The organism is Flavobacterium xizangense (assembly GCF_054075145.1).
Genome location: NZ_JBSIPG010000012.1, coordinates 1 through 57671, shown reverse-complemented (window position 1 = coordinate 57671; position 57671 = coordinate 1). Strand labels below are relative to the sequence as shown.

At 34.1% G+C, this 57671-nt stretch carries 40 protein-coding genes (1 of these 40 running past the window's edge); 13 read left to right on the top strand and 27 right to left on the bottom strand.

The genetic code is table 11. The features are described 5' to 3' along the window. From rpoB to ACWA1B_RS19475, 3 genes are all read left to right on the top strand, one after another. Window positions 1-3332, top strand: partial view of a DNA-directed RNA polymerase subunit beta gene (rpoB, locus tag ACWA1B_RS19485; protein ID WP_456909834.1) — the 3' portion only. The gene continues 481 nt to the left of window position 1, outside the view; only the last 3332 of its 3813 coding nucleotides appear in the window; its start codon lies off the left edge, out of view; its stop codon occupies window positions 3330-3332. Window positions 3333-3614: 282 nt separating this feature from the next. Further along, window positions 3615-7922 carry a DNA-directed RNA polymerase subunit beta' gene (gene rpoC / locus ACWA1B_RS19480; protein WP_456909832.1) on the top strand — a complete coding sequence of 1436 codons (4308 nt, stop codon included), beginning with the start codon at window positions 3615-3617 and terminating at the stop codon, window positions 7920-7922. A gap of 10 nt (window positions 7923-7932) precedes the next feature. Next, on the top strand, window positions 7933-8244 hold the full coding sequence (locus ACWA1B_RS19475; protein WP_012024017.1) for a DUF3467 domain-containing protein: 312 nt from the start codon (window positions 7933-7935) through the stop codon (window positions 8242-8244). Window positions 8245-8489: 245 nt separating this feature from the next. Here the strand turns inward: ACWA1B_RS19475 and ACWA1B_RS19470 are convergent, their stop codons facing one another. Both ACWA1B_RS19470 and ACWA1B_RS19465 read right to left on the bottom strand, forming a co-directional pair. Beyond that, window positions 8490-10082: a peptide chain release factor 3 gene (locus ACWA1B_RS19470; protein ID WP_456909830.1), complete on the bottom strand. Its 1593-nt coding sequence runs from the start codon at window positions 10080-10082 to the stop codon at window positions 8490-8492. A 150-nt stretch (window positions 10083-10232) separates the two neighbouring features. After that, window positions 10233-11672: an alpha-amylase gene (locus tag ACWA1B_RS19465; RefSeq protein ID WP_456909828.1), complete on the bottom strand. Its 1440-nt coding sequence runs from the start codon at window positions 11670-11672 to the stop codon at window positions 10233-10235. Between the two features lie 520 nt (window positions 11673-12192). Between ACWA1B_RS19465 and ACWA1B_RS19460 the strand changes: the two genes are divergently transcribed. Next, on the top strand, window positions 12193-13623 hold the full coding sequence (locus ACWA1B_RS19460) for a peptidylprolyl isomerase (RefSeq protein WP_456909826.1): 1431 nt from the start codon (window positions 12193-12195) through the stop codon (window positions 13621-13623). 77 nt (window positions 13624-13700) lie between these two features. Beyond that, the gene (locus ACWA1B_RS19455) at window positions 13701-14654 is read left to right on the top strand and encodes an AAA family ATPase (protein ID WP_456909824.1); all 954 of its coding nucleotides are present in this window, start codon (window positions 13701-13703) and stop codon (window positions 14652-14654) included. Window positions 14655-14713: 59 nt separating this feature from the next. Here the strand turns inward: ACWA1B_RS19455 and xrtN are convergent, their stop codons facing one another. Then, on the bottom strand, window positions 14714-15943 hold the full coding sequence (gene xrtN, locus ACWA1B_RS19450; protein WP_456909822.1) for an exosortase N: 1230 nt from the start codon (window positions 15941-15943) through the stop codon (window positions 14714-14716). After that, window positions 15944-18439, bottom strand: coding sequence for an XrtN system VIT domain-containing protein (locus tag ACWA1B_RS19445; RefSeq protein ID WP_456909820.1), 2496 nt, complete (start codon window positions 18437-18439; stop codon window positions 15944-15946). A 426-nt stretch (window positions 18440-18865) separates the two neighbouring features. Here ACWA1B_RS19445 and ACWA1B_RS19440 point away from each other — a divergent pair, with 426 nt between their 5' ends. Both ACWA1B_RS19440 and ACWA1B_RS19435 read left to right on the top strand, forming a co-directional pair. Then, the gene (locus ACWA1B_RS19440; protein WP_456909818.1) at window positions 18866-21637 is read left to right on the top strand and encodes a bifunctional aconitate hydratase 2/2-methylisocitrate dehydratase; all 2772 of its coding nucleotides are present in this window, start codon (window positions 18866-18868) and stop codon (window positions 21635-21637) included. A gap of 126 nt (window positions 21638-21763) precedes the next feature. Then, window positions 21764-24028, top strand: a complete 2265-nt coding sequence (locus ACWA1B_RS19435; protein ID WP_456909816.1) for an aconitate hydratase — start codon at window positions 21764-21766, stop codon at window positions 24026-24028. A gap of 190 nt (window positions 24029-24218) precedes the next feature. Here ACWA1B_RS19435 and ACWA1B_RS19430 read toward each other — a convergent pair whose 3' ends face one another. Next, on the bottom strand, window positions 24219-25598 hold the full coding sequence (locus ACWA1B_RS19430; protein WP_456909814.1) for a carboxypeptidase-like regulatory domain-containing protein: 1380 nt from the start codon (window positions 25596-25598) through the stop codon (window positions 24219-24221). A gap of 243 nt (window positions 25599-25841) precedes the next feature. On the opposite strand from ACWA1B_RS19430, the gene ACWA1B_RS19425 reads away from it, so the two are divergent. Beyond that, window positions 25842-27017, top strand: a complete 1176-nt coding sequence (locus ACWA1B_RS19425; protein ID WP_456909987.1) for a C40 family peptidase — start codon at window positions 25842-25844, stop codon at window positions 27015-27017. A gap of 1 nt (window position 27018) precedes the next feature. Here ACWA1B_RS19425 and ACWA1B_RS19420 read toward each other — a convergent pair whose 3' ends face one another. The 5 genes from ACWA1B_RS19420 to ACWA1B_RS19400 all read right to left on the bottom strand — a co-directional run bounded on the left by ACWA1B_RS19420 (window position 27019) and on the right by ACWA1B_RS19400 (window position 30976). Further along, complete coding sequence (locus tag ACWA1B_RS19420; protein WP_456909812.1) at window positions 27019-27420, bottom strand: response regulator; 402 nt, start codon at window positions 27418-27420, stop codon at window positions 27019-27021. Continuing rightward, window positions 27410-28696: a sensor histidine kinase gene (locus tag ACWA1B_RS19415; RefSeq protein ID WP_456909810.1), complete on the bottom strand. Its 1287-nt coding sequence runs from the start codon at window positions 28694-28696 to the stop codon at window positions 27410-27412. Before ACWA1B_RS19415 ends, ACWA1B_RS19420 begins: the two co-directional genes overlap by 11 nt. A 760-nt stretch (window positions 28697-29456) precedes the next feature. Then, entirely contained in the window at window positions 29457-30059 is a 603-nt protein-coding gene (locus ACWA1B_RS19410; protein ID WP_456909808.1) for a DUF4240 domain-containing protein, read from the bottom strand. Between the two features lie 52 nt (window positions 30060-30111). Then, window positions 30112-30462: a hypothetical protein gene (locus tag ACWA1B_RS19405; RefSeq protein ID WP_456909807.1), complete on the bottom strand. Its 351-nt coding sequence runs from the start codon at window positions 30460-30462 to the stop codon at window positions 30112-30114. Between the two features lie 115 nt (window positions 30463-30577). After that, window positions 30578-30976 carry a DUF5958 family protein gene (locus tag ACWA1B_RS19400; RefSeq protein ID WP_456909805.1) on the bottom strand — a complete coding sequence of 133 codons (399 nt, stop codon included), beginning with the start codon at window positions 30974-30976 and terminating at the stop codon, window positions 30578-30580. 213 nt (window positions 30977-31189) lie between these two features. On the opposite strand from ACWA1B_RS19400, the gene ACWA1B_RS19395 reads away from it, so the two are divergent. Then, complete coding sequence (locus ACWA1B_RS19395; protein WP_456909803.1) at window positions 31190-32608, top strand: APC family permease; 1419 nt, start codon at window positions 31190-31192, stop codon at window positions 32606-32608. A gap of 76 nt (window positions 32609-32684) precedes the next feature. On the opposite strand, the gene ACWA1B_RS19390 is transcribed toward ACWA1B_RS19395, so the two are convergent. The 6 genes from ACWA1B_RS19390 to dinB all read right to left on the bottom strand — a co-directional run bounded on the left by ACWA1B_RS19390 (window position 32685) and on the right by dinB (window position 40369). Continuing rightward, window positions 32685-33095, bottom strand: coding sequence for an MFS transporter (locus tag ACWA1B_RS19390; RefSeq protein WP_456909801.1), 411 nt, complete (start codon window positions 33093-33095; stop codon window positions 32685-32687). Window positions 33096-33333: 238 nt separating this feature from the next. Then, the gene (locus tag ACWA1B_RS19385) at window positions 33334-33795 is read right to left on the bottom strand and encodes a DUF1810 domain-containing protein (protein ID WP_456909799.1); all 462 of its coding nucleotides are present in this window, start codon (window positions 33793-33795) and stop codon (window positions 33334-33336) included. Window positions 33796-33955: 160 nt separating this feature from the next. After that, window positions 33956-34582 carry an alpha-ketoglutarate-dependent dioxygenase AlkB family protein gene (locus tag ACWA1B_RS19380; protein ID WP_456909797.1) on the bottom strand — a complete coding sequence of 209 codons (627 nt, stop codon included), beginning with the start codon at window positions 34580-34582 and terminating at the stop codon, window positions 33956-33958. A gap of 45 nt (window positions 34583-34627) precedes the next feature. Next, window positions 34628-36016, bottom strand: coding sequence for an exonuclease domain-containing protein (locus ACWA1B_RS19375; RefSeq protein ID WP_456909795.1), 1389 nt, complete (start codon window positions 36014-36016; stop codon window positions 34628-34630). Between the two features lie 118 nt (window positions 36017-36134). Next, a complete protein-coding gene (locus ACWA1B_RS19370) occupies window positions 36135-39188 on the bottom strand; it encodes a DNA polymerase III subunit alpha (RefSeq protein ID WP_456909793.1) in 3054 nt (1017 codons plus the stop codon). Continuing rightward, on the bottom strand, window positions 39188-40369 hold the full coding sequence (gene dinB, locus ACWA1B_RS19365) for a DNA polymerase IV (RefSeq protein ID WP_456909791.1): 1182 nt from the start codon (window positions 40367-40369) through the stop codon (window positions 39188-39190). Before dinB ends, ACWA1B_RS19370 begins: the two co-directional genes overlap by 1 nt. 90 nt (window positions 40370-40459) lie before the next feature. Between dinB and ACWA1B_RS19360 the strand changes: the two genes are divergently transcribed. After that, the gene (locus ACWA1B_RS19360) at window positions 40460-41233 is read left to right on the top strand and encodes an XRE family transcriptional regulator (RefSeq protein ID WP_071636747.1); all 774 of its coding nucleotides are present in this window, start codon (window positions 40460-40462) and stop codon (window positions 41231-41233) included. Window positions 41234-41378: 145 nt separating this feature from the next. On the opposite strand, the gene ACWA1B_RS19355 is transcribed toward ACWA1B_RS19360, so the two are convergent. The 7 genes from ACWA1B_RS19355 to kdpB all read right to left on the bottom strand — a co-directional run bounded on the left by ACWA1B_RS19355 (window position 41379) and on the right by kdpB (window position 49944). Then, window positions 41379-42140: a phosphatase PAP2 family protein gene (locus tag ACWA1B_RS19355; RefSeq protein ID WP_456909789.1), complete on the bottom strand. Its 762-nt coding sequence runs from the start codon at window positions 42138-42140 to the stop codon at window positions 41379-41381. A gap of 265 nt (window positions 42141-42405) precedes the next feature. Further along, window positions 42406-42582 (bottom strand): hypothetical protein, encoded by a 177-nt coding sequence (locus ACWA1B_RS19350; RefSeq protein ID WP_456909787.1) that lies wholly within the window; start codon window positions 42580-42582, stop codon window positions 42406-42408. 35 nt (window positions 42583-42617) lie between these two features. Further along, the gene (locus ACWA1B_RS19345) at window positions 42618-44336 is read right to left on the bottom strand and encodes an ATP-binding protein (RefSeq protein WP_456909785.1); all 1719 of its coding nucleotides are present in this window, start codon (window positions 44334-44336) and stop codon (window positions 42618-42620) included. A gap of 188 nt (window positions 44337-44524) precedes the next feature. Beyond that, complete coding sequence (locus ACWA1B_RS19340; protein ID WP_456909783.1) at window positions 44525-45655, bottom strand: sensor protein KdpD; 1131 nt, start codon at window positions 45653-45655, stop codon at window positions 44525-44527. Window positions 45656-45791: 136 nt separating this feature from the next. After that, window positions 45792-46880 (bottom strand): porin, encoded by a 1089-nt coding sequence (locus ACWA1B_RS19335; RefSeq protein ID WP_456909781.1) that lies wholly within the window; start codon window positions 46878-46880, stop codon window positions 45792-45794. A 361-nt stretch (window positions 46881-47241) separates the two neighbouring features. Continuing rightward, window positions 47242-47793, bottom strand: coding sequence for a K(+)-transporting ATPase subunit C (locus ACWA1B_RS19330; RefSeq protein WP_456909779.1), 552 nt, complete (start codon window positions 47791-47793; stop codon window positions 47242-47244). Window positions 47794-47886: 93 nt separating this feature from the next. Continuing rightward, window positions 47887-49944 carry a potassium-transporting ATPase subunit KdpB gene (gene kdpB, locus ACWA1B_RS19325; RefSeq protein ID WP_456909777.1) on the bottom strand — a complete coding sequence of 686 codons (2058 nt, stop codon included), beginning with the start codon at window positions 49942-49944 and terminating at the stop codon, window positions 47887-47889. A 68-nt stretch (window positions 49945-50012) separates the two neighbouring features. Between kdpB and ACWA1B_RS19320 the strand changes: the two genes are divergently transcribed. Further along, a complete protein-coding gene (locus tag ACWA1B_RS19320) occupies window positions 50013-50372 on the top strand; it encodes a four helix bundle protein (protein ID WP_456909775.1) in 360 nt (119 codons plus the stop codon). A gap of 96 nt (window positions 50373-50468) precedes the next feature. Here ACWA1B_RS19320 and kdpA read toward each other — a convergent pair whose 3' ends face one another. The 4 genes from kdpA to ACWA1B_RS19300 all read right to left on the bottom strand — a co-directional run bounded on the left by kdpA (window position 50469) and on the right by ACWA1B_RS19300 (window position 54596). Beyond that, a complete protein-coding gene (kdpA, locus tag ACWA1B_RS19315) occupies window positions 50469-52187 on the bottom strand; it encodes a potassium-transporting ATPase subunit KdpA (RefSeq protein WP_456909773.1) in 1719 nt (572 codons plus the stop codon). A 105-nt stretch (window positions 52188-52292) separates the two neighbouring features. After that, window positions 52293-52370 carry a K(+)-transporting ATPase subunit F gene (gene kdpF / locus ACWA1B_RS19310; RefSeq protein WP_073489533.1) on the bottom strand — a complete coding sequence of 26 codons (78 nt, stop codon included), beginning with the start codon at window positions 52368-52370 and terminating at the stop codon, window positions 52293-52295. A gap of 180 nt (window positions 52371-52550) precedes the next feature. Continuing rightward, window positions 52551-52832 carry a DUF7674 family protein gene (locus ACWA1B_RS19305; protein WP_012024048.1) on the bottom strand — a complete coding sequence of 94 codons (282 nt, stop codon included), beginning with the start codon at window positions 52830-52832 and terminating at the stop codon, window positions 52551-52553. Between the two features lie 414 nt (window positions 52833-53246). Next, complete coding sequence (locus ACWA1B_RS19300) at window positions 53247-54596, bottom strand: sigma-54-dependent transcriptional regulator (protein WP_456909771.1); 1350 nt, start codon at window positions 54594-54596, stop codon at window positions 53247-53249. A gap of 168 nt (window positions 54597-54764) precedes the next feature. Here ACWA1B_RS19300 and ACWA1B_RS19295 point away from each other — a divergent pair, with 168 nt between their 5' ends. Both ACWA1B_RS19295 and ACWA1B_RS19290 read left to right on the top strand, forming a co-directional pair. Then, window positions 54765-55973 (top strand): polysaccharide deacetylase family protein, encoded by a 1209-nt coding sequence (locus tag ACWA1B_RS19295; RefSeq protein ID WP_456909769.1) that lies wholly within the window; start codon window positions 54765-54767, stop codon window positions 55971-55973. A gap of 98 nt (window positions 55974-56071) precedes the next feature. Further along, the gene (locus ACWA1B_RS19290; RefSeq protein ID WP_456909767.1) at window positions 56072-57088 is read left to right on the top strand and encodes an LLM class flavin-dependent oxidoreductase; all 1017 of its coding nucleotides are present in this window, start codon (window positions 56072-56074) and stop codon (window positions 57086-57088) included. The last annotated feature ends 583 nt before the right edge of the window (window positions 57089-57671 follow it).

Genomic DNA, 57671 nt, shown 5'->3' with positions numbered 1-57671 from the left:
ATGGAACTAAACTTTATTCTGCAAGAGTAATTCCTTTTAAAGGTTCTTGGATAGAATTCTCTACTGATATTAATAGCGTAATGTACGCATATATCGATAGAAAGAAAAAATTACCTGTAACAACTTTATTCCGTGCTATTGGTTTCGAAAGAGATAAGGATATCCTTGAAATTTTCGACTTAGCAGAAGAAATTAAAGTTTCTAAGACGGGTATAAAGAAATATATTGGAAGAAGACTTGCTGCACGTGTTTTGAACACTTGGCACGAGGATTTCGTGGATGAAGATACTGGAGAAGTAGTTTCTATTGAACGTAACGAAATCATCCTTGATCGTGATACAATTATCGACAAAGATAATGTTGAAGAGATCATCGATTCTAACGTAAAATCTATTTTGTTACACAAAGAGGATAACAATCAAGCAGATTATGCTATTATCCACAACACGTTACAAAAAGATCCAACAAACTCTGAAAAAGAAGCTGTAGAGCACATTTACCGTCAGTTGCGTAACGCTGAACCGCCTGATGAGGAAACTGCTCGTGGTATTATAGATAAATTGTTCTTCTCTGATCAACGTTATAACTTAGGTGAAGTTGGTCGTTACAGAATGAACAAAAAATTAGATTTAGATATCCCTATGGATAAGCAAGTGCTTACCAAAGAGGATATCATTACAATCGTAAAATATTTGATTGAATTGATCAACTCTAAAGCAGAGATTGATGATATTGATCACTTATCAAACCGTCGTGTTAGAACAGTTGGAGAACAATTGTCTCAACAATTCGGTGTTGGTTTGGCACGTATGGCTAGAACTATTCGTGAGAGAATGAACGTTAGAGATAACGAGGTGTTTACACCAATTGATTTGATCAATGCTAAAACATTATCATCAGTTATCAACTCTTTCTTTGGTACTAACCAGTTATCTCAATTTATGGATCAAACGAATCCATTAGCTGAGATTACGCATAAAAGAAGACTTTCTGCACTTGGACCAGGTGGACTTTCGAGAGAGAGAGCTGGTTTCGAGGTTCGTGACGTTCACTATACTCACTATGGTCGTTTATGTCCGATTGAAACTCCTGAGGGGCCAAACATTGGTTTGATTTCATCTCTTGGTGTTTATGCAAAAGTTAATGGAATGGGATTCATTGAAACTCCATACCGTAAAGTAACTAATGGTGTAGTTGATTTAGAAAGTACTCCAGTTTACTTAAGTGCTGAAGAAGAAGAAGGTAAAATGATTGCTCAGGCCAACATTGAAATGGATGCTTCAGGTAAAATTACAGCTAGTAATGTTATTGCTCGTGAAGAGGGTGATTTCCCAGTTGTTGAACCAACATCAGTGCATTATACAGACGTTGCTCCTAACCAGATTGCATCGATTTCTGCGTCATTGATTCCTTTCTTGGAGCATGATGATGCGAACCGTGCGTTGATGGGATCAAACATGATGCGTCAGGCAGTTCCTTTGATTCGTCCTGAAGCACCAATCGTAGGTACAGGTTTAGAGCGTCAAGTAGCTTCAGATTCAAGAGTATTAATCAATGCTGAAGGGCATGGAACTGTTGAATATGTAGATGCAAATATCATTACTATTAAATACGATCGTACAGAAGACGAGAGAATGGTTAGTTTTGATGCTGATGAGAAAACATACAACCTTATTAAATTTAGAAAAACCAATCAAGGTACAAGTATTAACTTGAAACCAATCGTAAGAAAAGGTGATAGAGTTATTCCTGGACAAGTATTATCAGAAGGATATGCTACTCAAAATGGTGAATTAGCTTTAGGTAGAAACTTAAAAGTTGCGTTCATGCCATGGAAAGGGTACAACTTCGAGGATGCGATTGTAATTTCTGAAAAAGTAGTTCGTGATGATATTTTTACATCTATCCACGTTGATGATTATTCATTAGAGGTTAGAGATACTAAGTTAGGAAATGAAGAGTTAACAAACGATATTCCTAACGTTTCAGAAGAAGCTACTAAAGATTTAGATGAAAACGGTATGATCAGAATTGGAGCAGAGGTTAAACCTGGCGACATTTTGATTGGAAAAATTACACCAAAAGGAGAATCAGATCCTACTCCGGAAGAGAAATTGCTTCGTGCAATCTTCGGGGATAAAGCAGGTGATGTAAAAGATGCTTCATTAAAAGCGTCTCCATCTTTACACGGTGTAGTTCTTGACAAAAAATTATTTGCAAGAGCCGTAAAAGATAAACGTAAACGTACTCAGGATAAAGATGCTTTAGGCGCTTTAGAAATGGAATTCGAAACTAAATTTGTTGAATTAAAAGACAGATTAGTGGAGAAATTATTCTTGATCGTTAATGGAAAAACATCTCAAGGTGTAATGAATGATTTGGGTGAAGAAGTTTTACCAAAAGGTAAAAAATATACTCAAAAAATGCTTTATGCAGTAGAGGATTTTGCTCACTTAAGTAAAGGTCAATGGGTTGCTGATGATGCTACAAATAAAATGGTTAATGATTTAATTCATAACTATAAAATTAAGCTTAACGACTTACAAGGGGCTTTAAGAAGAGAGAAATTTACTATTACAGTTGGAGATGAATTACCATCTGGAATCTTGAAATTGGCTAAAATCTATATCGCTAAAAAACGTAAGTTAAAAGTTGGTGATAAAATGGCAGGACGTCACGGTAACAAAGGTATTGTTGCAAGAATCGTTCGTCATGAAGATATGCCTTTCTTAGAAGATGGAACACCGGTAGATATCGTATTAAATCCACTTGGGGTACCTTCACGTATGAACATTGGTCAGATTTATGAGACTGTTCTTGGATGGGCTGGTATGAACTTGGGTAGAAAATTTGCTACTCCAATTTTCGACGGTGCTTCTCTTGACGAAATCAATGCTTTGACTGATGAGGCTAACGTACCGCGTTTTGGACATACTTATCTTTATGATGGTGGAACTGGAGAGCGTTTTGCACAAAAAGCGACTGTGGGTGTAATTTATATGCTTAAATTAGGGCACATGGTTGATGATAAGATGCACGCACGTTCTATTGGACCATACTCATTGATTACGCAACAGCCACTTGGAGGTAAAGCTCAATTTGGAGGTCAGCGTTTTGGAGAGATGGAGGTTTGGGCACTTGAGGCTTATGGAGCTTCTAGTACGCTACGTGAAATCTTAACTGTTAAGTCTGATGACGTTATTGGTAGAGCTAAAACTTACGAAGCTATCGTTAAGGGAGAGACTATGCCAGAACCAGGTTTACCAGAATCATTCAATGTATTAATGCACGAATTGAAAGGTCTAGGTTTAGATCTTCGTTTGGAAGAATAAATAAAAAGTTTCTAGTCACAGTCTCAGTATTCAGTTTAGCACTGAAAACTGGGACTGAGACTGTTTACTAAATGTTACAAGTTTTTAAAGATTTATACCCGTAAACCGTTCCGATTTTTTATAGCAATGCAATGCATTTTATAACTAGCACTTCAAATTTAATTTTGAGGTTTAGAGAAGTAACCCGAGGTAGTAGCTGAATGATTAACTCTTATTTTTTTAAGAGTAGATTATAAATCTAAATTCAATTTTTTAATTGCAAATAAATCAATAGTAAAAACTATGATGAATAACAGAAACAATAAAGATAAGAATCCAGTAAAAAGATTTAACAAAATTTCTATTGGATTGGCTTCACCAGAATCTATCTTGAAAGAATCAAGAGGAGAGGTTTTAAAGCCAGAAACTATTAACTATAGAACGCACAAACCAGAGCGTGACGGACTTTTCTGCGAAAGAATCTTCGGACCAGTAAAAGATTTCGAATGTGCTTGTGGTAAGTATAAAAGAATTCGTTACAAAGGCATCATCTGTGACCGTTGTGGTGTTGAAGTTACTGAGAAAAAAGTACGTCGTGATAGAGTAGGACACATCAACCTTGTTGTGCCAATTGCTCATATCTGGTATTTCCGTTCTCTTCCAAACAAAATTGGTTATATCCTTGGTCTTCCATCTAAGAAATTAGATATGATTATTTACTACGAAAGATACGTGGTAATCCAGGCTGGTATCGCTAAAAATGCAGATGGAGAATCTTTACAAAGATTAGATTTCTTAACTGAAGAAGAATACTTAAATATTTTAGATACCCTTCCACAAGAAAACCAATATTTAGATGATTTAGATCCTAATAAATTTGTTGCCAAAATGGGAGCAGAATGTATTATGGATTTATTAGCTCGTATTGACTTAGATGCTTTATCTTATGAATTAAGACACAGCGCTAACAATGAGACATCTAAACAACGTAAAACTGAAGCTTTAAAAAGATTACAAGTTGTTGAGTCTTTCCGTGAGTCTAACGAAAACCGTGAAAACCGTCCAGAATGGATGATTATGAAAGTGGTTCCAGTTATCCCACCAGAATTACGTCCGCTTGTACCACTTGATGGAGGTCGTTTTGCAACTTCAGATTTGAACGATTTATATCGTCGTGTAATCATCCGTAACAACCGTTTGAAAAGATTAATGGAGATTAAAGCTCCAGAAGTTATCTTAAGAAACGAGAAACGTATGTTACAAGAATCTGTGGATTCATTATTTGATAACACTCGTAAAGCTTCTGCTGTTAAAACAGAATCTAACAGACCATTAAAATCATTATCTGATTCTTTAAAAGGTAAGCAAGGACGTTTCCGTCAAAACTTACTTGGAAAACGTGTGGATTATTCTGCTCGTTCGGTAATTGTTGTTGGTCCTGAATTAAAATTATTCGAATGCGGATTGCCAAAAGATATGGCATCTGAGTTATACAAACCTTTCGTGATCCGTAAATTGATCGAAAGAGGTATTGTAAAAACAGTAAAATCTGCTAAGAAAATTATTGACAAAAAAGAGCCGGTAGTTTGGGATATTTTAGAAAACGTAATTAAAGGACACCCAGTATTACTAAACCGTGCTCCTACTTTGCACAGACTTGGTATTCAGGCTTTCCAGCCAAAATTAATTGAAGGGAAAGCGATCCAGTTGCACCCATTAGTATGTACGGCTTTCAACGCCGATTTCGATGGTGACCAGATGGCGGTTCACTTACCATTAGGACCAGAGGCTATTTTAGAGGCACAATTATTAATGTTGGCTTCTCACAATATTCTTAACCCTGCAAATGGTGCTCCAATTACGGTACCTTCTCAGGACATGGTCTTGGGACTATATTATATGACTAAAGAGCGTATTTCTACAGAAGATCACAAAATTTTAGGTCAGGATTTGACTTTCTATTCTGCTGAAGAAGTAAATATTGCATTAAACGAAGGAAGATTAGAATTAAATGCTCGTGTTAAAATTAGAGCAAAAGATTTTAATGAGGCTGGAGAATTAGTGTACAAAATTATTCAAACAACTGCAGGACGTGTATTATTTAACGAAGTAGTACCTGAAGCAGCCGGATATATTAATGACGTATTGACTAAGAAAAACCTTAGAGATATTATCGGACATATTTTAAGTGTGACTGATGTACCTACAACGGCAGCTTTCTTGGATAATATGAAAGATATGGGGTATAAATTCGCATTTAGAGGAGGTTTATCATTCTCTTTAGGTGATATTAGAATTCCAGAACAAAAAACGAAGTTAATTGCAGATGCTAGAGAGCAAGTTGAAGGTATCTCAACTAACTATAACATGGGTCTTATTACAAATAACGAGCGTTACAACCAAGTTATTGACGTATGGACTTCAGCAAATGCTCAGTTAACAGAACTAGCAATGAAAAATATTAGGGAAGACCAACAAGGTTTCAACTCTGTATATATGATGCTTGACTCTGGGGCGAGGGGTTCTAAGGAGCAGATTCGTCAGTTAACTGGTATGCGTGGTTTGATGGCTAAGCCTAAAAAATCTACTGCTGGTGGTGGTGAGATTATTGAAAACCCGATTCTTTCTAACTTTAAGGAAGGTCTTTCGATTCTTGAGTACTTTATTTCTACTCACGGTGCTCGTAAAGGTCTTGCGGATACGGCTCTTAAAACGGCCGATGCTGGTTACTTGACAAGAAGACTTCATGATGTTTCTCAAGATGTTATTGTTAACATTGAAGATTGCGGAACTTTAAGAGGTGTTGAAGTTGCAGCATTAAAGAAAAATGAGGAAATCGTTGAATCTTTAGGAGAGAGAATTTTAGGACGTGTAGCATTACAAGACGTTATTAATCCTCTTACCAACGAAGTAATGGTTAAATCTGGAGAGCAAATTACAGAATCAATTATGAGAACTATCGAAGCTTCTCCAATTGAGAAAGTAGAAGTTAGATCTCCATTAACTTGTGAGGCTTTAAAAGGTATTTGTGCTAAATGTTACGGTAGAAACTTAGCTACTGGTAAGATGACACAAAGAGGTGAAGCTGTCGGAGTTATTGCAGCTCAGTCTATTGGAGAGCCAGGTACACAGTTGACACTTCGTACTTTCCACGTTGGAGGGGTTGCTGGAGGTATCTCTGAGGAGTCTAGTATTGTTACAAGATTTGCAGGTAGACTTGAAATTGAAGATTTAAAAACAGTTAAAGGAGAAGACGGAGAAGGAAACTCTGTTGACATCGTAGTTTCACGTTCAACTGAATTAAAATTAGTTGATGAGAAAACGGGAATCGTTTTAAATACGCATAACATTCCTTACGGATCTAGTATTTTTGTTAATGATGGAGATACTGTTGCTAAAGGAACTGTAATCTGTAAATGGGATCCATATAATGGTGTAATTGTTTCTGAGTTTACTGGTAAGATTGCTTACGAGGATTTAGAGCAAGGACAGTCGTTCATGGTTGAGATCGATGAGCAGACTGGTTTCCAGGAAAAAGTAATTTCTGAGGCTAGAAACAAAAAATTAATCCCAACTTTATTAGTTTACGGTAAAGAAGGTGAATTGATTCGTTCTTACAATTTACCAGTAGGTGCACACTTAATGGTTGAAAACGGTGAGAAAATTAAAGCAGGTAAAGTATTAGTAAAAATCCCACGTCGTTCTTCTAAAGCGGGCGATATCACGGGAGGTTTACCAAGAATTACTGAGCTTTTAGAGGCTCGTAACCCTTCAAATCCAGCAGTTGTATCTGAAATTGATGGTGTTGTATCTTTCGGAAAAATCAAAAGAGGCAACCGTGAGATCGTTATCGAATCTAAATTTGGTGAGATTAAAAAGTATTTAGTTAAACTTTCTAGCCAAATCTTAGTACAAGAAAATGACTTCGTAAGAGCGGGAGTTCCATTGTCTGACGGTGCAATTACACCAGATGATATCTTAAGAATTCAAGGTCCAGCTGCTGTTCAACAGTACTTGGTAAATGAAATTCAAGAGGTTTACCGTTTACAAGGGGTAAAAATCAATGACAAGCACTTTGAGGTAGTTATTCGTCAAATGATGCGTAAAGTAAGAGTTCAGGATCCAGGAGATACATTATTCCTAGAAGATCAATTAATTCATACTAAAGATTTTATCGTTCAAAACGATAAATTGTATGGTATGAAAGTGGTTGAAGATGCTGGAGATTCTTCAGTATTAAAACCAGGTCAGATCATTACACCTCGTGAATTACGTGATGAAAATTCATTATTGAAACGTACAGATAAAAATCTTGTTGTAGCAAGAGATGTAATTACTGCAACTGCAACGCCAGTTCTTCAAGGTATTACAAGAGCTTCGTTACAAACTAAATCATTCATTTCTGCGGCTTCATTCCAGGAGACAACGAAAGTACTTAACGAAGCTGCAGTAGCTGGTAAAGTAGATGATCTAGAAGGATTAAAAGAAAATGTAATTGTTGGTCACAGAATTCCTGCGGGAACTGGTATGAGAGAATATGATAACACTATCGTAGGATCTAAAGACGATTACAACGAAATGATGGCTAATAAGGAAGAATACATTTATTAATTAGGAAACTATGAGTAATCCGAAACAACAACAAGAGCAGATCAATATTGAGTTAGATGAAACTATTGCAGAAGGAATTTATTCTAATCTTGCGATTATTAATCACTCATCATCAGAGTTTGTTTTAGATTTTGTGAGCATTATGCCAGGTATTCCTAAAGCCAAGGTAAAGTCAAGAATTGTTTTGACACCACAACATGCTAAAAGATTATTACGAGCAATTGGTGAAAATATCCACAGATTTGAAGCAGCCCATGGTGAAATCAAAGAAACGGAACAAGCGCCAATACCACTTAATTTTGGTCCTGCGGGACAAGCATAAATTTTAAAGCCCCAGAAATGGGGCTTTTTTTTTAGTATCAATTTTCTATTTTGCAGTTTATCCGATTTAATCGGTATTTCATCGACTAAATTTCTGCCTTACTTAAGTTTGCAGTATTTTAGCGATTCCGAATTAGAAAAAAATTATATTAGAATAATAACTCAGTAAGGTTGTCATTAATTCAAATAAAAAAAGCGCTATAATATATATAGCGCTTTTTTTATAGTTAATTTTTTAAATGTAAATTAATCAAACTCAGATGTAAAGTATAATTTTACACTTGGATATTTGCTTTGTGTCATTTGAATAGTAAAATCTGAATCGGCTAAAAATACAAGTTGACCATATTTATCATGAGCAAGGAATTTTTGTTTGATTCGTTTAAATTCTTTAAATTCTTCATTTTTGGCATCATTTGGTTTTACCCAACAAGCTTTATGAACAGGGAAATTTTCATAGGTACATTTTGCACCATATTCGTGCTCTAAACGGTATTGAATAACTTCATATTGAAGTGCTCCAACTGTTCCGATTACCTTACGGTTATTCATTTCTAAAGTAAACAACTGTGCAACACCTTCATCCATTAACTGATCTACACCTTTTTCTAATTGCTTAGCTTTCATTGGATCAGCATTGTTGATGTATCTAAAGTGCTCTGGAGAGAAACTCGGAATTCCTTTAAAACTCATTACTTCACCTTCAGTTAAAGTATCTCCAATTTTAAAGTTTCCAGTGTCGTGTAAACCAACAATATCACCAGGATAAGAAATGTCAACAATTTCTTTTTTCTCAGCAAAAAACGCATTCGGACTAGAAAATTTTAGGTTTTTCTTCTGACGTACGTGATAGTAAGGCTTGTTTCTTTCGAAAGTTCCCGAAACAATTTTGATAAATGCTAAACGGTCACGGTGTTTTGGATCCATATTAGCGTGGATTTTGAAAACAAAGCCAGACATTTTTTCTTCAGCTGGATCAACTAAACGAGTTTCAGAATCTTTTGGTCTTGGAGAAGGAGCGATTGTAACGAAACAATCTAATAATTCACGAACTCCAAAATTATTTAAAGCAGAACCAAAAAATACAGGCTGGATTTTTCCATCTAAATAATCCTGACGCTCAAATTTAGGATAAACTTCATCAATTAATTCTAATTCCTCACGAAGTTTTTCAGCTGCTTTTTGACCCACAATTTTATCTAATTCCGGATTGTTTTGAACATCAGAAAATGCAATTGTTTCTTCGATATTTTTACGGCTGTCTCCACTAAAAAGATTGATATTTTCTTCCCAAAGATTATAAATTCCCTGGAAATCATAACCCATTCCGATTGGAAAACTTAAAGGAGTTACTTTCAATCCTAATTTTTGTTCCACTTCATCCATCAAATCAAAAGCATCTTTACCTTCACGATCTAATTTATTGATGAAAACAATCATCGGAATATTACGCATTCTACAAACTGCCACTAATTTTTCAGTTTGTTCCTCAACCCCTTTTGCAACGTCAATTACAACAATTACGCTATCAACGGCTGTTAAAGTTCTGAATGTATCTTCGGCAAAATCCTTGTGTCCAGGTGTATCAAGGATGTTGATTTTTTTATCTTTATAATTAAAAGCAAGCACAGAAGTTGAAACCGAGATACCTCTTTGGCGTTCGATTTCCATAAAGTCACTCGTTGCTCCTTTTTTAATTTTGTTGTTTTTTACCGCTCCAGCTTCCTGAATAGCACCTCCAAATAACAGTAATTTCTCCGTTAATGTAGTTTTACCAGCATCGGGATGCGAGATAATTCCAAATGTTCTTCTGCGTTGTATTTCTTTTAAAAAGCTCATATTTTGTATAAATAGGTTGCAAAAGTACTATTAAATACGGCTTTATAAAAATATTCACTTCTTAAATTTGGGAAGTCTTTATTATTAGGCGATTTTTTAGAAAAAAATAAGGCTGTTTTGCAACAGCCTTAAAAGAGTCATTTTTTAAAATTACTGGTTAATTGACCAAATTGAATATCCTTTTGGAGGACATTGTATTTTTACCCATTTATCTGCCTGAGTTGTTGGGTACCAAGTCGAATTTCCTGTAAAATCTTTAATTTGAGTATTTGCCCAGTTCGTCTGAATCCATCGTTCCTGCCAAACATCAGAATTGTTTATGTAAACGACTAATCCCGGATTTCCATTATAACCATTTCTTCTTGCCACATATTCGTCATTATCAGAATATAAAATAGAAGTTGTACCCGTTGCTTTATTGTTATGAATCCAGATTAAGTTATTTAATTTGTTTTTATCTAGCCATTCTTCATAATCTCTATAGAAAATAGTTGGATAACCTTCATGAGTTAATATATAGGAGTATGCTAACATTTTGCTCCAAATTTCGTCAGTATCATGATTAGTAACAAATGTTACCGCTTTGTACGGGTTACGTTTCCACATCATGTCATCATTCAAAAGAGCAAGATTATTTCCGTCGAAGGCGTCATTCATTTTGTAATAACAAGCAAAGTCAAAAACAGAACTATTAGCATTGTTTGCCCAGTCATTTAATACGTTTACATTCGAATCCCATAATTCTCCAACAGAAAATCCGCCAACATTGGCATTCCATGCATTGACAACCCAAGCACCGAAACCTTTAACATAGTCAAATCTCCATCCGTCAAATTTCATGGTATTTTTATAATATTTACCAACTCCGTCAGTACGCAGCCACAGCCAGTCTTTTACGTAAGGATCTGCATGACATAAATCTGGAAATCCTCCAAACGAGCCTTCATCATTATTGCCATAACTGTTTTTATAAAAATTAGCATAAGTACGCTTAAATTTTCCTGAAGAAATTCCATTGAAATTAGTCCACGTATTTGTTCCAGTGAAAGGATTTGCTTCAGATTGCCCCCCACTGTTATGATTGATTACGATATCAGCATATACTTTTATATTTTCAGCATGGGCTGCCGTAATTAAGTTTACCAATTCGGTTTTTGATCCAAATCGAGTTTCGGTACTTCCATTTTGATTATAATCTCCAAAATCAAAATAATCAGTTGGGTCATAACCCATTGAAAATGCTCCATTTTGTGCCTTTGAAGCAGGAGGAAGCCAGATAGATCCAATTCCAGCATTGCCCCATGCAGTGACTTTACTGCTAACGGTATTCCACCAGGTTCCACCGGCAGGAACGTCCCAATAAAAAGCCTGCATCATAACGCCTCCGCCAGGATTATCGACATATTTTCCTGTAAGTGATGATTTTGCACCTGTACTAAAAGGTTTCCCATCGTGATGTGTAACGTTAATGATTTCAAATTGCTGACTTTCAGCTTTTGAATCAGCTTCAGGAGTGTCATTTTGTGAGCACGAGCATAATAATGCTACAACCATGCTCACAAACAAAAATTTTGTTTGTGTTTTTTTCATAATAGATTTGGTTAAAATGGTTAATAAAGTTAGTAATTGCGCAATTTTTAGGTTTTAAAATGATTTTATTCTTAATTTTTAACCAGTTAAATTGTCAATTACGCACGAATGTAGGTTTTTTTTGATTCGATCTACATTTGCAAGAAATTAGTTATGCAACGAAAACGTTGTAGTGTTAAAAACTTTTTTTATACCCTTATAAATTAAGATATTGTATTTTTTAAAAGGAAGTTTTTAAAATAATAATAGTTTTGAAAGTGATATTAAGATAATGAGCAAAAAGTACTTTTTAATTTTATATTTAAAATACAATCTGTATAATTTTTTGTTAATAGTATTAGCGATAGTTGTATTATGTAATTGAATTGTTATTTTTGTTCTTTATAAGTAAAAGAACTAGAGTTTAATTGTTTACTGCTTTTGAAGTTCAGCTTCTAAAATAGAGCAATTCGGATTTTAGTTTTTAAAACAAGGATAATTCTAAAAACAAGATCTTTACATTTAAACTAAATCTAAAATAATGTTATTAAAAAAATTACAGCTAAAAACAATTGATCACAAGCTTGTATTGACAATGTGTTTTTTACTTTTTTTCAGCTCAATGGTTTCAGCTCAGGAAATTATTCCAGATGTTGTGGCTCAAAAACCAGCTGAAGTTCATGTTGGAAGACAAAAAATTGACGGTATTATTGCTACCGTTGGAGATTATATTGTTTTAGATTCTGATATTGATAAAGGATTTTTAGAGATTACAGCTCAAGGTGGTTCTGTAAAAGATATTACAAGATGCCAGATGTTGGGTAAACTTCTTGAAGATAAATTATATGCGCACCAAGCGATTCAGGATAGTATCATTGTTAGTGATGCGGAGATTAGAGGTATGATGGAAGACCGTTTAAACTATATGGTTAAACAGGTTGGAGACATTAATAAAGTAGTGGAGTACTACAAGAAAAGTTCTGTTGAAGAATTCAAAACGTATTTTGCAGACATCTTAAAAGAGCAAAAATTGGCTTCGGAAATGCGAGATAAAATCGTTAAAGAAGTTGAAATTACGCCAGAAGAAGTTCGTAATTTCTTTAAAAAAATACCAAAAGATGAATTGCCGACTTTTGGGGCTGAAATGGAAGTAGCACAGATTGTGGTAGAACCAAAAGTTTCAAAAGAAGACAAACAGAAAGTGATCGACAGATTGAATTCAATCAGACAAGATGTTATAGCAGGTTCGAGCTTTGCCACAAAAGCCGTTTTATATTCTATGGACCCAGGATCATCTTCTAACGGTGGATACTATAAAATGACTCGAAAAACTCCTTTTGTAAAAGAGTTTAAAGATGTTGCTTTTAGTTTGCAAGAAGGTGAAATTTCTCAGCCTTTTGAAACAAGTTTTGGATTCCATATTATTATGGTCGACAAGATTAAAGGGCAAGAAGTTGAATTGCGTCATATTTTAATTTCGCCAACTGTTTCTGAAAACGCTTTAAAAGAGGCTAAAGACAGAATAACAAATATTCGAAACAAAATCGTAAACAAAGAGGTTACTTTTGCTGATGCAGCCAGAACAGAATCTGATGAAAAAGAGACAAGAGCAAACGGAGGAACTTTGATAAATCCTAATACGCAAGATACACGTTTTGAATTGACTAAAATGGATCCTCAATTATATGGACAGGTTTCAAATTTGAAAGATACTGAGGTTTCTCAGCCACTTTTAAATGTAGATGAAAAAAGCGGTAAAAAGACCTATAAAATAATTACTGTAACAAACAGAATTAACGAGCATACCGCAGATTATGCACAGGATTATACAAAAATTAAAGATTTAGCATTGAAAGAAAAACAAATTGATGCGATTGCTAAATGGTTTGATAAAAAGATAAAAGATACATACATTAAAATTATTGGAGAATACAGACAATGTAATTTTGCTAATAATTGGCTGAAAAAATAATTTTTATTAAATAAATAAAAGAGTTAGTTTTATGAATCCATAGAGCTAACTCTTTTTTAATTTAAAAACATACTTAAATGTCTGACGTAACAGCAATTCATAATTTAGTTCAAAAACGAAACGAGTTAAAATCAGAAATAGCAAAAATAATTGTAGGCCAAGACTCAGTAGTTGATGAAATCTTACTGTGTATATTTTCAGGTGGACATGCCTTGTTGATTGGAGTTCCCGGTTTGGCAAAAACTTTAATGATTAATACTTTGTCTCAGGCGCTGGGTTTAGATTTTAAAAGAATTCAGTTTACGCCAGATTTAATGCCTTCGGATATTTTAGGAAGTGAAATTTTAGATGAAAATAGACAGTTTAAATTCATAAAAGGACCAATTTTCTCTAATATAATTCTTGCTGACGAGATAAACAGAACCCCACCAAAAACGCAGGCAGCTTTACTTGAAGCGATGCAGGAACGTTCGGTTACTATTGCAGGACAGAATTATAAATTAGATTTGCCATATTTTGTATTGGCTACTCAAAACCCAATTGAGCAAGAAGGAACGTATCCGTTACCGGAAGCACAATTAGACCGTTTTATGTTTGCCATCAAATTACAATATCCAACTTTTGAGGAAGAAGTTCAGGTTGTAAAACGAACAACTTCGGATGTTAAAACAACAATTAATGCTTTGTTTACTGCTCAGGAAATTATTGATTTCCAACATTTGATTCGCAGAATTCCTGTAGCTGATAATGTAATTGAATATGCAGTAACATTGGTAAGTAAAACGCGTCCAGATAATAAATTGTCAAATGATTTTGTGAAAAATTATTTGGATTGGGGAGCAGGACCTAGAGCTTCTCAGAATTTAATTTTGGCTGCAAAAGCACATGCGGCTTTTAATGGTAAATTTTCGCCAGATATTGAAGATGTAAAAGCTGTTGCAGTTGGAATTTTAAGACACAGAATTATTAAAAATTACAAAGCAGATGCTGAAGGAATAACAGAAGAAGTTATTATTCAGAAATTGTTGTAATTAATATATATCTTATACGTAAGCCTGACAAATTTGATTTTGTCAGGCTTTTTTCATTATTAGATTTTAGTTGTTTCATTAATCAGGCGTATAGATTTATTGGTGAAGAGTTTGATTAAAATAACTTCAGGCAGAGAAGTATATTTTTTTCTATCGCATTCGTACCACCAATAGGAGTAATACTGAATGTTGTTTTTCTCCATTTTTACCTGCCATATTTTTTCATTTCCTATAATGATTTCTTTTTTCTCTATAATTTTATAGCCATTTCCTGTCCAGCAAACTAACGGATTATGAGCGAAAGTTTTAATATAAATAAGTTTATTAGGAGTTGAGATTTTAAAAACTTCATTGTTTACCCAATTTCCATTTTGAATCAAATATTCTGGGCTCAAATGTTCAAGTAAATTATTTGGCTGTGTTTTCTTTATTTCAAGACTGGTTGCAAATAGGATTATAGTTCCAATTATAACAGTTAAGAATTTATACTGTTTTTTATTTATTTGGATTTCTTCAGTTTTCGGTTTAAAAAATCGGATCAAAAATAGCATTGGAACAATTTGATAAAATATAAAACATAAGATTCCAATTGTATGATGCATTGTATTTTCTTGGGTGCAATGAAACAAAATAAGTGTGATGATTCTGAAATAATTCGAAATTATATTGAGAATAATGACAACCACACAAAAAAGAAAAATCTGTAGGATGTTAAAATATTTTGATTGTTTCTTTTCTTCTAAAGTTAATATAAAAGCGCCTGACAATAATCCGGTTTTAAACATTGAAAGGCCCATACATGCTGTGTCGACTGTAATTTTTGCATTATTGATATAAAAATTGACCCCTTCTATTTTATCAATTACAATGAAATTCTTTAAAACAATATAAACATTATAACATAGAATTTGTTTTATTTCGGTTGTCATATAATCGAAGAAAGTACTAAAAACCGAAGAGAAAAGCAAAATACAAATGAAAGCAATAAACGAAAATTTTTGTGTAAAACTGTAATACAATAAACAGACAAATAACGCCAAAGCCAAAAGGTGCAGCGATTTAGTATGCAAGCGGTAGCTTATAAATTCTAATATAAAGATCATCGCAAAAAGCGGATAGCTCATATTAAAAGTAGTTTTTCGGCTTCCAATAAAAAATAGCCCGATTGAAGCTAAAATTCCAAACAAATTATTATTCAGTCCTGCTGAAATTATGCTGTAGTTTAAAAGCAAAAGGCAACTAACTAGTAACAGGACAAAAGTTTTTTTGTATTTCAGTAAAAGATACATTTAGACTGTTTGTTTTTTTGTTTTTCGGTAATAGAAATAAAGTGTTGCAGTTCCAATAATAATCAAAAGCCATTCGTGAGGCTCAGGAACCGCGCCGTCATTATTTATGGAAGCATTTCCTAAAGTGTTTACGTTTTTCTCGATTCCGTTGTTTTTGTAATCTTCGTCTGTTTCTAAAACAATCAATGACGAAATTGGTGTTACAATATTGGCATCTTTAGCTAATTCAACATATTGATTATTAGCCAAACTATCATTTTGAATTTTAACTTGTTCTTCGAGAACTTTTCCAAAGGCGTACATTCTGTAAATATGGTTCGGCCCATTGCTTTTTGAATTATTGTCTTGGGTGTTTTCACGAATTGAAATTTGTGACGGTTCAATATTGACACTGTTTTGATCTGTTTTGTAAACTGGAAATTGATGTTTGTTGATCATCTTTAAACAAGTAGCCAAACTGCTTTGAAAATGGTCAACGTATTTTTGTTCTTTCGCAGTCTGCCAAAACGGATTAATATCTCCACTGATATTGATGACTTTTATATTCTTTTGTTTAGTTCCAGATTTAATTTTCGTCAGATAATCTGATTCTTCAAGTTCTTCAAAATTAGCAGAGAAAGTTCCCGATTTTGTTATCACTAAACTGTTTTTTGCCAATTTATAAAGAGGCAATAATGTATACTGAGAATCTTCAAAGTCAAGCTGAATGGCTTTAAAATTCTCTTTGTTGATTTGTTTTTTTTGTCCATTTGTAAAAACGTAAATATTTTGCTGGTCAAGATTGACAAATGATTCTATTTGTTTAGTTGTCCAATTGTTGTTTAAATCCAAAATAATTTCAGAAGGAGTGAAGGGGATTACTGTTTTGGGAATTTGATTAACTGTATAAGTTTTTCCTTTCCATGCAAATGAATTATGATTGATTTTGCTTAATGGCATTGTTGCTTCCCAATCGTCAAGTCCTTTAGACTGGTTTATGTAAAATCCTTTTTCAAAATCGAAATTTTTGCTGGTTTCTACAGCCGAATTTCCAGTTATTTGTATTCTTGAAATTGTTTCAGCATTTGAAATGTTTGGACCTTTAATAGAAAGACTTTGATATTTCATTTGGCTGTCTTCGACTTGTAGCGGAGTTGTAAAACCGCATTTGAATTTTCTTGGAGTTTGTTTGTTAACTGGAAAAACTCTCACAACGACTTTATTTCCTTCTTTCCATTGCATTAATGAAGGATCACGATATTCTACACCAACAATTTGATTGTAAGCTTTTTTAGCTTTTTCTTTAGTCGTCAAAACGCCTTTGCGTTCCATTCCGTTAACCCATAAAGAAAGTGAAGTTGCGACAGAACCTTCGGGCAATTGAAAAGAGTAAATCGCTTCTTCGTTTCCCCGTGCATCTTCGGTACAAGCAATATCCATTGTAATTTCAGTGTATGCTAAACGTGCTTCTGGATATACTTTTACGTCTTCTTTAATTTTTTTGGTAAATAAATCATCTCCGTTCCAAAGCTGTTCTTCTGTTTCTAACCTTTTATCAAAATTCGATTTCAGAATATTGATTTTGTCATCATTGTCTAATCCAAGGTCATCACAAACTAAATAAGCAATACTGATAAATGGATTATGGATTTTAGTTCCGTTGAATTGCTGTTTGCTGAAGGAATTAAAACGGTCGAACGAAAAGAAGTTGTCAATATTGATATACACAAGACCTTTCTTAAGCAGAATTTCATTAAAAAAATTAGGTTTTATATTCTGAGAAACCAAAATGTATGCGGGTAAATCAGTATTACTATCAAAAGAATTGATTTTTGCAATTTGAGCGATTTTTTTGCTTTCAATAACTAAACCAGTGGTAAAAATTAGAAAACCGATAAGCACAATTGAAAACCCAGCGCTAAAAGAAAGATAATAAGGTCGGTTTTTAGGTAAATGAAAAATAATGGTTAGCAAATGAATGACTAAGATTATTGCCGGAACCATTCCGTAGAAACCCATTCCCAAAGCCAATATTCCGATAAATGAATAGGGTAGAACGGGAATGAGAAATAAAGCAAAGTAAAATATAATCCAAAATGTAGCACCATTAACAAAATAAAACAGATATGTACGTGGGCTTTTTATGTCATTTTGGTAAAGAAAAAAATTAGTGATGCAAAACACAAAAGTTGTCACATAAACCCAAACAGGTAAATGTTGAAAAATGGGAATAAAAACATTTAAGCTAAAACAGCCAATAAGCCAATTGAGCATTAAAAAAGGAGTAAGATGAAGATAGTCTTCTCTGTTTTTAAGAATAAGAAATGATACCACCGTTCCGTAAATAAACTCGATAATCAAACTTATCGATCCAATAGATTCGAATTCGTGGAATGAGAATTCTCTAGAAGTGAGCGCACAAATCATAAATATTGTACTAAATAATGTCACAACGAGGCTAGTGTGTGTACCTGATTTTTGAGAATAATAATCTAAAATTTTCATTTTGTATTTCATAGTTGTATTTTTTAAAAAGTACTTTGAAATACAAAGTTAATAGAATATTTTAAATAGCAGATTTTTTTTAATTGATTTTTTTTAAAGAAAATTATGGATCAATATTTTAGTTCTAAAAACTCCTTTTTAAGACGAAAAAAAGTTAACTATAACGTTATAATTTCTTATTTAGAACTATTCTTTGCGAAAACAGAGGTAAAATCTCACTTACTTTATAACATCAAATTCCGACTTTGTTAAAGAAAAGATTTTAAAATATTAAAAATTCATTTTTTTAATACAAAATTGATATTTTGGCAAAAACAAGCAGTGAAAATCGTTTTTTAGCAATAATAATTTTTGAAAAGGCGACTTTCATTATATTCTTTTTAATTCTCACCTTTAATCTCTAAATTTGCGTACAAAAAAAAATACTTCTAATATATTATGAATACTTACAAAGATTACATTAACGAAATCGAAGAAAGAAAAGGCCAGGGACTTCACCCAAAGCCAATTGATGGTGCAGAATTATTAAGCGAAATTATTTCGCAAATTAAAGATGTTGATAATGAATATAGAGAAGATTCTCTTAAATTTTTTATCTATAATACTTTGCCAGGAACTACAAGTGCTGCTGGTGAAAAAGCTAAGTTTTTAAAGGAGATTATTCTTGGTGAATCTGTAGTAAAAGAAATTACTCCAGCCTTTGCTTTTGAATTATTATCACATATGAAAGGTGGGCCTTCTATCAAAGTTCTACTTGATTTAGCTTTAGGTAATGATGCTGCTATTGCAAAAGAGGCAGCAAAAGTTTTAAAAACACAAGTTTTCCTTTACGAGGCAGATACAGATCGTTTAGTAGAGGCATTCAAAAATAATAACCCAATTGCAAAAGAAATCCTTGAAAGTTATGCTCAAGCTGAGTTTTTCACAAAACTTCCAGAAGTAGCAGACGAAATTAAGGTTGTTACTTTTATTGCTGGTGAAGGTGATATTTCAACAGATTTACTTTCTCCGGGTAATCAGGCACACTCACGTTCAGACCGTGAACTTCACGGACAGTGTATGATTACTCCTCAGGCACAACAAGAAATTAAAGCGCTTCAGGCACAACATCCAGATAAGAGTGTAATGTTGATCGCTGAAAAAGGAACTATGGGAGTTGGATCTTCAAGAATGTCAGGTGTAAATAACGTGGCACTTTGGACAGGAAAACAAGCAAGTCCATATATTCCATTTGTTAACATCGCTCCAATTGTTGGTGGAACAAACGGAATTTCTCCAATTTTCCTAACAACTGTTGATGTTACTGGTGGTATTGGTTTAGACCTTAAAAACTGGGTAAAAAAGGTTGATGCTGATGGTAATGTTATTCGTAACGAAAACGACGAACCAATTTTAGAGCAAACTTATTCTGTCGAAACTGGTACAGTTTTGACTATTAATATTAAAGAGAAAAAACTTTATAACGGCGATAAAGAATTAATCGATATTTCTAAGGCATTTACACCTCAGAAAATGGAATTTATCAAAGCGGGTGGTTCTTATGCTATCGTATTTGGTAAAAAACTTCAAACTTTAGCAGCAAAAGTTTTAGGTGTTGAAGCTCCATTAGTATATGCTCCATCAAAAGAGGTTTCTCATGAAGGACAAGGTCTTACTGCGGTTGAAAAAATCTTCAACAAAAATGCTGTAGGTATTGCTCCAGGAAAAGTATTACACGCTGGTTCTGACGTTCGTGTAGAAGTTAACATTGTAGGTTCTCAAGATACTACAGGTTTAATGACTGCTCAGGAATTAGAGTCTATGGCTGCTACGGTAATTTCACCAATCGTTGACGGTGCTTACCAATCTGGTTGTCATACTGCTTCAGTTTGGGATAAAAAAGCGCAGGCTAATATTCCTAAATTGATGAAATTCATGAACGATTTTGGTTTAATCACGGCTCGTGACCCAAAAGGAGTTTATCATTCAATGACTGACGTAATTCACAAAGTACTTAATGATATTACTATTGATGAGTGGGCTATCATTATTGGTGGTGACTCTCACACAAGAATGTCAAAAGGTGTTGCTTTTGGTGCTGACTCAGGAACTGTTGCGCTTGCATTGGCTACTGGAGAAGCTTCTATGCCAATTCCGGAATCTGTAAAAGTTACTTTCAAAGGGGAGATGAAAGGATACATGGACTTCCGTGATGTGGTTCATGCTACTCAAGCACAAATGCTTCACCAATTTGGAGGAGAAAATGTTTTCCAAGGAAGAATTATTGAGGTTCACATTGGAACATTAACTGCTGACCAAGCCTTTACATTTACAGACTGGACTGCAGAGATGAAAGCAAAAGCTTCTATCTGTATTTCTGAAGATGATACTTTGATCGAATCATTGGAAATTGCAAAAGGCAGAATCCAAATCATGATCGACAAAGGAATGGATAACGATAAACACGTTCTTCAAGGATTAATCAACAAAGCTGATAAAAGAATTGCAGAAATTAAATCGGCTGAAAAACCAGCTTTAACTCCAGATGCAAATGCTAAATATTATGCTGAAGTTGTAGTTGATTTGGATCAAATTGCTGAGCCAATGATTGCTGACCCAGACGTTAATAATGCTGACGTTTCTAAACGTTATACTCACGATACTATTAGACCTTTATCTTTCTACGGTGGAGTGAAAAAAGTAGACCTTGGATTTATCGGATCTTGTATGGTTCACAAAGGAGATATGAAAATCCTTGCTCAAATGTTGAAAAACGTAGAAGCACAAACTGGGAAAGTTGAATTCAACGCGCCTCTTGTTGTTGCTCCTCCAACTTACAACATTGTAGATGAATTGAAAGCAGAAGGTGACTGGGAAGTTTTACAAAGATACTCTGGTTTTGAATTCGACGATAATGCTCCAAAAGGTGCTGCGCGTACAGAATACGAAAACATGTTGTACTTAGAGCGTCCGGGTTGTAACCTTTGTATGGGTAACCAGGAAAAAGCGGCAAAAGGAGATACAGTAATGGCAACTTCAACTCGATTATTCCAAGGAAGAGTTGTAGAAGATAAAGAAGGTAAAAAAGGAGAATCTTTACTTTCATCTACGCCAGTTGTGGTTCTTTCTACAATTTTAGGTAGAACTCCAACTATTGAAGAATATACTGCTGCAGTAGATGGTATTAACTTAACAAAGTTTGCACCTTCAAACAAATCATTAGTAATGTAATCAAAAGATTATTTTAATTATAATTCAAAAGCCCGAGTCATAAAACTCGGGCTTTTTTTGTAATAATTGTTCTAATTTTTGTAACTTGTCATGTTCAAAAAACAATAATAAAAACAAGTAAATCTTATGGCTTTTGATATTGAAATGATTAAAAAAGTGTATGAAAACATGCCAAGTCGTGTTGATAAAGCACGTGAAATTGTTGGTCGTCCACTTACTTTGACGGAGAAAATTTTATACAATCACCTTTGGGATGGAAATCCAACTAAGGCATTTGGAAGAGGAATTGACTATGTTGACTTTGCACCGGATCGTGTTGCATGTCAAGATGCAACTGCGCAAATGGCATTATTGCAGTTTATGCATGCCGGTAAATCTAAAGTAGCAGTTCCTACTACTGTACACTGTGATCACTTGATTCAGGCAAAAATAGACGCTGCAACTGATTTGGCCAGAGCAAAAACACAAAGTAATGAAGTCTTTGATTTCTTGTCTTCTGTTTCTAATAAATATGGAATCGGTTTCTGGAAACCAGGAGCCGGAATTATTCACCAAGTTGTACTCGAAAATTATGCTTTCCCAGGCGGAATGATGATTGGTACCGATTCTCACACTGTAAATGCAGGTGGTTTAGGAATGGTAGCAATTGGTGTTGGTGGAGCAGATGCTGTAGATGTTATGTCAGGAATGGCGTGGGAACTTAAATTCCCGAAACTAATTGGAGTTAAATTAACTGGTAAATTATCAGGATGGACAGCTCCTAAAGATGTTATTCTTAAAGTAGCAGGAATTCTTACTGTAAAAGGAGGAACTGGTGCTATCGTTGAATATTTTGGAGAAGGTGCAACTGCTATGTCTTGTACTGGAAAAGGAACAATTTGTAACATGGGTGCTGAAATTGGAGCAACAACTTCAACTTTTGGTTACGATGATTCTATGAGCCGTTACTTACGTTCTACAAATAGAGCAGATGTTGCCGATGCTGCCGATAAAGTAGCTTCTTACTTAACCGGAGATCCTGAAGTATATGCAAATCCAGAACAATATTTTGATCAGGTTATTGAAATTAACTTATCTACATTAGAACCACATTTAAACGGACCTTTCACTCCAGATTTAGCTACTCCGATTTCTAAAATGAAAGAGGAAGCAATCAAAAATAACTGGCCATTACAAATTCAGGTTGGTTTAATTGGTTCTTGTACAAACTCTTCTTACGAAGATATTTCTCGTGCAGCTTCTTTGGCAAGACAAGTTGCGGATAAAAACTTAAAAACAAAATCACAATTTACAATCACTCCAGGTTCTGAAGTTGTTCGTTCAACAATTGAAAGAGACGGTTTTATTGATACTTTCCATAAAATTGGAGCAACTGTTTTTGCTAATGCTTGTGGACCATGTATTGGTATGTGGGATAGAGAAGGAGCTGAAAAAGAAGAAAGAAATACAATCGTTCACTCTTTCAACCGTAATTTCTCAAAACGTGCAGATGGTAATCCAAATACATTAGCTTTCGTAGGTTCTCCAGAATTGGTAACAGCTTTGGCGATTGCTGGTGATTTAAGTTTTAATCCTTTAACAGATACATTGATCAATGAAGATGGAGAAGAAGTAAAACTAGATGCGCCAACAGGAGATGAGCTTCCTTCTAAAGGTTTTTATGCTGAAGATCCAGGTTTTCAGGCTCCGGCTGCAGATGGTTCAGGGGTAACTGTTGTGGTAAATCCAACATCTGAACGTTTACAATTGCTGGCTCCATTTGATGCTTGGGATGGTAAAAACATTACAGGTGCTAAATTATTAATTAAGGCATTCGGAAAATGCACTACTGACCATATTTCTATGGCTGGGCCTTGGTTACGTTTCCGTGGACATTTGGATAATATTTCGAACAACATGTTAATTGGTGCTGTAAATGCATACAACCAAAAAACAAATTCGGTTAAAAATCAATTAACTGGCGAATACGATGCTGTACCGGCTGTTGCCCGTGCATACAAAGCAGCAGGTGTTCCGTCTATTGTAGTTGGAGATCACAATTATGGTGAAGGTTCTTCTCGTGAACATGCTGCAATGGAACCACGTTTCTTAGGAGTTAAAGCGGTTTTGGTGAAATCTTTCGCTCGTATCCACGAAACAAATCTTAAGAAACAAGGTCTTTTAGGATTGACTTTTGCAAATGAAGCAGATTACGATAAAATTCAGGAAGATGATACAATCAACTTCTTAGATTTGACTGAATTTGCTCCAGGAAAACCACTAACTTTAGAGTTTGTTCACGCAAATGGAACAAAAGATATTATTTTGGCAAACCATACGTACAATGAAGGTCAAATTGGCTGGTTTGTTGCAGGTTCTGCATTAAATTTAATTGCGGCTGGAAAAGCATAATCAAGATTCAATTATATTAGAAATGCTCTGTGAAAACAGGGCATTTTTTATTAGAAGCTATTCTTCCGAAACTTCGGAATCTGCTATATCTTTTCCTTGCTAAAGAAGCAATAAAAAGTATACCGCTCCCATTCGGGCTAGGGCACTCGTTTTTATAAGAAGATTTCTCTTTCAGGAAATTTTATATGATTTATTCGATAGTTTTGGCAATGTCGGTTTGTTTTGGTAAAGTTTTGATTTTTATAGGTTTTGTGGTTTTAAATTCCTCCAGATTAATGCTGAAAACTTTTGAAGAAGGGATTTTTGAGTAGGAATTATCAATACGCCCGCCTAAAAGAATTAATTTGTTATCATTATAATACATGGCAGAATATTTGTTTTCAATGTCAATGTCGAATTCTTTTAATTGCTTTGTTTGAATATTATAGGTGTACATTTTTTGATCCTCATAAAAATAGATGATATTGTCAAAATAAGCAATTGCGGGTCTTTCTATTTCAGAAAACAATTCGCCTTCCATTTGCCATTTTTCGGTTATTAAATCAAAAGTCTCAATTTGAGAAGTAGGTTTTCCGTCATTGCCACCAATGAGGTAAATTTTGTCACCAATTAAAAGTCCGGTTGTTTCTTTTGCTGTTGGCATAGGCTCAAGTTCATACCAATTTCCTGATGTTATATTGTATAAATGCACTTTATTAGTAAATTCTTTTTTATCTTTTTCTGATCTTTTTAGAGAGCCACCCATTACAATAATATTGTCTTTATAGGTAAACGAAGCAAAATCAACAGCCTGATGCGGATTTGTATTGTCTAATTTTATAGTTTGTTTATCAAGGTTTATCACTTCAATCTGATTTTCCAGATATTCCCAACTACTTTTTGAGTTGACTAAAATTCTTTTTCCGCCTAAAATATAAATCGAATTATCGTAATAATGCATATTGTGATACCCTCTTGCTTTTAAATTTAATTTTGTAGTTTCCCAAGTATTTGATTTGATGTCGTAAATTGAAAGGAATTTTTTGTAATGCCTTTTGGCTTTAGGAAGCTGCATCTCCATTAAATAGTCATTTGCATCATAAGCTGCTCGTTCTGCACGACCCTTTTCGAGATAATCTATTTCAGTGTAAGCATCACCTCCACTGACATAAATTTTATCATCTTTCAAAAAAGACCCAAAGGAAAATATAGGATCCTTCAATGGACTTAATTTATTGAATGAAAGTTGTTTTTTTAATTTTTTGTTTTGCGAAATTGTTACTTCTGATAAATTTTGGATGCTTTCCTCAAGCGTTATTTTGAATTTATGTTTTACCAAATAACGCATTGAAAAGCGGGTCGTGGTGTAGCCGATATGAGAGAATTCTACGGTTTCATCAGCGTTGAGATTTAAAAACGAAGCTGTAGAAAATTCGCCTTTTTTATTGGTGACAGTGCCAATCTTACTGGTTAAGGCAAAAATATTTACATCTTCAAGAGGTTCATTGTTGGGAGATGTAACAATTCCTTTAGTGTTTTGTGAGAATGATAATAGAGGAAGTAGAATAAAAAGAAAGAGTAATTTTTTCACAAGTTTTTGAAAGTTAAGTTAGTATTAAATTTTCAGGTGACTTTTTTGCGTAAAAAACTGCATTTCAAAAAGTTGGCTCAATATTTATGCCGAAACAGTTAATTTGGATGAAATTAAGTGTTAAAAATTGTGCTTTTTTTACTTTAATAAGTTAAATTCGCTTTCCCCCAAACAACAAAATTGCTTCTTTTGAGTTTTCCTTATAGAAAAGTTCAAAAAATGCGATTTGATAAAATGAAAATGATGGTTTACAGATTAATAATATTGATGTTTTTTTTTAGTGTTGGTGTTTTTTCTCAGGAAAAATATATTAAACATAAAATTTCAAAAGGAGAAAATATTACCGTTATTGCTAAAAAATACGGTGTAAAACCAAAAGATATCATAGATGCAAATCCTAATGCACCAAAAATCCTTAAATTAAATTCGGTTTTATTAATTCCAAACAATAACAAATCGGTCACTATAAAACCAGATGATAATAAGGCTTCTGACTTAAAATCTGCTGATAAAGTTGAAGTCGCAAATGTTGATTTTCATGAAGTTCAGCAAAAAGAAACACTTTGGGGAATTTCTAAGAAATATAATGTTTCTGTAGATGAATTAAAAAAAGCAAATCCGTCGATTGAAACTGATGGATTGAAAATTGGGCAACGAATCAATATTCCTTCTAATACTGTTGCAATTGCTGAAAAACCCGCTGTAGTTACTGAAAGTTCAACAGACGTTGAGGTTGTTGTTGAGGTACAGCCAAAAGAAACCAAATATGCAATTGCCAAAAAATATGGAATTACAGTTGCCGAATTAGAAAAACAAAACCCATTTATAAAAGGGAAACTTCCTGTGGGTTATGTTTTGAAAATAAAAACTTCTAAAGAAAAAGCAGATGCTGCAGCCTTATTAAATTCGGTTCAGCCTTCTGTTGAATCAAAACCACTCATGGAAGAAAATATCCAAATAACTGATAAAACTAGTGTAAAAACAGACTCGACTACGGTTCGCATCAGTAATCATTCAGAGTTAATTGATTTGCTTATTCTAAACGCTACTCAAAATATTGGAACCCGCTATCGTTCTGGCGGAACAACAAAAGCTGGTTTTGATTGTTCAGGTTTGATGTTTTGTACTTTTGGAAACTTTGATATTAAATTGCCAAGAAGCTCAATTGAGCAATCCCGAATAGGAAACAAAGTCAGTTCAGATGAAGCCAAAAAAGGAGATCTGATTTTCTTTAAAACGAATGGCCGACGTCATATAAACCACGTAGGAATGGTTGTAGAGGTCAATGAAGGAGAAATTAAATTTGTGCATTCTTCAACTCACGGTGGCGTCATGATATCTTCAACAAAAGAACCTTACTACGAAAGAGCTTTTTCTCAGGTGAATCGTATTTTAGAAGAGGAAACAAAAAAAATGTAACCTAGTTTTCATCTTCCGGATAAAAGGTTTTTTTAAATTCCTCAATAGGAAAAGGTTTATTTAGCATCTTAGTTACATATTTGTTTTCATTAATTAGATTGATTTCATCAGAATCAAGTGTTGAGGAAAGTACATAAATTTGATTTCCTTTTTTTATATTTTCATCGAGTTTGTCATACGCATTCAAAAAATCAAAACCATTCATAAACGGCATTTGTATATCAAGAATTATAAACAAAGATTTGCCAATTCCTTTATTGTTTTCTAGCCAATAAAGTCCTTCCTGCCCATTGTTGGCAATGTAGATTTCATCCACAAACAATATTTTTTTTAATAATTGTTTAATGACAAGCTGATCGATCAAGTTGTCTTCAATTAATAAAAATGCAGGTTTACACAGCATATAGAGTTGGTATTGTTACGATAAATTTGCTTCCTACAGAACTTTCTGAGCATACAGAAATATTCCCTTTTATGTTCTCAACGGCTTCTTTTACAATATAAAGACCTAATCCGCTGCCTTTGTTTTTGTTTGTTCCAAAGTACATTTCAAAAATATTATCTTTATACTCATCCTTAATTCCAATTCCGTTGTCTGTGACTTCAATCCTGTTGTAACCATCATTAAAAGAAGTTTTAATAGAAATAAACATTTCTTGTTTATTTGCGTCAGCATATTTGATAGCATTTGACAGTAAATTTGAAATAATGATTTTTAGTCTTAAACTGTCGCTGTGAATTTGATCTACTAACAGCTCTTTTGTAAAGATAATTTGATTCGCATTTTCTATATGCATTAACTGAGAAATTGCTTCTTCAAACAATTCTTTTAAGCTTACCGGTTCCATTATGATTTGCGCTCGCTTGTTTTTAGAATAATCAATAATGTCGCTTATAAATTGATCTTGCTTGGCAAGACTTTGTTCCATTAAGTATAAATAATCCTTTATCTGATTAACGCTATCTTCCAGTTGAGTGATTTTTATCAGGCCTTTTAATGAGGTAATAGGAGATCTCAAATCGTGTGATGCACTGTAAACAAAGCAGTCCAGTTCATGATTGGCTAGCATTAGATTTTCATTTTTTACTTCAATTTCTTTTTTTGAAGTAAGTAAACGTTTTACCATTATAGAATAGTAAAGACAAATACTGCAGACAATAATTAAAATGAAAACAATATTAGTGATAATCAGTAAATCTTTTATTTTGCGCGTTCCTTCTCCTAAAGTATTTGAAAAATTACGTTCATTAATTGTCAGGCGATCGCTTATAACACTAATTTGCTCGAGAAACTTTCTTTGTTCGTCTGGATTTAATGTGTTGTGCTTGATTTTTGCATCGATTTCTGTTCCAATAGTAAACAATTCATAGATTAAATTATCGCCTTGTTCCCATTCATGAATTGCTTTTGCTAAAAATGACACTTTTTTAAAATAAACAAACAGCCAAACGAGATCGTCTAAGTCGTCTTTATGATTACGGCCTTTAATAAAACCATCACGTGCAACTTGATTGTCTCCAGCTTTTAAAAGCGTTTTTCTCGCAATCCCATCACCTTGCGGAACACTTAATTCTTCTTGGTATAATTTCCACTGATTTTTGTCTTTAGTGTAAAGATATGTTATAAGATGCCTTGCTGCGTCTTTTTGGCCTTTTGAATAATGAGATTCACCATTCACATAAGCTCGATTTGCAGATAAAATTTTGATTGTAAAGAAGTTTACACAAATTAATAAGGCACATGTGATAAATACAATTAAGAGGAGAATAAAAACATTTGGGAAACGCATTTTCCTTAAAAGCTGAATTTTTAGCATATTTCTTATTTTGTAGGTTGATAATTTGCTTTTAATCAGTTCATTTTGCTTGTAATAGATGTTTTTTATCTCAACTCCTCTATTGGGGGATTAGAAAGAGCTTGGGTTTAAAAAATAAACAAATGTTAATGAAAAAGAAGAAATTTTATAAATTTAATCCTTTCAATCAAATTTAATAAAAATATATTTTGCTTTGACAAACATATTTTTATTTTCTAGTTATTTTGATTTTTTAAATATTAAATAATTGATTATCAGTATTTTGATTTATTTTTAAAATGTGAAATAATATTAAAATGTGAAATTCAATTTATGTTTTTAGTAATCATTTTAGGAATAATTTATAATTTGCTGTTGTGTTTTTGTTTAACGGTCGAAATATTCCTGCAATTTAATTTTTCGCGTTATTTTATGATTTAATTTTGATCAAAATGAAAAAAGTAAAATTTAACAAAATGTAAGAATTTAATAGTACTGATTATCTGTGTTTTAAGGTTTTTTTAAAGAGAAAAAGCTGCAAATTTTACCCGCAGCTTTTTTTAAAGTAAAGTTATTTTATTCTGTTTTAGCTATAAAGTTCTAATTAGAGTAATTTTAGTTTTAATGAAATTGGTAAAAGAATTTATTGAAAATTAGCCGAATACTTAGCATAAAGTTTGGGGAACAATTTTTGCAAATCATCGCTCTTTTCATCCCATTCATTTCCGGTTGTATGATGTTTTTCCTGAAACGGATATGGCATTTCTTGGCCTGTAAGTTCTTCAAAAACGATTCCGGGTAAATATCCAAAACCTTCCCAGTCAAATTCTTCAATAAGATGTGTTTCAATTTCTGCAAGCAATTCAGGATTAGTAATAATTTTATAATAAAAATCTTTGCCCTGTGCGATGACCCATTCGCGGAAATCGTTAAAACTATCATCACTACAGCCTCCATGAATAATATATATCGCGCCCCAGAGTTCCCAAGTATTTGCTTCGCCTCTAAAATTTCTAAAACTGTTACCAAATAAAATCAATTCATCTGCCGTCAGTTTTCTGAGTTCGTTTGCTAATTCTTCCTGTTGTTCCTCAAAATTGCCTCCAGAACTGTCTTTCGTTTTTTGAATTATCTTCCAGAATAATTCCTCTTCCATCAGTTTTTCTGAAATTATATAATCTATTTTGATAGGTCTGGAATTTTTTTCCTTTTCCGTTTTACCAAAAAATCTGTCAAATATTCCCATTGTCTTTTTGGTATTTGTTAATAAATGTTTTTACACTTTGAAAAAGATCGTTTTAAGAGTTTAAATTAATTAATCCTCTGAAAAACTGAATACCGCCAAATACAATAGCACCCCAGAAAATAAAGCCAATATGTGCCAATGTTAATATGGTTCCGCCAATACACCATAAAGCGCCATACAGAATATCTTTTTTAGCCTGAGCATGAATTGCTTCTTGTTGCGCTTCATTGATCTTCATTTCTATTTTTTCGACAATCATAGCGGCAACGTCAGGATCCGATCCTTGTTCAATTAGAATATTTTTAGTTTCATAACCTGATTTTCGTTGATTTAAAATGAGATTCGCAGCTATATTATAATGCTGATTAATTAATTCTTGGTTGTCAATTATAGTGGTTTCCATAAATTAGTTTTTGGTTGGTTGATTTTGATTTTGAAATATAAATAGTTGAAACAGTATTGTGTTACGAAAAGACGCGAAAGGGAATTTCAAACAAAAAAATCGTTTAAATTTTAGTTTAAAAAAGATGATGCCAAAAATGAGTGCAACCCTCTTTGCATTCGGTGTTTCGTCTTTCAGTATCTGTTATTTTAAAAATCCACAATAAGGAGGTTATTATTTTTTCGTTTTCATTCTCTGGAAGTGAAACTAATTTTTGAAAAGCAATTTTTGTTGGAAAGTTTTTTAAAATCGCTACTGGCGTGCAGGTTGGCTTCAAAGGAATAGTGTTTAAGGCCTTTTGGTAAGAGTCAGAATTAAAATCAATTTTGTCAGGAATGGAATTTATGATGTAGTTATGCAGAGTTGTAAATAACTCTTTAAAATTATAGTCATTTTCCAATAAAAGCGCTATACCAACATTAAATTCGAGTTTGTCTTGCGCAACTTTGTTGATTATTTTTTCTGTTTTCTTCAATTGAGTTTTTGTTTCTTTCGGGGAATACTTTTCCAAATATAGATAGTCAAAATAATATAAACTTACGGGAATACGTAAAGAGGCTCTTTTTGCATAATTGAAATTTCATGAACAAATCCTGATTTTATTTTTAAAGAATAACTCGAATTTGGAATTTGAATATTAGGATTTCAGAAAAAAGTATATCTTTAACCAACCCAAAAACCAAAAAAAATGCAAGAAAACGAACAAGACCAGGAACATTTTAAAAGAGAACTCGGATTATTAGACGGAACCATGCTCGTAGTTGGTTCTATGATTGGATCTGGGATATTTATCGTAAGTGCCGATATCGCCAGACAAGTTGGATCAGCCGGCTGGCTAACCCTTATTTGGCTAATCTCAGGATTAATTACCATTATAGCCGCTGTAAGTTACGGAGAACTTAGTGCGATGTTCCCAAAAGCTGGAGGACAATACGTATATCTAAAAGAAGCTTATAATAAATTGATTGCCTTTTTGTACGGTTGGAGCTTTTTTGCTGTAATTCAAACCGGCACTATTGCTGCAGTTGGTGTGGCTTTTTCAAAATTTGCGGCCTATCTTTATGAGCCGTTTAGCGACGAGAATATTTTATATGAATTAGGTGCGTTTAAATTAAACGCGGCACAGCTGGTTTCTATTTTTACGATCATTTTACTGACTTTTATTAACAGCCGTGGGGTCAAAAATGGTAAAATTCTGCAAACGGTTTTAACGATAATCAAAATTTTATCTTTGCTGGGGTTAATCGTTTTTGGATTAACATTGGCCGCAAAAGCTTCAGTGTGGGGTGCTAACTGGGCTGACGCCTGGACAACACGTAGTTATAATGCAGAAAGTGGATCATGGCTTCCAATTAGCGGAACAGCTTTGATTACAGGAATTTCAGCTGCAATGGTTGGCTCATTATTTTCTAGCGATGCATGGAATGGCGTAACTTTTATTGCCGGCGAAATTAAAAATCCAAAACGAAATGTAGGCTTAAGTTTATTTTTAGGAACTTTTATTGTAACAATAATTTACGTTTTGACAAATTTGATGTATTTGGCTGTTGTACCACTTCAGGAAATTGCAACAGCAAAATCAGACAGAGTAGCAGTTGTGGCTTCGCAATATATTTTCGGAGATATCGGAACGCTAATTATTGCAATCATGATTATGATTTCGACTTTTGCCTGCAATAACGGATTAATTATGGCAGGAGCCAGAGTTTATTACACAATGGCAAATGATGGGTTATTCTTTAAAAAAGCTGCAGTTTTAAATGAATCAAGTGTTCCTGCATGGGCTTTGTGGGCGCAATGTATTTGGGCTTCGGCTTTATGTCTGACAGGAAAATACGGTGATTTATTGGACTTCGTAATCATCATCGTTTTGATTTTTTATATTCTAACCATTTACGGAATTTTTATTTTAAGAAAAAAAATGCCAGATGCTGAAAGACCTTATAAAGCTTTTGGATATCCGTTTTTACCAATGTTATATATTATTGTTGCAGCCGCAATTTGTATTTCTTTATTATTTACGAAATTTTCAACTTGCGGATGGGGAGTTTTAATAATGTTGGCAGGAATTCCTGTTTACTATTTAACAAAACCAAAAGAAGAATAAACTTGTTTCAAGTTTCAGGTTTGAAGCTTTGATTATAAAAAAGCGTCTTGTTTATTACAAGGCGTTTTTTTTATTTTTAATTATTAGTATCCGATAAATCATTATCAATTCTTTCTGCGGTTGGTCTTAAAAAAATCAGATAAATTAAAATCAGGATTCCAAATAAAATAAAATCGGGATTTAAAATTAAGATAAGAAATGCTGCTCCTTCAAGAACTGCCCAACGCAAGATAGATGCAGTTTGGTAGATTGGAAATTTTTCTTCCAATTTTAATTTTGGATTGATTTGTTTTAATTGAGATTTAAACAAAAAACTGCTCAGAACAAATGCTAACACAGGAATCACGATATATATTGCAGAAGATGAATCAATAACAGGAATTTGTAATTTCTCAATTGAAAGATCACCTAAAATGTAATAAGCCACAATAGTTCCTGCACAAATAGCAAGATGAATAATTTGAAGTGTTTTAATTCTATCAGACATGATTTGGTTTAAGCATAAAGTGGTTTGTATATGCAAGTTAAGATTAATTCTTTGAAAAATAATGGTTTAGGTGATTAGAGTGTTCTTTTTTGAGCTTTCTTTGGGAATACAATAATTTTTGGAGAAGCAAAAAAATGTTGCAACAAATGTAATTTGCTGCATCATAGATGAGTAAAAATAAAAAAAAACACTGCGGTTAGGCAGTGTCTCTTTGATGCAAATAATCTGAAAACCGTTATTATAAAGCAACAGGTTCAGCAGAAGATTTTATTGTTGAATTAATAATAGACAAAGTAAGCGGATCAGATTCTCCTGAAAAGAAAGCTTCCAGAATTTCCTGAAATATAGAATTTGTGTTTTCAACCATCGAAAAAAGTGTCATTGATGAACGTAATTTGCGTGCATCCAAATCTCCAAAAATTCCATCAGCTGATTTCATTTTAAAACTTAATAAAAGTTCTGAAATTTCGATTAAATGTTTTCCAAGAATTGGATGTTCCAAATAATCAGAAGCTTCTTTTAAATCGTTAATGGCATAAAGATTTGCTGTATCGCTTTTGCCCAAACCTTTTATTTGCGGAAAAATGAACCACATCCAGTGTGTTTCTTTTTTCCCTTTGCTGATTTCAGAAAGAGCAGTAAGATAAAGTTTGTTTTGCGCATCTAAGAAACGCGATAAATCATTGTTAGAATAGGCCATTATGGTATTGTATTTTGAAAAAGGTTGCAAAAATAGTAAAAAAGAAAGGGTCTGCCTAATAAAAGGTTCATACAGTGCGTGTTTTAACTTTTTAAAGAAGGAATATCTTACCGTTTTTTCAATTGAAAAAACTTTTTAAAAGCATTCAATTCTATAAAAATCAAAGATTTCGATTGGTTCTTCTAAAGGTAAGATTGATCCTCGGTAAAACATCTCGCGCGGTTTTCGGAACCTGATGTTGCCAAAAACTATTGGTCGTTCCCGCCATTAATAAAAAAGAACCATGATGTAGCGGAATCTCAATCTGACCAATATCTTTTCGAAATTTATGACGCAGTCTGAACATCCTGGTTTCACCGAAAGTTACCGATGCTATAATAGGATTTGGTCCCGTATTATGTTCTTTATCGCTGTGCCAGCCTACTCCGTCATTTCCATTTCGGTATAAATTCAAAAGGAGACTGTTAAAATCTAACTGTGTTTCTTTTTCTACACGGCTTCGAATAGTTAATAAATCGTAAGTCCAGTCAGGTCCGTTTAGATCTGCTCCTGGATTATCTTTGTCTTCGTACCAGGAAATCATTCGAGGAACAGTATAGGTTTTATCGTAAATTTCCATTTCATATTCTCGCCATTTTGTTTTACGAAGTATTCTTTCGTAAAAACGATCAGATTCTTCTTTACTAAAAAAATTATCGATCAAAATTAATTCGCAATCAGGCAAATCGTATACAATTTTACCACTGCTGCCTGTAGTAAATAATTCGGTGTCGCTAAATAGTGTCATAATTCAGATTTTAATTTTACAGCTCTATTTTATGTTTTATTTGGTTTAGGAAGCTTTGTTTAAAAAATGTTTATTGAAGAATATTTTACTGGGATGTTTTTCGGCATAAGTAAAAATTAACTGTTCAATATATTGATTGCTTTTATAAAGCGTAACATAACTTTTTACATCTTCTGGATCATGAATGGCAACATCTCTCGGAATATATCCCATTCCATGAAAATGGCCATTTTCAATCCAGATGCAGCTGCGTTCCTCTTTAGATCTTCCTTTGTCAATAATGGCAAAAGTGGGTCTGTTGTTCAAGAAAAAATCAATAGCATTGTCAACTTGTTCGTTGTGAAGTACTATATCAGGCAGGCTTTTTATATCATTATTTTGCGGAAGCTCTGCTTCTTCAGGTCTGGAATATTTGCAGAATCTTTGATCAATTTCAAATTGTTCAGCCAGACTTCTCAGTAAATTTATAGCATTATACAAACTATTAAATTCATGAATACAAGTCTGAAATTTGCTTAGTTTTCCAACAGCCAAATATTTATATCCGTTTCTTGCCTCATATTGATAAATGCCAAATCTTGCTTCAAAACGCTTTAATGCTCTATTGTAGGCTGGCCAAAGCTGTTTTATTTCGGTACATTCTAGCAAAAGTGCCATTAATTCGGTGGCACAGACTTCAAAAGAAATGCTGTGGATGTCTCTCAGGAAGTGTTGCCTTTGAGGATTGATATTATTGCCACTAAAGTGCGATGCCACACGTTTCTTCACATTGATGGCTTTACCTACATAAATCACTTTTTTTGCCTGATTATAAAAATAATAGACACCTGGTTTTTCAGGTAAATTATTAAAGTCATCTGGCGGAAGGTTTGGAGGTAAACGCTGATCTTGTGCCGTTTTTTTGATCATTTTTTCTATTTCTCCTTCATTGTCCCATTCCAATAAAAGCGAAAATAGTAGGGCAGTGGCGTCTGCATCTCCGCCGGCGCGGTGTCTGTTTTCTAAAGATATATTTAAAGAATTACAAAGATTTCCTAAACTGTAAGATCCTAATCCGGGTTTGATTTTTCTAGCCGCACGAACGGTACAAAGTTTTCTTGCCGACCATTTAAAACCCGACTGTTCCAGTTGATGATGTACAAACGAATAATCGAAGTTGACGTTGTGTGCTACGAAAATACGGTCGGTAAGCATTTCTAAAACCTTCTCTGAAATATCATCGAAAATAGGAGCATTAGCAACCATTTCATTGTTAATTCCCGTTAATCCAAAAATAGAAGGAGGAATATCCTGTTCTGGATTTACAAGAGTTTCATAACGATCCAACACTTTTGTGCCATCATGAATAATAATGGCAATTTCTGTAATACGGCTTCCACTGGCATTTCCGCCTGTGGTTTCGATATCGACTATGGCATATTCCTGATTTTTCATTTTTATATAACGTAAGTTTTTCTTTAGTTATTTAAATATTTAACACATAGAATTAAAGTTAAAAATGGCGTCTCTACAAGCTAAAAAACTATTTTTCTATGTGTTAAATTATCCTCATTTAAAATTTCATTCGGTGTCGTGGCAGATTAATTTCATGCCCCTGCGGATAAGGTTTTCGATGTGTTAGGCTTATATCTTCTTTAATTTGATTTTGTGTTCTAAACTGATCTTTAGAATCCATATAACGCGGATCTGGAATGAATGGCATTTTTGCCATTTTTATGATGGTGATTGTTGGAAAATGATAATCAACTTCGACATTTCCTAACAAAAGATAACAGCCTCCACCCTGAAAAGGATATTTTTCTAAACTATCCGGAAAATGTGCCGTATCAAAATAAGTGCCTTCATGGTCGATCCAAGTTCCAAAATACATGGTGCCTTTTTTGGTCGGGACGTGTTTTCTGGAAATTAAATACGCCAGCATTCTAACTTGTTTTTTATGATACTGAACTAAATCCTTAGCCATAATATCGCCTCTATATTTGGTTTGTAAAAGATCAAAAACAGTGCAGGAAACGGGAAAACTTAAAAGCTCAATTTCGTCAAAAGCATCTTCAAAAACAGAGCGCTCCAATGTTGGAAGTTTATATTCTTTGACGGGCTCCTGTAGAAGTTTTAGATTTCTATTTTCGGGCTTAAAATTGTTTAAAAGAAGACTTGCAATAACCAAAAGCTGATTTTTAGTTTTTCCTGTAAAACGAAAAGCACCGATGAAAATTAACGTTTTGATATTTTCGATTCCAATTGGGATTCGATTGATAAAATCTTCAAGAGAAATATAATCCCCATTTTTATTTCGGTCTTCTTCAATTAAATGAGCCGTTTTTGACTCCAGACTTTGAATGTGCATAAAACCTAAATAAATATCTGTGCCATATAATGTAGTTTGATATTCGCTTTTATTCACACACGGATTATGAATCGTTCCGCCAGACATTCGTGCTTCGTGTACATACACTTCGGTTCTGTAAAACCCACCCTGATTATTGATTACCGCCGTCATAAATTCAACAGGATAATTAACTTTGAGGTACAAACTCTGGTAACTCTCAACGGCATATGAAGCCGAATGCGCTTTGCAGAAAGAATAGCCTGCAAACGATTCAATCTGGCGATAAATTTCCTGGCTCAACTGTAACGGATGCCCTTTTTGAGCACAGCTCGCAAAGAAATTATCTTTTACTTTTTGCAACGCTTCCAAAGATCTTCCTTTTCCCGACATGGCACGGCGCAGAATATCGCCATCAGGAGCGGGTAGTCCGCCGTAATGTTGGGCGATTTTTATTACATCCTCCTGATAAACCATAATGCCGTAAGTTTCGCCAAGATGTTCTCTAAAAACTTCATGAAAATATTCAAATTGATTTGGATTATTATGACGAAAAATATACTCTTTCATCATTCCAGATTGCGCTACTCCAGGACGAATAATAGACGACGCGGCGACAAGAATTTTATAATTATCACAATTTAAACGGCGCAGTAAACCACGCATAGCAGGACTTTCGATATAAAAACAGCCAATTGTATGTCCTTTTGCTAAATAAGAATTGCAAACGGCTTCATCTTTAGATAATGAAGTATCGCGAATGTCTACTTTTATTCCTCGATTTTTGGCAATAAGTTTTACGCTGTCATCAATATGTCCGATACCGCGTTGGCTTAAAATATCAAATTTGTCAAAACCAATTTCTTCGGCAATATGCATGTCAAAAAGCACGATAGGAAAACCTTTTGGAGGCATTTCCAATGGCGTATAATTGGTAATGGGTTCTTCAGAAATCAGAATTCCACACGCATGCATGCTTCGTTGATTAGGATATTTCTGCATCATTTTCCCGTATTCCTGAACCAATTTTACAATTTTGTTTGTTGGATGAAGTTCTTCAGGATTTTTTGCTAAAAGATCTAATTCTTCTTTAGGAAGCCCGAAAACTTTTCCAACTTCTCTAAAAATGGAACGGTATTTAAACTCGACGTTCGTTCCGCAAAACGCAACGTGATCTTTGCCATATTTTTTGAAGATATATTCAAGAATTGTGTTACGTTCCTGCCAACTCCAATCAATATCAAAATCAGGCGGAGTTTTTCGGTTGAGGTTTAGAAAACGCTCAAAATATAAATCCAGTTCAATTGGACAGATATCGGTAATTCCGAGACAATAGGCAATAATACTGTTGGCACCGCTTCCACGACCAATGTGCATAAAACCTTGGCTATTGCTATATTGAATAATATCCCAAGTAATTAAAAAATAACCGCTGAATTCTAATTCGTCAATTACTTTTAATTCTTTTTCCACGCGAGCTTTTGCTTCAATATTTTCGTTTCCGTAACGTTTTTGAAATCCTTCCCAAGCTAATTCTGTCAGTTTTTCTAAATCTTTTTGACGGTTTTCAGTATAGAATTTTTTATTTCTTTTTGCTGAAAAATTATATTGAAAATTACAATCGTCAATGATATGCTGTGTATTTAAAATGATTTCAGGATATTTTTCATAAAATGGCAGAATCGCTTCTACAGGTTTCATCACATCAGAAACTTTGCAATACTCTGCTTCTGTAAGTTTCGATAAAATAATATTTGTATCAATAGCCCGAAGCACTTTATGCAGATTGTATTCTTCTTTACTTCTAAAAGTTACAGGCTGTAAAATCACCATTTTGGAGATTTTATTTTTATGTTTTGAAGTTAGAAGACTTGAAACTTCTTCAGGACGAACTCCGATAAATTCATTATCAAAAAGCGTTTCTGGAGCATTTTCTAAAGTATAAATCACAAAAGCCGACTCGAATTTTGGAGCACGTAAAGGCAAAGTTTCTCCGCTGAAATTATATTCCGTTAAAAAGCGATTCATTTCAGCTAAACCTTTAGCATTTTGTGCCAAACCAATATATCGAAATCCATGATTGTATCGAAATTCCATTCCGATCAAAGGCTTTATTTCTTTTTCCTGACACGCTTTTATAAAATCGTAAATTCCAGTAATGGTATTAATATCGGTCAATGCCATTGCTTTTACACCACATGCAACAGCTTCGTCAATCAATTCCAAAAGTGGAATTGTGCCGTAACGTAATGAATGATAGGAATGACAATTGAGATACATTATTTTTTGCGTTTTAAAATTTCGTCTTTAGTGTTTGGTTTAAAGTGAGCTCCAGCACAGCGCATTACGGCATCAAAACCATAACGGCTTTTCATCTTGTCCATCGCTTCATAAAGTGAAAGCATTTCCTGAGTATCTTCAAAAAGATCAATTTGATAAGTTCCGCGCACGAGTCCGCTGAAGCGTACACCAATCAGACGTAAGCGCATACGACGTTGATAAACTTTTTCAAAAAGTTCTATTACATTTTTGGTCAGAATATGATCGGCTGAGGTGTAAGCCACTCTGCATTGTTTGGTTTCGGTATCAAAATTGGCGTAACGTATTTTGACCGTAACGGTTGAAGTCAGCCATTGTTCTGCACGAAGCTGAAAAGCTAATTTTTCGACCATTCCTAATAATATTCTTCTCAGTTTGGCAAGATCGATAGTATCTTGAGAAAAAGTCGTTTCAGTCGAAATTGATTTTCTTTCCGTATAAGGTTCAACGGGGGTGTGGTCAATTCCGTGCGCTTTTTTCCAAAGTTCCAGACCATTTTTACCAATCATCTGTTGTAAAACTTCGGCAGGCATTTCGGCCAAAGTCTGAATTTTACGAACGCCAATTCGGGATAAAAGCTGAAAAGTCACAGCGCCAACCATTGGAATTTTCTGAATCGAAAGCGGATTTAAAAAGTCTTGTACTTCTTGTTCCTGAATTTGAAGATTCCCAACAGGTTTACCTTCTCCGGTTGCAATTTTAGAAACGGTTTTGTTGATGGATAATGAAAAACTAATTGGAAGTCCGGTTTCTTTAATGACTTTTTGAGCCAGTTCATTTGTCCATTTATAACTACCGTGAAATTTATCCATTCCGGTAATGTCCAGATAAAATTCATCGATACTCGCTTTTTCTAAAACGGGTGCTTTTTCCTGAAGAATTTCGGTAACATCATGAGAAAGTTGCGAGTACAGTTCCATGTCGCCTTTCATCACTTTTGCATCTGGACAAAGTTTTAATGCCATACGAATCGGCATGGCAGAACGCACTCCATATTTACGGGCTTCATAAGAGCAAGATGCCACAACCCCACGGTCTCCGCCACCTATAATAAGCGGAATTCCATTGAGTTCTGAGTTGGTGCGTCTTTCACAGGATACAAAAAAGGTATCCAAATCCATATGTACAATTGCCCGTGCCATTTTTCCTTTTTGTTTTTGTATGGAACAAAATTAGTACAGGTGATAACAATTTTTTGTATATTTGCTGTTCCAAATTATAACAAATTAATTATGTCCTTATTTTCAGACAACATCAGAGCACTAAGGGTTAAGCATAAAATATCACAAGAAAAATTAGCTGAAAACCTAAGTATTACAAGAGGAAGATACGTGAAATACGAAGATGGAACTTCGGAAGCACCGTATGACATCTTAAAGAAGATTGCATTATATTTTCACATGAGTATCGACTTGATATTATCTGTCGATATCCGTAAAATTGATGTGCAAAATTTGATAAAACTGGAAGGCAATCGACTTATTTTACCTATTCAAGTGGATAGTTTTGGAGAAAATTTTATTGAAATTGTTTCTCAAAAAGCAAAAGCAGGTTATCTAAACGGATATGCAGATCCAGAATATATTGAAAGTTTACAGCAGATTACACTTCCTTTTTTAGGACCAGGAAAACATCGTGGGTTTCCCGTTGAAGGCGATTCAATGCCTCCGCACGAAGACGGTTCGATTATTATTGGTCGTTATGTGGAAAAGTTGGGGGAGGTAATGGATGGAAAAACCTATATTTTGATTACCAAAAATGAAGGAATGGTGTATAAGCGTCTCAATAAAAACAAAAAGAACGCTTTGGTTTTAGAATCCGACAATAGTTTTTATCCAAATTATGAAGTAAAAGCTTCTGATATTTTAGAGATTTGGGAATACGAATGTAATATCGGCCGTTCGGATAAGAAACAAGAAATTTCGGAAACCGGAGCAATGAAGGATTTGCTTTTAGAATTGAAACGTGAAGTTCGAGAGATTAAGAATAATACTTCGAATACATAATTTTTTTCCGCCACGAATTCACGAATTATTTTAAATTAAAATTTGTGAATTCGTGGGTAATACATTTACACAAAGCCATTCAAAAATCCTTCTAATCTGTGTAATCTGTGACTTAAAAAAAATGAGACTTTGTGCCGAAAAAAAACTAAAAAACCTTCACAAAACTCAAACCATATTGTTGTCCGTTATAAAAAGGCGCAATCATAGAAGTTGATTTACTTTCAGATGAAGATTTGAATAATTTCTTAGTAATATACGGATTCATCCAATAGGCAATTTTTGTACTCAAAATCCCGATTCCGGCTCCTGCTGCAACATCAGTCAGCCAATGGCGATTGTTGTAAATTCTGAATAATCCGGTTCCGGTTGCAATGGCATAACCTGCAATTCCGTACCAAATCGATTTGTCTTTGTATTCTTGCCATAAAAACTCGGCTCCGGCAAAAGCGGTTGCAGTATGTCCGGACGGAAAAGAATTATTTGAGCTTCCGTCAGGTCTTTCCTCATGTACAATAGATTTTAATCCTAAAACTGTTGAAGCCATTATGACATAAGAAGTCACAAATATTACAGAACGGTCGCGCATATTATTTTTGCCTTTTACACCAAAAGCATTCAACGCATAAACCGAAGCAGCAGGCGCATATTGCGAGAAATCATCAATGGTAATTTTTTCGTCAATATCTTCAGTAACTTCACTTTGAATCTGATGGTTAAAATTTAAGAGTTGGTCATTTCCAATTCCAATAACGCCATAGCCTATTAATACACTCGGAATAATTAATTGCTTGTAATTGAATTTTAAATGATTGGAAGTGGTATCAATTTTTGTGATCGAATCATTTTGCTGTGCATTCGCAGAAAATAATCCAAATAGAAATACAAGGGAAATTGTTTTTCGGAACATTGTTTTTGTCGTTATAAGTTGCAATAGTAACGAATGTTTGATGCAGGTATTTTGGGCTTAATTGAACTTTAAGCGAATATTAATTTGTTGGTTTTAAATGTGATAGTTGGATTAAGATTGGCTAAATTATTACAGGCGAAAACATAATTAATTATTGTACAATCCCTACGGGATAAATATATGAGTGCAGAAATTTTTCTACCAATATATAATCTTTACGAGATACTCCTTTAGGAGTTAAATATTGGTAGAAAAAAAGTATAAATTACAAGAAAGTCCCGTAGGGACAATTCATATTGTAGGGCTGGATTTCAATCCAGTTTAATAATATGATATAGCCTATAATTGTTTTGCATTGCGGAATTTCTGTGTCAACCGGATTAAAATCCGGCCCTACAAAATGGTTCGAGCCTACGGCTCTTTTATATATTTTTCGTTTCACAATTCACAATTCACAATTCACAATTCACAATTTTTCTAAACCTTTAAAGAAAACCAAAACGTACTTCCCAATCCCAAATTGCTCTCAACACCAACGCTTCCGTTTTGAGCTTCAATAAATTCTTTACTAATAGCTAATCCCAATCCCGTTCCGGATTTCTGACTTCCTGGAACCTGAAAATATTTATCAAAAACTTTGTCTTTATATCTTGTGTCAATTCCTTTTCCGGTGTCGATCACTTGAAATACGATTTGATTTAGTTCCTTTTTTAGTTTGATATGAATTGTACTTTTTTCAGAAGAATACCGTATCGCATTTGATAAATAATTAATCAAAACCCAGCCTGTTTTTTCGCTGTCGGCTTTTACATCTTGCAGGTTTTCATCAGCGTCAATCAGCAGTTTAATTTGCTTTTGATCTGCTTGAACTTTTACCGCTTCAACAGCATAATTTACAATTTCATGCGGATTGCTTTTTTCGATATTCAGTTGAATATTTCCCGTTTCTAACTGTGATAAATTAAGCAATTCCCCCGTGATTTTCAATAAACGTTGACTATCTTCTTTTATGCTTTCTACCAATTGTTTTTGATCGTCGTTCATCTCGCCAGTTTTGCTGTTTTCAAGCAATTTCAGACTTAATTTTATAGATGCAATAGGTGTTTTTAATTCGTGTGAAACGGTTGCAATAAAGTTGGTTTTGGCAAAATCCAGTTCTTTAAAAAGCGTAATATTTCTCAGAATAATCACATCGCCAATATTGATTTCTTTTTCTTCTCCTGTTGGAATTATGGTAATATTCAGAATTTCTTTTTCGAAATAACTTTCTTTTCCGTGTGCATAAATTTTAAGCGGTTGTTTTTTAGTAGAATCTGAATCCTCTTTTAAAATCAAAGAACGAATCAAATCATTCGATATGGCCAGAGTAGAAGCCGATTTTCCGACAACATCTTCTAATTTTAGACCAATAATTTTCAGGGCTTCATCATTGGCAAACAAAACAATTCCTTCGTGATCAAGACCAATAATAGGATCGTGCATATTATTGATTAAAGTTTCCAGTCGTTTCTTTTCGAAAAAGAGTTTATACAAATTACTGTCGTTGTATTCTTGAAGTTTCTGCGCCATCGTATTAAATGATTTGGCCAAATCGCCAAACTCGCTGTGGCTCGTAAAATGAACACGTTCTGAATAGTTTTTATTCGCAATTTCCTTAATACTCAGCGTCAATTCCTTAATTGGATTGGCAATATTATTTGGGAGATTAACCAATAAATTGAAAGCAATCAAAAAGCATAAAGTTCCCACAATGGCAATCCATAAATTGGCCGTTTCGGCGGTATGTTTGGCGATATCGCTTTTCTGTTTTATGGCATTCATATTGAGTTTCATAATCTCAAAAATATCCTGCCTGATCTGCATTTTCAAAGTTTCATCAGAGCTGTTTTTCTCTAAAAGAATGAAGCTTTTCTTTAGATTATCGGTTCCTTTTTTCTCTCCAACTTCAGTTACATTTTGCGTTTGTTTCTGAAGATTGTCTTTGAAAATAATAATCGCTTTATCTTTATTCGTATTAATTTCGTCCAGTGACAAAAGCATATTTCGTGAATATTCAAGCGTATTATAATTCGCTTTCAGAATATTCTCAGTGTCTTTTTTTATAGAAAAAATATAAAAGGCACTCACCAATGTGAGTATTATTATTAGTACAAATAATAATCCAACTCCCAGATTCAATTTGGTTTTAATTCTCATTTTATAAAACATTTTTTTTGAACCATATAAGTAATATAAGAAAATATAATAGGACGGATAATTAAGGAAAGATAAAAAAACTTTGCGCCCTTGCGACTTTGCGAGCAAAAAACTCCAGCGAACTTTGCGCAAAAACTTCGCGTTCCTAATTAAAATGAACTTATATAACTTATATGGTTAATATTTTTTCACGACAAGATTACAAGATCAACATTTGACAATGACAGTTTGTTTAGCAAACGCCTAAAAATTGTTGTAGACAAAATTACTTTAAATAAATTCAAATGCGGTTTTCCGATACAAACAGTTGTAATTTGTTTTTCTTCAACTGTTGCTAAAATCGCATCGGCAATATTTTTGTGTTCTAATTTAATGACTTCTGCGCCTAGTTGTACGGCGAGTTTAAAGTTATTAATTAAATGTCGCTGTTTGTCCAAAGCAATTTTAGTACTGCTTTCCTGCGGAGTTTCTACATACAGAACATACCACGATCCGTTATAATAACTTGCCAATCGCGCCGCTTTTCTAATCACAATTTTAGCCGTTTTATCATTACTGCTAATACAGGCCAACAATTTTTCATGTCGTAAAGCATGAAGATTCGGAACTTCATTTTCAACTTTTCGAACGACCTGACTCGCTACTTCTTTCAAAGCCAATTCTCGAAGTTGTAAAATCTGTTCCGATTTAAAAAAGTTCATTAAAGCTGTCTGAATTTTATCAGGAGTATAAATCTTTCCTTCTTTCAAACGCGCAATCAAATCTTCAGATGTTAAGTCAATATTTACGACTTCGTCCGCCAATCGCAATACATTATCTGGAATGCGTTCCTGAACATCAATATTTGTAATTCGTTTTACGTCTTCATTTAAACTCTCAATATGCTGAATATTGACAGCCGAAATTACATTAATACCAGCTTCCAGAATTTCTAAAACATCCTGCCAGCGTTTTTCGTTTTTGCTTCCTTCAACATTCGTGTGTGCCAATTCATCTACAATAACCACTTCCGGACGAAGATTGATAATCGCCTGAACATCGAGTTCTTCCAATTCTTTTCCTTTATAGAAAATGGTCCGTCTCGGAATTATCGGCAAACCTGCTAATAATTCATGTGTTTCCTTTCGCATGTGCGTTTCGATGTAGCCAATTTTTACATCGATTCCGTTTTTCAATAACGAATGCGCTTCCTGAAGCATACGAAAAGTTTTGCCCACACCGGCGCTCATTCCAATGTAGATTTTGAACTTTCCCTTTCGTGATTTCTGAATTAAATCGAGAAAGTGCTGTGCGTTATTATTTTCGTTTTCTTTTTCCATAAGATTTGCCACGAAGGCGCATTTTTTTAACCATTAAGATATTAAGTTAATAAAGTCAAAGCTTAATTTTCTCAATAAGTTCATTAAGGCAAAGCTTAACTTTCTTAATATCTTAATGGTAAAAATCTTTTAATGTTTAAAAAGAAATTGCCAGCGAAGTCGTTAAAAACGTATTTGTATTCGTTGGAAGATTATCTTTTGTGAAGATTTCATCTTTACTTGAAAGATTTCTTGCTTCAATTCTAAACATAACATTATCAGTAACTAAGTAATCAAAGTTAGCTGAAAATCCGTAAGTTTTAAAACCGTTTGGCGTTTCAGTCCCGATAGCTATCGGGATAATTACACCTTTTTCATCACTGTAATATTCGCCTCGTACTGCAAGCTGAATTTTGTCAACTGGTTTGTATTGCAGAATCAAAACTGGTGAAAACCAAGTATCATATTTATCACTTCCTTTGGCCGATTGCTGAGTTCCAATATCAAAACCAGCAGTAATATTTGTCTTTTCCGTTACCTTGAATTGTCCGTAAAAGTTGTTGAAATAACGCCATTTTTTATCAATATCCGGCTGTTCATTTCCAACATAAGTACTCCAGTTCAAAGCAACACGATCAGAAGGTTTGTATGTAATTTGAGTTCCAAAAGCAGGCGTTTGATTGCCTTCGACTTTTTCAATTCTCTGCCAGCCATTCAAATACATTCCAGCCAAATACCATTTTCCGGATTCAGATGTATAACCAATTTTAACTCCCGTTTCATAATAAGGAGAATTCTCAGCCAGAATGCTTCTCGTTAAAGTCTGGCAATCTTTTCCAATCGCACTTTCAAAACCAATATGCGAAGGCATGATTCCCGCATCAATCCATAAATTATGACTTGACGAAATCTTTACACCAACATTCGCCTCGTAAACATTTTTCAACAAACCTTGTTCGGCAGCCATATTATACTCGGCATAAGTTCCCGCCATTAAGGCAAAATTCCCCCGAATATTTTCTTTCGAATAATTCACTTTTGCTATTCCTAAATTCAGGTTTACCTCGTTGCTTTTATTATAACTGTAAAAAAAGTTTGGGCGAGTATGATTTTCCGGTTTTGCAAAATCATAACTATAATAAGCGTCCACATATCCCGAAAATGTCAATGGACTTTTTGATTCTTCTTGTGCGTGTAAATTGCTAAAGCCAAAAGCGATTAAAGCAGTAAGTATTATTTTTTTCATTTTTGTGGTATTCTATTATTTATTAGTAGATTTTTTAGGAGCTAATCCCGCTATCCGTTTCAATCTTTTGTGTCTCGTTAAAGAAACGAGACACAAAAGGATTTCCACTACTATCGGGGCTAGGGCATTTGGGGTAAAAAGGCGTTTTTGTTTCTTGCAAGGTTTTCAAAACCTTGTAGGTATTTATTTTTTTACGTTTAGTTTGTCATTTCGACGAAGGAGAAATCTTCGTTGCTAGATCGCCACAGATTGACATTCTTTACGGAGCTTCTTGCGAAGATTTCTCCTTCGTCGAAATGACAAGAATGCGCATAGAAAAACTTAGAATCTCAGTATCTTAGACCCTTAGCGTCTAAGAGTCTTAGCGAAGCGCATCCAGCGCCACATTCAATTCCAAAACATTAACCGTTTCAGGTCCAACAACAGCGGTATTAATTTTAGATTCTACCAAAGCTTTTACTTTAGCTTCATCCAATTTTCTTTCTTTAGCAATTCGTTTTACCTGAATCAAAGCGCCTTGCGGAGAAATATTCGGATCTAAACCACTTCCAGAAGCTGTAACCATATCAGATGGAATATCAGATTTTTTCAAATAGGGATGAACCAGTAAAATCGTATCAATTCTTTTTTGAACCAAAGCCAAATAATCAGGATTGCTTGGGCCCTTGTTGCTTCCGGCACTTCCCGCCGCGTTATAATCAACAGCCGAAGGTCTTCCCCAGAAATAATTCGACTTATCGAATTTCTGACCAATTTTTTGGTAACCAACCACTTTCCCGTTAACCAAAATAGTTTCTCCTTTTCCTTGATTTGGAGCCAATTGTGCAATTCCGTAAATTGCTAAAGGATAAATAACCGCAAACAAAATCAAAGTAAATACGGTAAGTTTTAATAGTGAAAATAGATTTTTCATTTTTTTCATTTTTAGAGGTTCTAAGGGACTAAGATTCTGAGGAACTAAGAAAAAAAACTTAGAACCTTAGCATCTCAGAACCTTAGCAACTTTTTACATAAATAGTGCGACAACTAAATCAATAACTTTAATTCCGATAAAAGGAACAATCAATCCGCCAAGGCCATAAATCAAAAGGTTTCTTTTTAAGATCGCACTCGCTCCAATTGGACGGTAATCAACGCCTTTCAGCGCAAGCGGAATCAATATCGGAATGATAATCGCATTGAAAATTACCGCTGATAAAATGGCACTTTCAGGACTATGCAAATGCATGATATTTAAACCTTGCAACGCAGGAATCGCAGTAATAAAAAGAGCAGGAACAATAGCAAAATATTTCGCAACGTCATTTGCAATAGAAAAAGTAGTTAAAGTGCCTCGAGTCATTAAAAGCTGTTTTCCAATTTCAACGATCTCAATTAATTTCGTTGGATCATTGTCAAGATCGACCATGTTTCCGGCTTCTTTCGCCGCTTGCGTTCCGCTGTTCATGGCAACTCCAACATTGGCTTGGGCAAGGGCAGGAGCATCATTTGTTCCATCACCCATCATTGCCACTAGTCTTCCTTCGGCCTGTTCTTTTCTGATGTAATTCATTTTATCCTCCGGTTTTGCTTCGGCAATAAAATCATCAACACCGGCTGCTTCGGCAATAAATTTGGCTGTTAAAGGATTGTCTCCAGTAACCATAACCGTTTTGATTCCCATTCTGCGTAAGCGCTCAAAACGCTCTTTCATTCCGGTTTTGATAATATCCTGAAGTTCGATAACACCTTGAACTTCATTGTTTTTAATCACAACCAGTGGAGTTCCTCCGTTAGACGAAATGGTAATAACTTGTTGTGCAGTATCTTCTGGAAAAGAATTTCCGGCTTGTTGTGCAATATTTTTAGCGGCATCTTGTGCCCCTTTTCTAATATTGGTTCCGTCTTTTAATACGACTCCAGAAGTTCTAGTTTCGGCAGTAAATTTTATTGTGTGTGAAATATCAGAAGTAGTTTGTAAAAAGCTTGCTTTAACCTCATTTTTTACATCGATCATCTCACTTAACTCTAAGATACTTTTTCCTTCCGGAGTATCATCTGCAAGTGAACTCAAAACAGCCGATTTCACGAAATCATCAAAAGAGATTCCTTTTGTTGGATAAAAATTGGTTGCTTTTCTGTTTCCAATGGTGATCGTTCCGGTTTTATCCAAAAGCAAAACATCAATATCTCCGGCAGTTTCAACCGCTTTACCTGATTTTGTGATTACGTTAGCACGTAAAGCTCTGTCCATTCCCGCAATACCAATTGCAGAAAGTAAACCTCCAATTGTAGTTGGAATCAAACATACAAACAAAGCAATGAAAGCCGCAATCGTGATGGGTGCATTGGCATAGTCGGCAAACGGTTTTAGCGTAACGCACACAATCACGAAAATTAAAGTAAAAGCGGCTAATAAAATGGTTAAGGCAATTTCGTTTGGTGTTTTCTGACGGCTTGCTCCTTCAACTAAAGCAATCATTTTATCTAAAAAACTTTCGCCTGGTTCAGAAGTTACTTTTACTTTAATTTTATCAGATAATACTTTTGTCCCTCCGGTAACCGAAGATTTATCTCCTCCGGCTTCCCTGATTACAGGAGCACTTTCTCCGGTAATAGCACTTTCGTCGATTGTTGCCAGACCTTCAATAATTTCACCATCGGCAGCAATTAAATCACCAGCTTCACAAACGAAAATGTCATCTTTTTTTAAGGCTGAAGAACTTATGTTTTTAATTTCTCCGTTAGGCATAATCTGTCTTGCAGGAGTTTCTTCTCTAGTTTTTCTTAAACTGTCGGCTTGTGCTTTTCCTCTTGCTTCGGCAATGGCTTCGGCGAAATTGGCAAATAAAAGCGTTGCTAGTAAAATTAAAAATACAATTAAGTTATAAGTAAAACTTCCCTGGTCGTTTGCGCCCATTAATATCGAAATGCAAACAGCAAACATAATTGCAGTTCCAATTTCTACGGTAAACATTACCGGATTTTTGATCATCATCTTTGGGTTCAGCTTGACAAAAGACTGCACCAAGGCTTCTTTTACCTGTTTACTTTCAAACAATGATGTGGATTTATTAGTTGTCATTTTTCTTTGTGTAAAATGTTAAATGTAAAATGTGAAATTTCCTACTTTTGTAAATAATTATTTTAAATATGAAACCACACAAGAAATTGAATTCATGGATTAAAAGTTTTGAATTCGTTAAAGAAATTTATTTAGCTACAAGGCAATTTCCTTCTGAGGAAAAGTTTGGAATTACTTCTCAAATCCGTAGAGCTTCTGTTTCTGTACCTGTTAATATTGCAGAAGGAGCAGCAAGAAAAGGAACAAAAGAATTTATCCATTTTTTACATATTTCGCTAGGTTCTTTATCAGAACTCGATACTTTGATTCTATTAAGCAAGGAATTAGATTTTTTCAACGAAAAAGAATGTGAACAATTGATTGAAAAATTAGATATCATAGGAAAACTTATTTATGGATTAATTAAGAATCTTGAAACACGTTTATGATTTTTTGTGAGATGTAAAAAAGTAAAATGTGAGATGTGAAATGTTGTTTGAGTTTGGTTCTTATTTTTTACATCTCACATTTTACTTTTTTACATTTTACATTCCAAAATATTCTGCTAAAGGTCCAAGCGCCAACGCTGGGAAGAACGATAAAGCAGCGATAATTGCGATTACGGCAAAAGTCATGATTCCGAAAATTGAGGTGTCGGTTTTTAAAGTTCCAGCACTCTCTGGAATGTATTTTTTACCTGCCAGTAAACCTGCAATTGCCAATGGACCAATGATTGGAATAAAACGGCTTAGCAGTAATACAATTCCTGTAGTGATATTCCAGAACGGATTATTATCTCCCAGACCTTCAAAACCAGAACCATTATTTGCAGCACTCGAAGTATATTCGTATAACATTTCTGAGAATCCGTGATTACCAGGATTGTTTAACCAGCCTGTTGCGTTGCCGCTAAACCAATAGCCCATTGCAGTATCATGCGCAGCAAAATAAGAAGCTAAAGCAGTTCCGGCTAATATTAATAAAGGGTGAAGAATAGCGATGAAAGCAGCAATTTTAACCTCCCGCGCTTCGATTTTCTTCCCTAAAAATTCGGGAGTTCGGCCAACCATTAATCCTGAGATAAATACAGCCAGAATAATGAAAACATAGTAGTTCAAAATACCAACACCACATCCGCCGTAAAAGGCATTTACCATCATAGATAATAATTGCATAGCGCCAGAAATAGGCATAGAACTATCGTGCATACTGTTTACAGAACCTGTCGAAATTACCGTTGTAGCAATGCTCCAGAAACCTGAAATTGCCGGGCCAAACCGAACTTCTTTTCCTTCCATCGCTCCGGTTGCCTGTGCAATACCCATTTTTTCGATAGCAGGATTTCCGTTGATTTCACTCATAACTGTTGGAACAACCAAGAGTAAGAAACCAACCGTCATTACACCAAAAATAATATTCGCTAATTTTCTTTTGTTTAGGAAAAATCCAAGAGCAAAAATCATCGCAAACGGAATAATCATTTGCGCCCAAAGCTCAACTCCATTCGTAAAATAAGTTGGATTCTCTAATGGATGTGCTGAATTGGCTCCAAAAAATCCACCACCATTTGTACCAATATGTTTAATAGCAATAAAAGCTGCAGCGGGTCCACGAGAAACTTCTACATGATCACCTTGAAGCGTTGTAATAGCATCTTTACCTTCAAATGTCATTGGAGTACCGCTGAAAACTAATGCGATAGCTACAATTGCAGAAAGAGGTAATAAAATACGAGTACAGCTTTTGATGAAATAATTATAAAAATTACCCAATTGTTCTGTTGTTCTTTCTTTCATTGCCGTAAAAATCATAGCGGCAGCGGCCATTCCGATACCAGCAGAAACAAATTGAAGAAACATCAAGACGATTTGTGAAAGGTAAGAAACCCCACTTTCACCTGAGTAATGCTGTAAGTTACAATTAACTAAAAATGAAATAGCAGTATTAAATGCCAAATCTGGTGACATGGACGGATTATTATCCGGATTTAAAGGTAAAGAACCTTGAAACAATAAGACAAAAAAGCAAAGAAAAAACCAAACCATATTGATACTTAAAAGTGCTTTTAAGTGTTGTTTCCAGTTCATTTCTTCAGCCGAATTAATACCGCTGATTTTAAAAATAAATTTTTCAATTGGATTGAAAATCGGATCAAGAAGTGTTTTATCTCCTAAATAAACTTTAGCAATATATTTTCCTAAAGGAATCGCTAAAACAATAGTTAGGATAAAAATACCAATGACGCCTAATAATTCTGTGTTCATAATTTTTATATTTTTTAGTGAAAGGTGAGAGGTGATTTGTAAAGTGAGTTGATGAATAAAATTTGCGTTTACATTTCACTTAATGCATTTCACTTTTTACATGATTTAAAATTTTTCGGGTTTGATTAATACGTAAACCAAATACACGAAAACGGCAATTGAAACAATAAATAGTGCGGTCATGATTTAGATTTTTTCAAAAAATTCAACAGAGAGAAAACAAATGGCAAACAGCACAACGGCCAGCCCGAGTAAAAGAAAAGTGATCATAAGATTTATTTTAGATTTTAGTCCCGATAGTTATCAGAACAGATTTTAGATTTTTTCGATTAAACGATTAAACAGTTAACCGATTCAACATATTTATACGCCTGAAGCATTAACCTGCTTGATGTATTCTGCTTTAAGCGTTTGTGGAAAAAGATGTGAAATATTGCAGTGGCGCATTTCCATAAAAGAAGAAACCGAAAAAACGTACACATTAGAAATGGCATTTTTAGTTTCGATGCTTCCAGTAATAAATAGGCGTTCGGCAAGAGCCAGACATTTTTTTGCACGAACGATATTTCCAGAAATAATTGATTTTTTTGTTATCTCGGCAAAGCGTTCTGCTTGTTTGTAGATTGAGGTGACTTGATTTTTCATTTGGAATGAATTTTTAATGTTCTCCCTCCTTATGCCAAAATATGTTCCGAAAAAATGAAGCTATGGCTAAAGTGCTGTCAATAAAAGGAATGTGGTTTTGTGCCAAAAATTAGGCATAAAAAAAGCCTATCATTTTGATAAGCTTTTCTCGTTTTGATATGTTATTGTCAAGCTCCAGAGGAGCTAAATGTTTATAGAAAATAATAGTTCCGGTTATTAGAGATCCCTCGGAGCGACATATTTTTGAATTGTTTGGGTTTCGCTCCGCTGGAGCTTTTTATTTTAATGCAATGAGATAATCTATAAATATTCCGCTTCTCCGAAGCTTTGAAAATTGATATTCATAATTCATTTTGATTGGAATTTGGACTCGAGCGATAGCGAACAGGCGAAGCAATTTTTAAATTTTGGAATTTAATTTTTTTCAATCCCGTACTCTTCTAGCTTTCTATACAAAGTTGCAATCCCAATTTCTAATAATCTCGCCGTTTCTGCCTTATTTCCTTTGGTGTAATTTAAAACCTTCTGAATATGAAGTTTTTCAACACTTTGCATCGAAAAAGCGGACATTGGTTTTGAATTATTTTCAGCTTGATGTTGCATTTCATAGGGCAGAACATCCGAAGTTAAAGTATCGCCATTACTCAAAATAACGGATCTTTCGATGATGTTTTTAAGTTCGCGGATATTTCCCGGCCAGGAATAATTTTCTAATTTCTGCAGAAAATCATCTGAGATGTGCAATGTTTTTTTATTCGTTTTTTCAGAAAATTGCTTAACGAAATGATGCGTCAATACCGTAATATCTTTAATTCTTTCTCGTAAAGACGGTAGTTTGATTTCGAAAATATTCAAACGAAAATACAAATCAGAACGGAAACGATGTTCATCGCTTTCTGTTTTTAAATCTCTATTTGTAGCGGCAATTAATCTGAAATTTGATTTTTTTGGAGTGGTATCTCCAACTGGAATGTATTCGGAAGTTTCTAAAACTCGTAATAATTTTGCCTGAAGATCAATTGGCATTTCACCAATTTCATCTAGAAATAAAGTACCGCCGTTTGCTTCTTCAATAAACCCTTTCTTATCTTTTAAAGCTCCGGTAAAAGCCCCTTGCTTGTGACCGAAAAGTTCGCTTTCTAAAATTTCTTTGCTGAAAGTACTACAATTTAAGGCCACAAAAGATTTCCCGACACGATTGCTGTTCTCATGAATGGCTTGTGCAAAAACCTCTTTTCCGGTTCCGGTTTCTCCTGTAAGTAAAACGGTTGAATCGGTTTTGGCTACTTTTTGTGCGAGATCGATAACCTGTTCAATTCCTTTTGATTTTCCGATTATGGTACTGAAAGAATATTTATCGTTAATGCGTTTTTCAAGTTGCTGAACCTTTTTCTGTAAATGCACTTTTTCAACGGCTTTATAAAGAAGCGGAATAATTTTATCATTATCGTCGCCTTTCACAATATAATCGAAAGCGCCATTTTTCATTGCCTGAACGCCGTCTGGAATATTTCCAAAAGCGGTTAGCAGAATAACTTCTGTGAGCGGAAAACTTCCTTTTATATTCTGAAGAAAATCAACACCATTTCCGTCGGGCAGTTTTACATCACATAAAACAACATCAATATCTGTTTGTTCCAATTTTTTAAAACCTGATTTTAAATCTTTGGCTTCAAAAACTTCAAATCCTTCCGATTTTATAATACGCGCCAGCAGACTTCTCAGTTTTTCTTCGTCGTCTATAATTAAAATTTTGTGTGTCATTTGCAGATAAGCTAAAAACCGAATGGGTATTTTAATGTACAAATTTAGGTTTTAAATCAATTCTCTTTTTTGATTCGACGGAAATTATTTTTCAAAGAGTAATTGGTTTTAAAATTATTTCTTCAAAAAGAAATGTACTTTTAAGCAAAAATTGAATCTATATAATTTATGTTAAAACGCATTCTTTTTATCGTTATACTATTCTTCGAATGTTTTACTAGTTTTTCAAATGAAATAATCCAGAGAGATTCTTCAAAATCAAAAGTCATTTCGTTTAAAATCAAATTAAAATCGGAAGAAAAAGCCAAAATTAAAATTGCTTCTTTAAAATACAACAAACATTTCGCTTACAGTTTTACTCTTGATGATGGATATCGTTCAGCTTATTTAACAGCATTTCCATTGTTGAATGGAGGAAAAATAAGCAATCCGAATAAAAACGAATGGAAAATTGATCAAGGTGGAGACGGAACAACTTCAAAAGGCCTTTTCTATTCAGACGGATTCGGAAATAAAATCCCATTTAAATTGGCTTTGGCAGTTAACGGAGGTGTAATTCGTGATTTGCCAGCAAACCGCGGACATCTTTCGTGGTCAGAAATTAAAGAAATGTACAACTCCGGTTGGGATATTTTAAACCATGGTTTTCATCATGCAACAAAACACGGTACAAATTATTTGACAGAAGTCACCGAAAATACAGTTTCAATAAAACAGAATCTTAATTTTACAATGTCACATTTTGTAGTTCCAGGTGGAGAAGGTGACCCTAAGTATTATTTAGAATATGAAAAAGAAGCTTTGGATAACGGAAATTTATCGGTAGCGTCTTATTATGGTGTTGGCCCAGTTTTTAAAGTTGATTCAAAAATCAATTTAGATAAAATGATTACGGCCAGAACTTTTGTACAGAGTTCAAAAGATACGACCAGTTTTAAAACAATGGACCATTATTTAAAAACCTTAGATTCGATTGTAAAACAGCCAAATCCAATTTGGTTTAACGAATTCACACATGGAACGGGAAATACAAATTTGTGGAACTTAAGCATACGTTTTCCTGATTTCAAATATTACATGACGACTCTAGCAGATAAATATGGTGTAAAAGGAAATGATTCAATCTGGATGGCGCCATGGCAGGAAGTTTACGAATATATCTGGTTGAGGGATCGAATAAAAATGGATTACACACAAAAAGGAAAAAATGTAGAAGTGAAAATTGTGATTCCTGAAATTCCTGAAGCATTTAGATATCGAGAAATTACATTAACGATTGAGACTTCTTCTAAATTTGAAATAGAATCTGGGAAAGATCTAATTATAAAAGCTGATGGTAAAACAAATCATAAACTAATTCATTTGAAATTGAAATAATAAACATTTGTAGCTACAAATATTATAATTCTATTAACATTAGAAAGCAAAGTGCATCGATATAAATGAGTTAATTTTGCACCTTAGCATTATTTTATATGAAAAAACCAATTTCAGTTTCAATATTAGAGCTTGCAATCATCAATCAAGATAGCAACGCTACCAAAACATTTCAAAAAACAAAAGACATTGCGCAATTAGCAGATAAATTAGGATACAAAAGAATCTGGCTTGCAGAACATCACAATATGGCACACGTTGCAAGTACAGCAACTGTTGTTTTAATTGGGTATGTAGCAAGTCAAACCGAGAATATTCGTGTAGGCTCAGGCGGAATTATGTTGCCAAATCATTCCCCTTTAGTAGTTGCTGAGCAATTTGGGACATTAGAAACACTTTATCCAAACCGAATTGACTTAGGTTTAGGAAGAGCACCAGGAACAGATCAGCCAACCGCCGAAGCAATCAGAAAAGACTTTTTTGAGCAAGCACAACGTTTTCCTCAAAATGTAAGTAAACTCCAAGAATATTTTTCTAGCGAAAATGCAACAGGAAAAGTTCGTGCTTTTCCAGCTGAGGGTCTTAATGTTCCAATCTGGATTTTAGGTTCCAGTATGGAAAGTGCAGCTTTAGCTGCGGCTTATGGTTTGCCTTATGCATTTGCTGGACATTTTGCTCCAAAACTGATGATTCAGGCATTTGAATTCTATCGTGAAAATTTTCAGTCTTCGCAGTTTTTAGACAAACCCAAAACAATGGCGTGTGTAAATATAATAGCAGCTGATACAAATGAAGAAGCCGAATTATTGTCGACAAGTTTGTACCAAATGTTTCTAAACTTAATTAGAAATGATCGTAAAGGTTTACAGCCACCGGTTATATCGCTTGACGATATTATGAATGAAGCAGAACGCTATCATGTTAATCAGATGACAGCAGGAACATTCACGGGAAACAAAGAACAATTAATTACAGATCTAAAAAAGTTTATCAATTACGCTAACATTGATGAATTGATGGTTACAAGTCCTATTTTCGATCATCAGGCAAAATTAAAAAGCATTCAAATTACAAAAGAAGTAATAGATAGTTTAAACGAAAGTATACATATATAAGTATACCTAATATATAAGAGTAGATTTCAGTCATGCAGCCCGACAGTTTTTGAAAACCTGCCGGGTTTGTTTTTTCTATACATATATATGTATATAGAAAGCTGTATTATATATAAGAGTAAAAAAAACCGAATTTTGGATTGTGTATTAGTAGCTGTTTCCCGCTATCCGCTTCAATCTTTTGCTTTTTAAAGAAAAAAGCAAAAGGATTTCCACTCCTATCGGGGCTATGGGAGCTGTTTTCGGTAGAAATCCAGAGGAAGAAGAGATGATGCCTCAGCAAAATAGAGTCTGAAAATGGAAAACTTTGCGTCTTTGCGACTCTGCGAGATAAAAAAAATGCATTTTAAAGAAACCTTAAATCCTGTTTTCTTTTCAAAAAAGCGTGGGGAAGACTAAAAAATCAATAAAACGGAAAGCAGAAAAGACTCGAAAACGATGAAAACCGCACTGCGATTCAGAAAAAGGCTACAGGTTGTCAAAAAAATCTGGATTGTAAAGAAAGTGTTATCAGCGAGTTAGGAAATAAATCAAAAAAAGGTCGAAAAAAGAGGCTAAAAAAGCTTGCATAACTGGATAAAGG

What these genes read in the sequence shown, in the direction of transcription:
- ACWA1B_RS19305 (WP_012024048.1), bottom strand. Translation starts at nt 52,832, where the DNA reads ATGAAAAATCAAGTCACCTCAATCTACAAACAAGCAGAACGCTTTGCC.
- ACWA1B_RS19385 (WP_456909799.1), bottom strand. Translation starts at nt 33,795, where the DNA reads ATGGCCTATTCTAACAATGATTTATCGCGTTTCTTAGATGCGCAAAAC.
- ACWA1B_RS19405 (WP_456909807.1), bottom strand. Translation starts at nt 30,462, where the DNA reads ATGGAAACCACTATAATTGACAACCAAGAATTAATTAATCAGCATTAT.
- ACWA1B_RS19290 (WP_456909767.1), top strand. Translation starts at nt 56,072, where the DNA reads ATGAAAAAACCAATTTCAGTTTCAATATTAGAGCTTGCAATCATCAAT.
- ACWA1B_RS19465 (WP_456909828.1), bottom strand. Translation starts at nt 11,672, where the DNA reads ATGAAAAAAACACAAACAAAATTTTTGTTTGTGAGCATGGTTGTAGCA.
- ACWA1B_RS19425 (WP_456909987.1), top strand. Translation starts at nt 25,842, where the DNA reads ATGGTTTACAGATTAATAATATTGATGTTTTTTTTTAGTGTTGGTGTT.
- ACWA1B_RS19475 (WP_012024017.1), top strand. Translation starts at nt 7,933, where the DNA reads ATGAGTAATCCGAAACAACAACAAGAGCAGATCAATATTGAGTTAGAT.
- ACWA1B_RS19375 (WP_456909795.1), bottom strand. Translation starts at nt 36,016, where the DNA reads ATGAAAAATCAGGAATATGCCATAGTCGATATCGAAACCACAGGCGGA.
- ACWA1B_RS19345 (WP_456909785.1), bottom strand. Translation starts at nt 44,336, where the DNA reads ATGAGAATTAAAACCAAATTGAATCTGGGAGTTGGATTATTATTTGTA.
- kdpF (WP_073489533.1), bottom strand. Translation starts at nt 52,370, where the DNA reads ATGACCGCACTATTTATTGTTTCAATTGCCGTTTTCGTGTATTTGGTT.
- ACWA1B_RS19330 (WP_456909779.1), bottom strand. Translation starts at nt 47,793, where the DNA reads ATGAAAAATCTATTTTCACTATTAAAACTTACCGTATTTACTTTGATT.
- ACWA1B_RS19320 (WP_456909775.1), top strand. Translation starts at nt 50,013, where the DNA reads ATGAAACCACACAAGAAATTGAATTCATGGATTAAAAGTTTTGAATTC.
- ACWA1B_RS19460 (WP_456909826.1), top strand. Translation starts at nt 12,193, where the DNA reads ATGTTATTAAAAAAATTACAGCTAAAAACAATTGATCACAAGCTTGTA.
- ACWA1B_RS19440 (WP_456909818.1), top strand. Translation starts at nt 18,866, where the DNA reads ATGAATACTTACAAAGATTACATTAACGAAATCGAAGAAAGAAAAGGC.
- dinB (WP_456909791.1), bottom strand. Translation starts at nt 40,369, where the DNA reads ATGGCACGGGCAATTGTACATATGGATTTGGATACCTTTTTTGTATCC.
- ACWA1B_RS19435 (WP_456909816.1), top strand. Translation starts at nt 21,764, where the DNA reads ATGGCTTTTGATATTGAAATGATTAAAAAAGTGTATGAAAACATGCCA.
- ACWA1B_RS19455 (WP_456909824.1), top strand. Translation starts at nt 13,701, where the DNA reads ATGTCTGACGTAACAGCAATTCATAATTTAGTTCAAAAACGAAACGAG.
- ACWA1B_RS19445 (WP_456909820.1), bottom strand. Translation starts at nt 18,439, where the DNA reads ATGAAATACAAAATGAAAATTTTAGATTATTATTCTCAAAAATCAGGT.
- ACWA1B_RS19295 (WP_456909769.1), top strand. Translation starts at nt 54,765, where the DNA reads ATGTTAAAACGCATTCTTTTTATCGTTATACTATTCTTCGAATGTTTT.
- ACWA1B_RS19300 (WP_456909771.1), bottom strand. Translation starts at nt 54,596, where the DNA reads ATGACACACAAAATTTTAATTATAGACGACGAAGAAAAACTGAGAAGT.
- ACWA1B_RS19340 (WP_456909783.1), bottom strand. Translation starts at nt 45,655, where the DNA reads ATGGAAAAAGAAAACGAAAATAATAACGCACAGCACTTTCTCGATTTA.
- xrtN (WP_456909822.1), bottom strand. Translation starts at nt 15,943, where the DNA reads ATGTATCTTTTACTGAAATACAAAAAAACTTTTGTCCTGTTACTAGTT.
- kdpA (WP_456909773.1), bottom strand. Translation starts at nt 52,187, where the DNA reads ATGAACACAGAATTATTAGGCGTCATTGGTATTTTTATCCTAACTATT.
- rpoC (WP_456909832.1), top strand. Translation starts at nt 3,615, where the DNA reads ATGATGAATAACAGAAACAATAAAGATAAGAATCCAGTAAAAAGATTT.
- ACWA1B_RS19390 (WP_456909801.1), bottom strand. Translation starts at nt 33,095, where the DNA reads ATGTCTGATAGAATTAAAACACTTCAAATTATTCATCTTGCTATTTGT.
- ACWA1B_RS19360 (WP_071636747.1), top strand. Translation starts at nt 40,460, where the DNA reads ATGTCCTTATTTTCAGACAACATCAGAGCACTAAGGGTTAAGCATAAA.
- ACWA1B_RS19335 (WP_456909781.1), bottom strand. Translation starts at nt 46,880, where the DNA reads ATGAAAAAAATAATACTTACTGCTTTAATCGCTTTTGGCTTTAGCAAT.
- ACWA1B_RS19395 (WP_456909803.1), top strand. Translation starts at nt 31,190, where the DNA reads ATGCAAGAAAACGAACAAGACCAGGAACATTTTAAAAGAGAACTCGGA.
- ACWA1B_RS19420 (WP_456909812.1), bottom strand. Translation starts at nt 27,420, where the DNA reads ATGCTGTGTAAACCTGCATTTTTATTAATTGAAGACAACTTGATCGAT.
- ACWA1B_RS19370 (WP_456909793.1), bottom strand. Translation starts at nt 39,188, where the DNA reads ATGTATCTCAATTGTCATTCCTATCATTCATTACGTTACGGCACAATT.
- ACWA1B_RS19380 (WP_456909797.1), bottom strand. Translation starts at nt 34,582, where the DNA reads ATGACACTATTTAGCGACACCGAATTATTTACTACAGGCAGCAGTGGT.
- kdpB (WP_456909777.1), bottom strand. Translation starts at nt 49,944, where the DNA reads ATGACAACTAATAAATCCACATCATTGTTTGAAAGTAAACAGGTAAAA.
- ACWA1B_RS19410 (WP_456909808.1), bottom strand. Translation starts at nt 30,059, where the DNA reads ATGGGAATATTTGACAGATTTTTTGGTAAAACGGAAAAGGAAAAAAAT.
- ACWA1B_RS19355 (WP_456909789.1), bottom strand. Translation starts at nt 42,140, where the DNA reads ATGTTCCGAAAAACAATTTCCCTTGTATTTCTATTTGGATTATTTTCT.
- ACWA1B_RS19470 (WP_456909830.1), bottom strand. Translation starts at nt 10,082, where the DNA reads ATGAGCTTTTTAAAAGAAATACAACGCAGAAGAACATTTGGAATTATC.